52 protein-coding genes (1 of these 52 running past the window's edge) are annotated in these 56,255 nt (G+C 70.4%); 37 read left to right on the top strand and 15 right to left on the bottom strand.

Going from position 1 to position 56,255, the window contains the following annotated elements:
- A protein-coding gene (locus AB0G47_RS04700; protein WP_360765091.1) for an amidohydrolase crosses the window boundary here: on the bottom strand, positions 1 to 132 show its 5' portion. Its footprint begins 972 nt before the window's first position; only the first 132 of its 1,104 coding nucleotides appear in the window; it begins with the start codon at positions 130 to 132; its stop codon lies off the left edge, out of view.
- 314 nt (positions 133 to 446) lie between these two features.
- Between AB0G47_RS04700 and AB0G47_RS04695 the strand changes: the two genes are divergently transcribed.
- On the top strand, positions 447 to 1,043 hold the full coding sequence (locus AB0G47_RS04695) for a hypothetical protein (protein ID WP_360764062.1): 597 nt from the start codon (positions 447 to 449) through the stop codon (positions 1,041 to 1,043).
- A 448-nt stretch (positions 1,044 to 1,491) separates the two neighbouring features.
- Complete coding sequence (locus tag AB0G47_RS04690) at positions 1,492 to 1,647, top strand: hypothetical protein (RefSeq protein ID WP_360764061.1); 156 nt, start codon at positions 1,492 to 1,494, stop codon at positions 1,645 to 1,647.
- A gap of 75 nt (positions 1,648 to 1,722) precedes the next feature.
- On the opposite strand, the gene AB0G47_RS04685 is transcribed toward AB0G47_RS04690, so the two are convergent.
- On the bottom strand, positions 1,723 to 3,156 hold the full coding sequence (locus AB0G47_RS04685) for a VWA domain-containing protein (RefSeq protein ID WP_360764059.1): 1,434 nt from the start codon (positions 3,154 to 3,156) through the stop codon (positions 1,723 to 1,725).
- Positions 3,153 to 4,013: a MoxR family ATPase gene (locus AB0G47_RS04680; protein ID WP_360764057.1), complete on the bottom strand. Its 861-nt coding sequence runs from the start codon at positions 4,011 to 4,013 to the stop codon at positions 3,153 to 3,155. Before AB0G47_RS04680 ends, AB0G47_RS04685 begins: the two co-directional genes overlap by 4 nt.
- Positions 4,014 to 4,260: 247 nt before the next feature.
- Here AB0G47_RS04680 and AB0G47_RS04675 point away from each other — a divergent pair, with 247 nt between their 5' ends.
- From AB0G47_RS04675 to AB0G47_RS04665, 3 genes are all read left to right on the top strand, one after another.
- A complete protein-coding gene (locus AB0G47_RS04675) occupies positions 4,261 to 4,758 on the top strand; it encodes a helix-turn-helix domain-containing protein (protein WP_360764056.1) in 498 nt (165 codons plus the stop codon).
- 104 nt (positions 4,759 to 4,862) lie between these two features.
- The gene (locus tag AB0G47_RS04670) at positions 4,863 to 5,402 is read left to right on the top strand and encodes an SRPBCC family protein (RefSeq protein WP_360764055.1); all 540 of its coding nucleotides are present in this window, start codon (positions 4,863 to 4,865) and stop codon (positions 5,400 to 5,402) included.
- Positions 5,402 to 6,496, top strand: coding sequence for an LLM class flavin-dependent oxidoreductase (locus tag AB0G47_RS04665; RefSeq protein WP_360764053.1), 1,095 nt, complete (start codon positions 5,402 to 5,404; stop codon positions 6,494 to 6,496). The genes AB0G47_RS04670 and AB0G47_RS04665 overlap by 1 nt, the downstream gene beginning before the upstream one ends.
- Here the strand turns inward: AB0G47_RS04665 and AB0G47_RS04660 are convergent.
- Positions 6,462 to 7,601, bottom strand: coding sequence for a class I SAM-dependent methyltransferase (locus AB0G47_RS04660; protein WP_360765088.1), 1,140 nt, complete (start codon positions 7,599 to 7,601; stop codon positions 6,462 to 6,464). The two genes, AB0G47_RS04665 and AB0G47_RS04660, sit on opposite strands and share 35 nt — an antisense overlap.
- A gap of 431 nt (positions 7,602 to 8,032) precedes the next feature.
- On the opposite strand from AB0G47_RS04660, the gene AB0G47_RS04655 reads away from it, so the two are divergent.
- A complete protein-coding gene (locus AB0G47_RS04655; RefSeq protein WP_360764052.1) occupies positions 8,033 to 9,682 on the top strand; it encodes a cytochrome bc complex cytochrome b subunit in 1,650 nt (549 codons plus the stop codon).
- A 48-nt stretch (positions 9,683 to 9,730) separates the two neighbouring features.
- On the top strand, positions 9,731 to 10,591 hold the full coding sequence (locus AB0G47_RS04650; protein WP_360764050.1) for a metallophosphoesterase: 861 nt from the start codon (positions 9,731 to 9,733) through the stop codon (positions 10,589 to 10,591).
- A gap of 33 nt (positions 10,592 to 10,624) precedes the next feature.
- Here the strand turns inward: AB0G47_RS04650 and AB0G47_RS04645 are convergent, their stop codons facing one another.
- Entirely contained in the window at positions 10,625 to 12,874 is a 2,250-nt protein-coding gene (locus AB0G47_RS04645; RefSeq protein ID WP_360764048.1) for a terpene synthase family protein, read from the bottom strand.
- Positions 12,875 to 12,985: 111 nt separating this feature from the next.
- A complete protein-coding gene (locus AB0G47_RS04640) occupies positions 12,986 to 14,902 on the bottom strand; it encodes a hypothetical protein (RefSeq protein ID WP_360764046.1) in 1,917 nt (638 codons plus the stop codon).
- A 207-nt stretch (positions 14,903 to 15,109) separates the two neighbouring features.
- On the opposite strand from AB0G47_RS04640, the gene AB0G47_RS04635 reads away from it, so the two are divergent.
- From AB0G47_RS04635 to AB0G47_RS04580, 12 genes are all read left to right on the top strand, one after another.
- A complete protein-coding gene (locus tag AB0G47_RS04635; RefSeq protein ID WP_360764044.1) occupies positions 15,110 to 16,156 on the top strand; it encodes a LacI family DNA-binding transcriptional regulator in 1,047 nt (348 codons plus the stop codon).
- 67 nt (positions 16,157 to 16,223) lie between these two features.
- Positions 16,224 to 17,864 carry an ABC transporter substrate-binding protein gene (locus tag AB0G47_RS04630; RefSeq protein WP_360764043.1) on the top strand — a complete coding sequence of 547 codons (1,641 nt, stop codon included), beginning with the start codon at positions 16,224 to 16,226 and terminating at the stop codon, positions 17,862 to 17,864.
- A gap of 4 nt (positions 17,865 to 17,868) precedes the next feature.
- The gene (locus AB0G47_RS04625) at positions 17,869 to 18,945 is read left to right on the top strand and encodes an ABC transporter permease (protein ID WP_360764041.1); all 1,077 of its coding nucleotides are present in this window, start codon (positions 17,869 to 17,871) and stop codon (positions 18,943 to 18,945) included.
- Positions 18,942 to 19,895 carry an ABC transporter permease gene (locus AB0G47_RS04620; protein ID WP_360764039.1) on the top strand — a complete coding sequence of 318 codons (954 nt, stop codon included), beginning with the start codon at positions 18,942 to 18,944 and terminating at the stop codon, positions 19,893 to 19,895. Before AB0G47_RS04625 ends, AB0G47_RS04620 begins: the two co-directional genes overlap by 4 nt.
- A complete protein-coding gene (locus AB0G47_RS04615; protein WP_360764037.1) occupies positions 19,892 to 20,917 on the top strand; it encodes an ABC transporter ATP-binding protein in 1,026 nt (341 codons plus the stop codon). The genes AB0G47_RS04620 and AB0G47_RS04615 overlap by 4 nt, the downstream gene beginning before the upstream one ends.
- On the top strand, positions 20,904 to 21,977 hold the full coding sequence (locus AB0G47_RS04610; RefSeq protein ID WP_360764035.1) for an ABC transporter ATP-binding protein: 1,074 nt from the start codon (positions 20,904 to 20,906) through the stop codon (positions 21,975 to 21,977). Before AB0G47_RS04615 ends, AB0G47_RS04610 begins: the two co-directional genes overlap by 14 nt.
- Positions 21,968 to 23,224 (top strand): alpha-L-fucosidase, encoded by a 1,257-nt coding sequence (locus AB0G47_RS04605; protein ID WP_360765086.1) that lies wholly within the window; start codon positions 21,968 to 21,970, stop codon positions 23,222 to 23,224. The genes AB0G47_RS04610 and AB0G47_RS04605 overlap by 10 nt, the downstream gene beginning before the upstream one ends.
- A 150-nt stretch (positions 23,225 to 23,374) precedes the next feature.
- Positions 23,375 to 25,324, top strand: coding sequence for a beta-N-acetylglucosaminidase domain-containing protein (locus tag AB0G47_RS04600; protein ID WP_360764033.1), 1,950 nt, complete (start codon positions 23,375 to 23,377; stop codon positions 25,322 to 25,324).
- 293 nt (positions 25,325 to 25,617) lie between these two features.
- Positions 25,618 to 26,472: a TetR/AcrR family transcriptional regulator gene (locus tag AB0G47_RS04595; RefSeq protein ID WP_360764031.1), complete on the top strand. Its 855-nt coding sequence runs from the start codon at positions 25,618 to 25,620 to the stop codon at positions 26,470 to 26,472.
- Positions 26,473 to 26,570: 98 nt separating this feature from the next.
- Entirely contained in the window at positions 26,571 to 27,467 is an 897-nt protein-coding gene (locus tag AB0G47_RS04590; RefSeq protein ID WP_360764029.1) for a 3-keto-5-aminohexanoate cleavage protein, read from the top strand.
- 83 nt (positions 27,468 to 27,550) lie between these two features.
- A complete protein-coding gene (locus AB0G47_RS04585; protein WP_360764027.1) occupies positions 27,551 to 28,516 on the top strand; it encodes a 3-hydroxyacyl-CoA dehydrogenase NAD-binding domain-containing protein in 966 nt (321 codons plus the stop codon).
- Positions 28,513 to 29,016 (top strand): thioesterase family protein, encoded by a 504-nt coding sequence (locus AB0G47_RS04580; protein WP_360764025.1) that lies wholly within the window; start codon positions 28,513 to 28,515, stop codon positions 29,014 to 29,016. The genes AB0G47_RS04585 and AB0G47_RS04580 overlap by 4 nt, the downstream gene beginning before the upstream one ends.
- A gap of 6 nt (positions 29,017 to 29,022) precedes the next feature.
- Here AB0G47_RS04580 and AB0G47_RS04575 read toward each other — a convergent pair whose 3' ends face one another.
- Positions 29,023 to 29,907, bottom strand: a complete 885-nt coding sequence (locus AB0G47_RS04575) for a LysR family transcriptional regulator (RefSeq protein ID WP_360765083.1) — start codon at positions 29,905 to 29,907, stop codon at positions 29,023 to 29,025.
- Positions 29,908 to 30,040: 133 nt separating this feature from the next.
- Between AB0G47_RS04575 and AB0G47_RS04570 the strand changes: the two genes are divergently transcribed.
- Entirely contained in the window at positions 30,041 to 30,430 is a 390-nt protein-coding gene (locus tag AB0G47_RS04570; protein ID WP_135330503.1) for a VOC family protein, read from the top strand.
- Positions 30,431 to 30,484: 54 nt separating this feature from the next.
- On the opposite strand, the gene AB0G47_RS04565 is transcribed toward AB0G47_RS04570, so the two are convergent.
- Entirely contained in the window at positions 30,485 to 31,375 is an 891-nt protein-coding gene (locus AB0G47_RS04565) for a hypothetical protein (RefSeq protein ID WP_360764023.1), read from the bottom strand.
- Between the two features lie 140 nt (positions 31,376 to 31,515).
- Here AB0G47_RS04565 and AB0G47_RS04560 point away from each other — a divergent pair, with 140 nt between their 5' ends.
- Positions 31,516 to 32,862, top strand: a complete 1,347-nt coding sequence (locus tag AB0G47_RS04560; protein WP_360764021.1) for a 6-phospho-beta-glucosidase — start codon at positions 31,516 to 31,518, stop codon at positions 32,860 to 32,862.
- 248 nt (positions 32,863 to 33,110) lie between these two features.
- Here the strand turns inward: AB0G47_RS04560 and AB0G47_RS04555 are convergent, their stop codons facing one another.
- Positions 33,111 to 33,896 carry a DUF899 domain-containing protein gene (locus AB0G47_RS04555; protein ID WP_360764019.1) on the bottom strand — a complete coding sequence of 262 codons (786 nt, stop codon included), beginning with the start codon at positions 33,894 to 33,896 and terminating at the stop codon, positions 33,111 to 33,113.
- Positions 33,897 to 34,090: 194 nt separating this feature from the next.
- On the opposite strand from AB0G47_RS04555, the gene AB0G47_RS04550 reads away from it, so the two are divergent.
- Positions 34,091 to 34,480 carry a (2Fe-2S) ferredoxin domain-containing protein gene (locus AB0G47_RS04550; protein ID WP_360764017.1) on the top strand — a complete coding sequence of 130 codons (390 nt, stop codon included), beginning with the start codon at positions 34,091 to 34,093 and terminating at the stop codon, positions 34,478 to 34,480.
- A 26-nt stretch (positions 34,481 to 34,506) separates the two neighbouring features.
- Here AB0G47_RS04550 and AB0G47_RS04545 read toward each other — a convergent pair whose 3' ends face one another.
- Positions 34,507 to 35,022, bottom strand: a complete 516-nt coding sequence (locus AB0G47_RS04545) for an FBP domain-containing protein (protein WP_266872267.1) — start codon at positions 35,020 to 35,022, stop codon at positions 34,507 to 34,509.
- Between the two features lie 225 nt (positions 35,023 to 35,247).
- Here AB0G47_RS04545 and AB0G47_RS04540 point away from each other — a divergent pair, with 225 nt between their 5' ends.
- Both AB0G47_RS04540 and AB0G47_RS04535 read left to right on the top strand, forming a co-directional pair.
- Positions 35,248 to 35,385, top strand: coding sequence for a trypco2 family protein (locus AB0G47_RS04540; protein WP_360764015.1), 138 nt, complete (start codon positions 35,248 to 35,250; stop codon positions 35,383 to 35,385).
- A 4-nt stretch (positions 35,386 to 35,389) separates the two neighbouring features.
- The gene (locus tag AB0G47_RS04535) at positions 35,390 to 35,797 is read left to right on the top strand and encodes a hypothetical protein (RefSeq protein ID WP_360764013.1); all 408 of its coding nucleotides are present in this window, start codon (positions 35,390 to 35,392) and stop codon (positions 35,795 to 35,797) included.
- A 30-nt stretch (positions 35,798 to 35,827) separates the two neighbouring features.
- On the opposite strand, the gene AB0G47_RS04530 is transcribed toward AB0G47_RS04535, so the two are convergent.
- Positions 35,828 to 36,565 (bottom strand): GNAT family N-acetyltransferase, encoded by a 738-nt coding sequence (locus AB0G47_RS04530; RefSeq protein WP_360764011.1) that lies wholly within the window; start codon positions 36,563 to 36,565, stop codon positions 35,828 to 35,830.
- A complete protein-coding gene (locus tag AB0G47_RS04525; protein WP_360764009.1) occupies positions 36,562 to 37,485 on the bottom strand; it encodes an NADP-dependent oxidoreductase in 924 nt (307 codons plus the stop codon). Before AB0G47_RS04525 ends, AB0G47_RS04530 begins: the two co-directional genes overlap by 4 nt.
- Before the next feature lie 321 nt (positions 37,486 to 37,806).
- Between AB0G47_RS04525 and AB0G47_RS04520 the strand changes: the two genes are divergently transcribed.
- The 5 genes from AB0G47_RS04520 (at position 37,807) to AB0G47_RS04500 (ending at position 43,650) form a co-directional block, all read left to right on the top strand.
- Positions 37,807 to 40,401, top strand: coding sequence for a glycoside hydrolase family 3 C-terminal domain-containing protein (locus tag AB0G47_RS04520; RefSeq protein ID WP_360764007.1), 2,595 nt, complete (start codon positions 37,807 to 37,809; stop codon positions 40,399 to 40,401).
- Positions 40,402 to 40,477: 76 nt separating this feature from the next.
- Complete coding sequence (locus AB0G47_RS04515) at positions 40,478 to 41,413, top strand: MerR family transcriptional regulator (protein WP_360764004.1); 936 nt, start codon at positions 40,478 to 40,480, stop codon at positions 41,411 to 41,413.
- 229 nt (positions 41,414 to 41,642) lie between these two features.
- Complete coding sequence (locus AB0G47_RS04510) at positions 41,643 to 42,104, top strand: hypothetical protein (protein WP_360764003.1); 462 nt, start codon at positions 41,643 to 41,645, stop codon at positions 42,102 to 42,104.
- Between the two features lie 114 nt (positions 42,105 to 42,218).
- Positions 42,219 to 43,148, top strand: coding sequence for a hypothetical protein (locus AB0G47_RS04505; protein ID WP_360764001.1), 930 nt, complete (start codon positions 42,219 to 42,221; stop codon positions 43,146 to 43,148).
- Positions 43,149 to 43,188: 40 nt separating this feature from the next.
- Positions 43,189 to 43,650, top strand: coding sequence for a peptidase inhibitor family I36 protein (locus tag AB0G47_RS04500; protein ID WP_360763999.1), 462 nt, complete (start codon positions 43,189 to 43,191; stop codon positions 43,648 to 43,650).
- 10 nt (positions 43,651 to 43,660) lie between these two features.
- Here AB0G47_RS04500 and AB0G47_RS04495 read toward each other — a convergent pair whose 3' ends face one another.
- Complete coding sequence (locus AB0G47_RS04495) at positions 43,661 to 44,077, bottom strand: MarR family winged helix-turn-helix transcriptional regulator (RefSeq protein WP_360765080.1); 417 nt, start codon at positions 44,075 to 44,077, stop codon at positions 43,661 to 43,663.
- 253 nt (positions 44,078 to 44,330) lie between these two features.
- On the opposite strand from AB0G47_RS04495, the gene AB0G47_RS04490 reads away from it, so the two are divergent.
- From AB0G47_RS04490 to AB0G47_RS04465, 6 genes are read left to right on the top strand one after another with little or no spacing between them, the layout of a single operon-like run.
- Positions 44,331 to 45,275 (top strand): SDR family NAD(P)-dependent oxidoreductase, encoded by a 945-nt coding sequence (locus tag AB0G47_RS04490; protein ID WP_360765077.1) that lies wholly within the window; start codon positions 44,331 to 44,333, stop codon positions 45,273 to 45,275.
- Between the two features lie 11 nt (positions 45,276 to 45,286).
- Positions 45,287 to 46,156 (top strand): amidohydrolase family protein, encoded by an 870-nt coding sequence (locus tag AB0G47_RS04485; protein WP_360765074.1) that lies wholly within the window; start codon positions 45,287 to 45,289, stop codon positions 46,154 to 46,156.
- Positions 46,157 to 46,192: 36 nt separating this feature from the next.
- The gene (locus AB0G47_RS04480) at positions 46,193 to 47,728 is read left to right on the top strand and encodes a long-chain fatty acid--CoA ligase (protein ID WP_360763997.1); all 1,536 of its coding nucleotides are present in this window, start codon (positions 46,193 to 46,195) and stop codon (positions 47,726 to 47,728) included.
- Positions 47,725 to 48,201, top strand: coding sequence for a MaoC family dehydratase (locus AB0G47_RS04475; protein WP_360763996.1), 477 nt, complete (start codon positions 47,725 to 47,727; stop codon positions 48,199 to 48,201). Before AB0G47_RS04480 ends, AB0G47_RS04475 begins: the two co-directional genes overlap by 4 nt.
- 16 nt (positions 48,202 to 48,217) lie before the next feature.
- The gene (locus AB0G47_RS04470) at positions 48,218 to 49,546 is read left to right on the top strand and encodes an MFS transporter (protein ID WP_360763994.1); all 1,329 of its coding nucleotides are present in this window, start codon (positions 48,218 to 48,220) and stop codon (positions 49,544 to 49,546) included.
- Complete coding sequence (locus AB0G47_RS04465; RefSeq protein WP_360763992.1) at positions 49,546 to 50,934, top strand: hypothetical protein; 1,389 nt, start codon at positions 49,546 to 49,548, stop codon at positions 50,932 to 50,934. Before AB0G47_RS04470 ends, AB0G47_RS04465 begins: the two co-directional genes overlap by 1 nt.
- Here the strand turns inward: AB0G47_RS04465 and AB0G47_RS04460 are convergent.
- Positions 50,876 to 51,553, bottom strand: coding sequence for a TetR/AcrR family transcriptional regulator (locus AB0G47_RS04460; RefSeq protein WP_360763990.1), 678 nt, complete (start codon positions 51,551 to 51,553; stop codon positions 50,876 to 50,878). The two genes, AB0G47_RS04465 and AB0G47_RS04460, sit on opposite strands and share 59 nt — an antisense overlap.
- Before the next feature lie 25 nt (positions 51,554 to 51,578).
- Positions 51,579 to 52,769 (bottom strand): serine hydrolase domain-containing protein, encoded by a 1,191-nt coding sequence (locus AB0G47_RS04455; protein WP_360763988.1) that lies wholly within the window; start codon positions 52,767 to 52,769, stop codon positions 51,579 to 51,581.
- Positions 52,770 to 53,008: 239 nt separating this feature from the next.
- Here AB0G47_RS04455 and AB0G47_RS04450 point away from each other — a divergent pair, with 239 nt between their 5' ends.
- Both AB0G47_RS04450 and AB0G47_RS04445 read left to right on the top strand, forming a co-directional pair.
- Positions 53,009 to 55,066 carry a phosphocholine-specific phospholipase C gene (locus tag AB0G47_RS04450; protein ID WP_360763986.1) on the top strand — a complete coding sequence of 686 codons (2,058 nt, stop codon included), beginning with the start codon at positions 53,009 to 53,011 and terminating at the stop codon, positions 55,064 to 55,066.
- Between the two features lie 97 nt (positions 55,067 to 55,163).
- Positions 55,164 to 56,126 carry a phospholipid scramblase-related protein gene (locus AB0G47_RS04445; RefSeq protein ID WP_360763984.1) on the top strand — a complete coding sequence of 321 codons (963 nt, stop codon included), beginning with the start codon at positions 55,164 to 55,166 and terminating at the stop codon, positions 56,124 to 56,126.
- The last annotated feature ends 129 nt before the right edge of the window (positions 56,127 to 56,255 follow it).

Genomic DNA, 56,255 nt, shown 5'->3' with positions numbered 1-56,255 from the left:
GCCGTGGTCGCGCAGCACATCGCCACACCACCCGGCGGCCCGCCGCTCCTCGAAGGCGATCTCCGGATGGCCGTGGATCCGCCGGCTGAGTCCGACCAGCTCTTCGCGCACCCCGCCGATCCGCGCCCGGATCCCCGCCTTGACCTGGTCCGCGCCGCCTGCCACGTCGTCTCCTCGCCGCTTCTGTCCGCTCGTGCCGGAACAGCTTAAGGGGGCTCAGTTCCAGAGCGTGGTCGTCAGGTGCGGCCCCGGCCGACACTCATGGGTCAACTCATGGGTCAAAAAAACTTGTCAACCGCGCGTGGGTTCTGGGGTTCGTGTTGCATATAACCATCGTGGGACAGTTACGGGGAACGACGAGCAGCCTGAGGACGCAGGGGTATCAGCCTGGGCAAGGCGATCCGCCGCAGGAGATCCGCGATCATCTTGCGACGTACGGATACGGCGTGCTGCGGGACCTGATCCGTTCGAGGCAGATCTACGAACGGTGCGCTGCCAGGGGCCGCCCCGTAAGACCGACCTCCGCCGACCTCGAAGCTCTGCGCCTTTCGCCCGACGAGCGCCATGTCCTGGCCGGCGAGACTCTCCTCGCCGTCCTGGAAGACCTGGACAAGGTGTGGTCCACCTGGGATGTACGGAGGGGAGCGGCACTGGAGACGTACTTCGTGGGCAGCCTGGTCCTGTACTTCCCTGCGGTCTTCCGCAAGTGGCAGCGGACCCGCCGACGCCTGCTTCTCCCGCGCGACGCCGATGCTGCCGCGCTGTCCGTCAAGGTCACCCAGGCCGACCCCGCCCTCGGCGTCGTGGCCCGCGACGCGCTGGAGCGGGCGCTGCGGACAGCCGGGCCCGAAGTCAGCGCCGTGCTCGGGCTGGTGGCTGCCGGTTACCCGCACAGCGAGATCGCCGAGCGCCTCCGGATCAGTGAGCGAGCCGTCGAGGGACGGCTCTATCGCTTCCGCAGGCAGATCCGGAACGGCCGCGTGGGCCAGGACCTGAGAGACGTCTTCCGGGAGCAGACCGCTCTGCGCGTACGACAGAGGTGACGGCCCGCGTGTGACCGGCCGAGCGCCGCGCACATCCTGATCGCTCCTCGGGGGCCGGTGGCCCGTGCGTCCATCAGGCCACGAACCCGGCAGGTGCACCGGGCCGAGCCGCTTCGCGGTCGCGCAAGCGCGAGCCCGGCGCACCTGCCGGAACCGTGGCAGATGGTGCACACGGGCCACCGGCCCCCGAGGAGGAACCATGGACCAGCGCACGACGGCGAGACCGAGACCGGCAACGCACCCGCCGCCCGCAGACACAGTTCGCATCAGTGCGAGCGAGCCCGCAGGCAATGACTGACCCGCCCATATCGCCCGCCCATATCGCCCGCCGATATCGACACCCTTCCCGAAGTCCCGCCTCCAGCAGGCGGGGCTTCGTGGTTTTCCGACCCTGTGCGCATGGCCCGAGGGCCGTCCGCGCTCCTCGACACTTCCCGGAGGGAATCCGATGAGCTCCAAGACCACGCCACCGCCCGCCCCGCCGTTCTTCGAACTGCGCATCGGCGGAATGCGTGTGACGATCCAGCAGGTGCCGTACCGCCTGGTGGCCCTTGCCGCCGCGGTCGTGGGCCCGCTCGCGGGCGCGAGCTGGTTCGCCCGATGAACGTGCCCCGCGGCCGGAGGGGCGGATGAGGCAGTCGGGCCGGTCGGGCGAGACGGTCCGGACGGCCCAGACGGGTCACACCGGAAGGAGACGCCCGATCAGCGCGCTGAGCTGCCGCGCGTTGCGGCACTCGTACATCTCGACGAGCTCGGCGTAGGTGCCGGCCACCGAGTCGCCGGTCTGCCACAGGGCGCGGCGTTCGGGGTTGAGCCAGTAGACCCGCCGGGCACGCGAGGCGATGTCGCGCAGGGCGTGGACGTTCGGGTCGCTCATGTTCGTGCGGGCGTCGCCGAGGATGAAGACCGTGCTGCGCGGGGTGATCACCCGCGTATGGCACTCGGCGAACTCGCCGAGCGATGTGCCGTAGTCGCTGCCCCCGTGATAGCGCGTCACGGCGGCCGCGGAGACGATGCGGCCGCTGAGGCCCTCGGGGTCGGCCGAGCCGCGCGCGATGAGGTCGGTCACCTCGTCGACGCGGTTGACGAAGGCGAACACCCGCACCTTGCTGAACTGGTCGTGCAGCGCCTGCACAAGCAGCATCGTGAAGTTGGCGAAGCCCGCCACGGAGCCCGACACATCGCACAGGAGCACCAGTTCGGGACGGACCGGGCGACGGCGGCGCAGCACGGGGCGCATCGGGACGCCGCCCGTGGACAGCGAGCCGCGCAGCGTGCGGCGCAGGTCGATCCGGCCGCGGGCCGCACGGCGGCGGCGTGCGGCGAGCCGGGTGGCGAGTTTGCGGGCCAGCGGCTGCACCGTCCTGCGCAGTTCGTCGAGCTGGGCGCGGCCCGCGATCAGGAAGTCGACGCGGTCGGCGGTCGGGGCGATCGCCCGCCGCGCGATCTGGTCCGCGCCACGCCGCTCGGCCACCCTGCGGCGTGCCTCGCCGCCCACGAGGGTGCGGAAGTCCTCGATGCGGCGGCGGATCTCGTCCGCTTCGATGCGGTCGGTGAACCCGGAGTCGGCGGAGCCGGCGCGGATAGCGGCCAGAACGCGCGCTAGGAGCGTCTCCGGGCGCAGTCGCTGGAGCGTCTGGTGGGATGACCAGCCGTCCGAGCCACTGGACCCCTCCGAGCCGCCGGATCCACCGGATCCACCGGACCCGTCCGCTCCCGGACGCGTCCCGTATCCGCCCATGCCGTCCACCGCCTCCGCCGCCAACTGGGCAAGCAGCGCCCGGTCGTTGGCGGCAAGCGCGGCGGTGAGGCGGTCGCGCAGCTCGTCCCTGTCGAACTCCCGCCCGGCGCCGTCCGGTGCGTCGGGAGCGCCGACCCCGCGCGGAAAGTACAGATCGAAGACCGGATCGAAGACCGGGCGCTGCCCCTCACTGTGCAGCAGCGCCGCCGCCAGGCCTTCGCGCACCCGCTCCCGGTCGCTCAGGCCGAGGGCCTCGATGGCCTGCCCGGCGTCCACCGTCTCGCCCGTACCGATCCGGATGCCGTGCGAGCGCAGCGCCTGGACGAGGGCCGTCAGACGCTCCGGGACGCCGGTCGGGGACGGCGCGTTCACACGGCGTCCAGGTCCAGCTTGGCCGCCGCCTTCAGCACGTCGTCCTGGTGCTTGAGCACGACGCCGAGACTGTCGCGTACGACGTCCTCGTCCAGGGAGTGGGCGCCCAGGGCGAGCAGTGTGCGGGCCCAGTCGATGGTCTCCGCGACCGATGGCACCTTGCGCAGGTCCATCGCGCGCAGCGCGCCGACCACGCGGACGACGGACCGGGCCAGCGTCTCGTCGAGCCCCGGCACCTTCAGCCGTACGATGCGGCGCTCCAACTCCTCCTCGGGGAAGCCGATGTGCAGGAAGAGGCAGCGGCGGCGCAGCGCCTCGGACAGCTCGCGGCTCGCGTTCGAGGTGAGGACGGTGAACGGGCGCCGCGTCGCGGTGATCGTGCCCAGTTCGGGGACGGTGACCTGGAAGTCGCTGAGCACTTCGAGGAGCAGCCCCTCCACCTCGACGTCCGCCTTGTCGGTCTCGTCGATCAGGAGGACCTTGGGGTCGCTGCCGCGGATGGCGGTGAGCAGCGGTCGCGGGAGCAGGAACTCCTCGCTGAAGATGTCCGTACGCGTCTCGTCCCACGACTCGTCGCGGCCCGCGGTGATGCGCAGGAGCTGCTTGGCGTGGTTCCACTCGTACAGGGCGCGGGACTCGTCCACGCCCTCGTAGCACTGGAGCCGCACGAGCGTCGCGTCCGCGACCTCCGCGACCGCCTTGGCCAGCTCGGTCTTGCCGACGCCCGCCGGACCTTCCACGAGGAGGGGCTTGCCCAGGCGGTCGGCGAGGAAGACGGTCGTGGCGACGGCGGTCGACGCCAGATACCCCGTCTCGGCGAGCCGCTCGGCGACATCGTCCACGGATGTGAAGAGCAACGGAGCCTCCGGTGGGCAGTGGGCAGTGGGCAGTGGGCATTGGGCGCTGGGCACTAGGCACTGGGCACGGAACGACACGATGACTCCCGCCACTTGATCAGCCTCCGGGCCCCGTACACAACGGGGCGGCCGTGTTTGGGTCGTACGTCACGTGGCGCCGCGGCACCGGCCACGGGCTGCTGGGTCTTGTCCTGAGACCCACCGGGTCCCGGGCGTCCTTCTTGCATCCCCCTCGTATCCTTGCGGCATGAGGCGGACCTCCTTTGCCGACTGGCCCTGCTCCATCGCCCGCACCATGGACCTGCTGGGCGACTGGTGGACTCCGCTGGTGCTGCGCGAGGCGTTCTACGGCATCAAACGCTTCGACGCCTTCCAGCAGGAGCTCGGCATCGCGCGCAACACGCTCACCGACCGGCTGCGCCGCCTGGTCGACGAGGGCCTGATGGAGAAGCGCGCTTACCAGAGCGAGCCGGTGCGCTACGACTACCTCCTCACCGAGAAGGGCCGCGACTTCTTCGGCGTCCTGGCGGCGATGAACAGCTGGGGCAACCGCTGGCTGAGCGGCGACGAGGGGCCGCCGGTCGTCTTCCACCACGACCGCTGCGGGCACGAGGCCGCCGCCGAGGTGGTCTGCGCGCACTGCAAGGAGCCGATGACGGCCGCGGACACCACCGCGCGCATGGGCCCCGGCTACCCGGCGCGACTGGCCGAACGGCCGGACGTCCAGAAGCGCTTCAGCCGCTGACCACCCTCCCCACGCCCGTCCCTGCACACCCTTGACGAGTAAGTCTATCTACGCAACTCTCGTGGTCAGGGACGACTTCAGCGACGACAGAGAGGCGACCCACGATGGAGTGGACGGGCGCGCGTTACGCGGACACGCCGACGGCCGAGGCGCGCAGGGAGATCGCGGCGTCACCGGAACGCGTGTGGGAACTGGTGGCCGACATCGGCCTGATGCCCACGCTGAGCGCGGAGCTGCGGTCGGTCGAGTGGCTCGACGGGGCGACATCGCCCACGACCGGCGCCCGGTTCGTCGGCCGCAGCGAGCACGAGTCGTTCGGTGCGTGGGAGACGACGTCGTACGTCGTGGAGTGCGAGGCGCCGCGGGTCTTCGCCTGGGCGGTCGAGGACCCCGAACACCCCAGCGCCGTATGGCGGTTCAGCCTGCGGGCGCGGGGCGACGGCGGCACCGATCTCACCCAGTGGATGCAGCTGGGCCCCGGACGCTCGGGGCTCTCCTTCGCGATCGACCGGATGCCGGAGAAGGAACAGAAGATCGTCTTCGTACGGATGAGGGAGTTCGAGCGGAACATGGCGGCCACGCTGGACGCGATCAAGGAGCTGGCCGAGGGCACCCCGGCTCCCTCCGAAGGGCAGGGCGCCTGATGCGTACGTCGACGACGATCGAGGCGTCGGGAGCGAACTGGCGGGAGACGGCCGACTTCGTCACCGAGGCGGAGAAGCTCGGGATGGACATCTGCTGGGTCGCCGAGGCCTGGGGCGCCGAAGCGCCGTCCCCGCTCGGCTACTTGGCGGCGCGCACCGAACGGATGACGCTCGGCTCCGGGATCATCCAGCTCGCGACCCGGACCCCGGCGGCCATCGCCCGGGCGGCGATCACCCTCTCGAACATCTCGGAGGGCCGCTTCATCCTCGGGCTCGGCCCCTCCGGGCCACAGGTGATCGAGGGCCTGCACGGAGTGCCGTTCGCCCGCCCGCTGACGCGGATGCGGGAGACGGTGGAGATCGTCCGCCAGGCGGCCACGGGCGAGAAGATCTCCTACACGGGACGGGAGTTCACCCTCCCGCTGCCCGGCGGCGACGCCAGGCCCATGCGCCTGTCGATGCGCGCCGAACACGACCTGCCCGTCTATCTGGCCACCCTCTCGCCCAAGATGCTCCGCCTGACCGGCGAGATCGCGGACGGCTGGCTCGGCACCAGCTTTGTGCCGGAGGGCGCGAAGGAGGCGTACTTCGACCACCTGGACGCCGGCCTGGCCGCCGCCGGGCGCACCCGCGCCGACCTGAACGTCTGCCAGGGCGCCGAAGTCGCCTTCGCCGACGACGAGGACGCGCTGCGCACGATGGTCGCGGGCCGCAAGAAGGAACTCGCCTTCAGCCTGGGCGGCATGGGCTCCGCCACCACCAACTACTACAACAACGCCTACAGCAGGCAGGGTTGGGCCGATATCGCCGCCGAGGTCCGCACCCGCTGGCAGTCCGGCGACCGCGACGGCGCGGCCGCCCTGATCACCGACGAGATGGTCCTGGCCACCACCCTCATCGGCACCGAGCCCATGGTCCGCGCCCGCCTGCGCGTCTGGCGCGACGCGGGCGTGGACACGGTCCGCTTCTACCCGGCGGGCGAGAGCCTGGAGGCGCGGCTTGCGACGTTGGGGTGGGCGATCGAGCTGGTGCGGGAGGTGGAGCGGGAGCCGGGCGCGCCTACCGGGCGGCCCGCAGCCGCCACAGCGACGTGACCTCCGCCGCGCGGGCCTTGTGCAAGGGGTCCGCCGGGTCGGTCGGTCTGCGGTGGCGGGGTCTTGTGGTGAGGCGGTCCTGGATGTGCAGGCCCGCCGCGGTGATCGCCGAGCGGAGTTCGCCGGGGGAGCGCAGGCCGAGGTGTTCGGCGAGGTCCGACATGATCAGCCAGCCTTCGCCGCCGGGCAGCAGATGATCGGCGAGGCCTGAGAGGAAGCCGTGCAGCATGGTGCCTGCGGGGTCGTAGACGCCTTGCTCCAGTGCCGAGTTGGGCCTGGCGGGGAGCCAGGGCGGGTTGCACACGACCAGGGCGGCGCGGCCCGGCGGGTAGAGCCCGCAGCCGGTGGCGATCTCCACTCGGGAGGTCAGGCCCAGGCGGTTCATGTTGTCGGCGGCGCACACCGCGGCCCGCGGATTGCTGTCCGTGGCCACGACGTGCCGCACGCCCCGGTGGGCCAGGACCGCCGCCAGGACACCGGTGCCGGTGCCGAGGTCGAAGGCCCTCGCCCCGTGGGCCGCGGCCGGCAGCGGCGCCCGCGCGACCAGGTCGACGTACTCGCCCCTGACCGGTGAGAACACGCCGTAGTGCGGGTGGATCCTGGCGCCGATCGCGGGGATGTCCACACCCTTCGTACGCCATTGATGCGCGCCGATGACGCCGAGCAGTTCCCGCAGCGGGACCGCCCACGGGCCGTCGCCCCGGGGTGGGCCGTACGCCTCTTCGCAGGCGGCGCGGACGTCGGGCGCTCTGCGCAGGCCGAGCGTGTGGTCCTCGCCCAGCGGCACCAGGAGCTTGGCGAGGACACGGGCACGGTGTCCCGCGGCCCGGCGGTGGAGGTGGAAGGCGGCCGTCGGCGAGGCGGCCGGGGCAGGGGCAGGGCTTTTGCGGTCGATGCGGCGGGCCATGGCGCGCAGCATCTGGCGCGCCTGCTGGAAGTCGCCCTGCCACAGCAGAGCGGTGCCTTCGCAGGCCAGACGGTGGGCGGTGGCGGCGCTCAGCCGGTCGTCGGCCGGGACGACGCGGACGGGCCGCGGCATCCCGGTCTCGGAGCGCCAGCGGACGGTGTGCTCGGCATCGCCGTCGGTCCAGTGGATCCGGTGGATCTCGGACACAGATACTCCTCAGAGGGTGAACGTGCGGGGCACGAACAGCACTTCGACGAGGAGCGGGAGGTGGAAGGGCCCGTGGAGGGCCGGGCAGTGGGCTCAGTGGAGCCGCGGCTCCCGCGTCGAAGTGCGGGAGGAGTCGCCGAGCACCAGACCGGGCACCGGACGCGGTGCCGGACCGGGCACTGTGCCGAGCGTCATCACCGGCTCCTTCGAGGAGATGGGGGAGTGGGGCCGAGCGCATGCCTCAGCCGAATGAATGTCTCATACGTGAAGACGCGCCCGCAATCGCCTTTTCCGTCCCCAGGGCGCCGCCGCCGCACACCCCTGACCTGCGCGCCCGATGATCGTCAACTGGCGCTGCTGCAGGGCCTGTTGGCGTGGCGACCTTCACGATCTACCCTGGGATCCGCCTTGAGGGGGGTCGCATGAGCGGACGTGTCGAGCACACCCGGAGCAGCGGACGGCCGGCACCTGCGGGGAAGGGTGAGCGGGTCGCCGACTGGGCGGACGGCCGCCTCGGCATCAACTCCCTGGCCAAGACGCAGATGCGCAAGGTCTTCCCGGACCACTGGTCCTTCATGTTCGGCGAGATCTGTCTCTACAGCTTTCTGATCCTGATCCTCACCGGGATCTATCTGACCCTCTTCTTCGAGCCGAGCGGCGCCGAGGTCGTCTACGACGGTGTCTACACACCGCTCAAGGGCATCCAGATGACCCGGGCGTACGAGTCCACGGTCGACATCAGCATGGAGGTGCGCGGCGGTCTGCTGATCCGGCAGATCCACCACTGGGCCGCGGTCGTCTTCGTCGCCGCGATGCTCGTGCACATGATGCGGGTGTTCTTCACCGGGGCGTTCCGCAAGCCGCGCGAGCTCAACTGGCTGTTCGGCTGGACCCTGTTGTTCCTCGGGATCATCACGGGGCTCACCGGCTACTCGCTCCCGGACGACCTGCTCTCCGGCACCGGCATCCGCTTCGCGCAGGGCGCCATCCTGTCCGTCCCGGTCATCGGGACGTATCTCTCCTTCTTCCTCTTCGGTGGAGAGTTCCCCGGCGACGACATCATTCCGCGGCTCTTCAGCGTGCATGTGCTGCTGCTGCCGGGGATCATGCTGGGGCTCGTCGTCGCCCATCTGATCCTGGTCTTCTACCACAAGCACACGCAGTTCGCCGGGCCCGGCAGGACCGAGAAGAACGTCATCGGGGCGCCCTTCCTGCCCATCTACATCGCCAAGGCCGGCGGCTTCTTCTTCCTCGTCTTCGGCGTCCTCGCGGTCATGGGGGCGATCGCCACCATCAACCCCGTGTGGGCGATGGGCCCCTACCGTCCCGATCTGGTCTCCACGGGAGCCCAGCCCGACTGGTATCTGGGCTTCTCCGAGGGGCTGATCCGGGTGATGCCCAGCTGGGAGATCAACGCCTGGGGGCACACGCTCCAACTCGGCGTCTTCATCCCGTTCTCGCTCTTCCCGCTGATCATGGTGGCGATCGCGGTCTATCCGTTCATCGAGGCCTGGGTCACCGGCGACAAGCGGGAGCACCACATCGCGGACCGGCCGCGCAACGCACCCGTGCGCACCGGTCTCGGCGTGGCGTGGCTGACGCTGTTCGGCATCCTGATGATCGGCGGCGGCAACGACCTGTGGGCCACGCACTTCCATCTCTCCATCAACGCGATCACCTGGTTCGTACGCGTCGGCTTCTTCGCGGGACCGGTCATCGCCTACGTCATCACCCACCGATGGTGCATGGGCCTGCAGCTCCGCGACCGCGAGAAGGCGCTGCACGGGCGGGAGAGCGGCACGATCAAACGGCTGCCGCACGGCGAGTACGTAGAGGTCCATGTGCCCCTCAGTCAGGGTGAGTTGTACACGCTCACGGCGCACGAGCAGCCCAAGCCGTACGAGATCGGGCCGCTGGTGGACGCGAACGGCGTGGCCCGCAAGGTCACCCGGGGCCAGCGGCTGCGGGCGCGCCTGGGGCGGGCCATGTACGGGCCTTCGGCGCAGGTGCCCAAGGCGACGCCCGAGGAGTATCTGGAGATCCAGCGGGGCGGCGGTGACTCTCACCACTGACAGGGGCCGATCGCCACGCGGCGGAGGCGCTGCGGTTAGCCTCGCGTAGTGAATCAAGCACCGGAGAACACACCGAAGTTGTACGCCATCAGTGATCTGCACGTGGCGTACGACGAGAACCGGAAGTTCCTCGAATCCCTGCGCCCGCAGAACGACGAGGACTGGCTGATCGTCGCCGGGGACACCGCCGAGCGCCTGGCCGACGTCGAATGGGCGCTGCGCACCCTCACCGACCGGTTCGCCAAAGTGGTGTGGACGCCGGGGAACCACGAGCTGTGGACGCACCCCAGCGACCCGGTCAAGCTGCGCGGCGAGGCCCGCTACCGCCATATCGTCGAACTCTGCCGCGAGTTGGGCGCCGCGACCCCCGAGGACCCCTACCCCGTGTGGCGCGGCGCCGGCGGCCCGGCCACGGTGGCCCCCCTCTTCCTCCTCTACGACTACACCTTCCGCCCCGAAGGCACCCACACCAAGGAAAAGGCCCTGGAGGCCGCCCATGCGGCGGGCGTCGTCTGCACCGACGAGGTGCTGCTGCACCCCGACCCCTACCTGGGCCTGGACGACTGGTGCCGCGCCCGCGTGGCGTACACCGAGGAGCGCCTGTCCCAGCGGACCCCCGGCCTCCCCACGGTCCTGATCAACCACTGGCCCCTGGTGCGCGACCCCACACGGATCCTGCACTACCCGGAGTTCGCCCTGTGGTGCGGCACCGAACTGACCGCGGACTGGCACGTGAAGTACGAGGCGGCCGCCGTGGTCTACGGCCACCTCCACATCCCCCGCACCACCTGGCACGACGGGGTCCGCTTCCAGGAGGTCTCGGTCGGCTACCCACGCGAATGGCGCCGCGACCGCCACCCGGCCCCGAGACTCCGCCAGATCCTGCCGGAGCCGGGCGACGGGGCGTGAGGGATGCGGGGCTCCTCGACGATGCGGGGCTCCTCAATCCTGCGCGCCTTCGGCCGCCGCCTCCATCTGGCGGTCGACGGCGCGGCCGAAGTCGCGGAGCCAGTCGGGGCGTACGGCTGCCATGCCGAAGCCCGTGGGGGTCTTGAGGGGGCCGTGGGAGAGGTCCTTCTCGCGGTAGCGGCGGCAGTCGCGGTGCCAGGTATAGATGCCCGCCATCCAGTTCTCCAGTTCGCGTACGTAGCCGTCCAGGATGTTCCGTGTTTCCTGGGGGAGGGCGAAGTCGTCGTAGAGGACCGGGAGTTCATGGGTCACCGTGTGCTGGAACTGGCTCAGGCGTGACTTCATCAAGTCGTCGATGATGCCCAGTGCCGTCGGATAGTCGCAGTCGAAGAAGTTCTGGACGACGAGGACGCCGTTGTGCACCTCGCCCTCGTACTCGATCTCCTTCTGGTACGAGAAGACGTCGTTCATCAGGGCGGAGTAGTCGCCGGCCGAGTTCTCCAGGCTCTGCATCGGGCCCGTGCGGTAGATCTCCTGCGGGACCTGCGGGCCGTTGCCCAGGCGGCACAGGCTCATCGTCAGGGGGCAGCCGAAGGTGAGGCGGCGCATCTCGATGTAGTCCACGGGGTCGGGGATACGATTCATCGCCTGGTTGTCCAGCTCCCAGAGCCAGCTTTCCGTCATGACCTCGATGGACGTGCGGAGCGTGCGGCGTGCCTCCTCGTCCATCGGCGCCGCCGTGCGTTGCCACAGGTCCGCCAGGCCCCGCTCCAGCGCGTTCGCCGGCACCGGCATGTCGGCGAAGTCCAGCGGCATGAAGAGGGAGAGCCGGTCGTTGCAGAGCTTCGCGCCCGCCAGGTCGCGGGGCCTGCCGAAGACCACCGGGAAGTAGTCGTCTCCGTACGTGCCCCAGGTCAGCCACTGCGAGCCCAGATCCAGGGCCTCCAGGTCCGCGTCCGGGTGGAGGCCCGCCGCGCAGAGCGGAAAGTCGTAGCCGTACAGCTTGTGCGCGTCCCAGATGTCCGAACTCGGCACTCCCAGCTGGGGTTCCAGCATCCCCATCCGCGACGCCCACTCCACACAGCGCGGGCGCGCCGCCTGAAGGTGGGGCGAAAGCGTTGTCTTGTAGGGGAGGTTGAAGTCCGGGAGGAGCGAGGGACCGACCCGTTGGAAGGGGACGTGCGTGTGGCCGCGCAGCCGTTCCGCGCCCGTGGCCGCCAGGAGCGCCTTGATCCCGGCGGCCGACGTGCCAAGGCCCGAAGGTCCTGCGAGCGGCGAGGACGCGGCGGCGGCCTTCTCGTTCATGTAGCGGCTGGAGACCATGTGCCACTCGTGCCCGCCGGACTGCCAGTCCTGCAGGCCCTTGGCGTACGCGAGGACGTCCGCGCACTCCTTCGCGGGGAGCCCGGTGGAGGCGAACAGCGGGGCCAGTTCGGTGAGCGTCGTGCTCTCGAACTGCTGCATCCGCGAGGTCAGGAGATCGTTCACCGCCTCCGCGGCCTCCTGCGTCGTACAGTTCAGGAACTTCTCGAGGACCAGGACGCCATTGGAGAGTTCGCCCTCGTCCTCGATCTCCCGCTGGTACGAGAACAGGTCGTTGCGCAGGTGGACGGCGTCGGAGAACGTCTCCTTGAGGACCCGCAGCGGCCTGGACTGCGCGACGGCCGGCGGCACTTCGGCACCCGTCGCGTACTCGATGAGCCCCGCCGACCAGGGCGCGCCGCCCACCTTGCGGCGCATCTCGATGTACTCGACGGGGTTCGCGATCCGCCCCTCGTTGATGTTCGAGAGCTCCCACAGGGACTCGTCAAGGAGGTTCTTCGTGCTCTCGGCGAACCGTTCCCGCCAGCCCTGCGACATGTGCGGCACCGTCCGCGCCCACAGGTCCGCGAGCCCCGCCTCGACCGGATTGGTCGGCTCCGGCACGGGCGTGGACAGATCCATGGGCATGAAGGCCCGAAGGCGGTCGAGATAGGCCTTGCCGCCCTCCCGGTCCTGGGTGCGTTTGAAGAGTTCGAGGAAGTGGTCGTCGAAGAAGAACACCCACACATACCAGTCGGTGACCAGCGACAGCGCGGGCCCGTCGCAATCGGGGTGGGTGTAGGCGCAGAGCAGCGGATAGTCGTGGGCGTCCAGATCGCCCTCCTCCCAGACACCCGAGCCCTCCAGCATCCCCATGTCGCGTGCCCACTTCTTGGAGTGCGCCTTCGCCTCTTCCACATGCGGGTTGAGGCGGGCGGGATGAACCATGTAGAAGCTGGGCAGGTCGAACGGCTGCGACATACGGTCGTTATCTCCTCGCTCGGCGGCGTATGGGCCATTCAGCACTACCCGTACGGCGCCGCACGATGCGACGGCCGCCGGGGCGTCACACCATCGCGTGATCCGTGGAACTCAAACCCAGTTCATGGAGCAGGTGGCGGTCTCGCCCGGTGTGCCGTCGGGGGCGACCGGGGTGAGCGTCAGCTCCGTGGCCGCCTCGTTCCCCTGCCGCCGCAGCGACTTCAGGTAGTACACCTCGTCGTAGATCCGCCCGAGCCACTCGTCGTCCCGGCGCAGGTCGTAGTACCAGACCTCTCCGGGGTCCGCGATGCGCCAGGAGGGGAATACCTCGGCTGTGTCGCCAGCTGCGTACGCCGTGTCGATCTGGAAGTCCTCGGGGCGGCCCGGTGGTACGAACACCTCCTGCCTCAGGGCGAGTTCACCGAGGTGAACCTCAGATGCCGTACGCACGGCAAGGGCCGCGATCGTGCGGCCGCGGAACCCCGCGAGGGGGTGGGTGGACGTGTGCCATCCGGTTTCGGTGCCGGGGCCCGCCCCCGCCCGCAGCCAAACGAATTTCCCCGGATCGTCGGCGAAGAGCAGCCCAACCTCCAGGGCGCCCCCGGCCCCCGCGTACGTGACCGAGACCCTCTCCGCGCCCGTGCGCACCGCCAGCTCCGTCTTGTAGAGGCGGACCTTCGCGCCGCCCGGCAGGCGCAGCGAGCAGCCGCCGTCGTACGCCCGCGTGTAGTCGAAGTCCGGCGGCGCGTCCCCGCCCTCCTCCGACCAGAACTGCCAGGTGGGCAGGACGTCTTGGACCGACGCGTTGTACCAGTCCGCGTCGCTCGCCCGGCGCCCCGCCAGGAAGAAGCCGCGGCCGTGGCCGGTGTTGAAGCGGGTGACGAAGGGGAAGGCGCCGATCACCGATCGCTCGGTGACGTAGTGCGCCACGCCGTCCCACTTGAGGTGGTTGTCCGGCTCGGGAGCGCCGGGCTCGTGGGTCAGGGCGCGCCCGGTCCGCGTGGGGTCGCAGGACGGGCCCGACCAGTAGCGGCGCTCCCGCTCGAAGACGGCGTCCTGTGCGTCCGGGTCCTCGTGCCCGGGATGCAGCTCCCACACGAAGTGCGAGCCGAAAAGGGCCCAACTGGTCCTGGCCGGGCGGTCCTCGGGGAAGACGAGGCGCGGGTCGTACTCCGGATCGAAGCCGAACTGCTCGTTCTCCGTGCCGTGGAAGACCGCCTCGTACGGGTCGCGGCCGAGCCGCAGCGCCGTGGCCCGGGAGGTCTCGACGCCGGCCTCGGTCATCCAGTAGTTGGCGAAGAAGCTGTCGGCGCCCGCCGCCAGCCAGGGGGCGTTCTCCTCGTTCAGGTGGTTCAGGTAGTCGAGCCCGCCGCCGGGCCGGATCGTGTCGTACCACTGGATGTGGAAACCCTCCGGAGCCCTGGACCGCAGATATCCAAGGAGCTCGCGCAGCCGTTTCGCCTCGTCCGGCGGGGTCTCGGCCTCGTGATTGATGAAATAGCCGTCGAATCCGAAGTAGGCGGCCATCTCGATCATTTTGTCCGCCACCGGGTACGTGCCGTCAGGGCGCCGCTCGAGATACGCGGCGAACTCGCCCGGCCGCGGCCAGAACCAGCAGCCGAGGCTTCTGACGCCATTGCGGTGCGCCGCGTCCGTGTAGGCGGGATTGGGCGGGTTGATCAGGCCGTGGACCGGTTCGGCCACCGGTGATCCGTCTACGGGCAGACCGTGCCAGGAGCCGTAGAAGTCCGTGTACTGCCAGAAGCGGAGCAGCCGCCGGGCGAAGGAGTCGTCGTACTTCCGGGCGGTGAAGAACGCCCCGTCGTAGTCGTTGCACAGGTTCATCACCTGGGCGCCGGTGGGGAGTCCGGGCCGGCCCTGGGTGGCGGGGAACGGCGCGATGCGGGGCGCGAGCGGAACACGTGAGCGGAAGTAGCGGGCCCAACGGTCGGACCGCGGGCTCCAGTTCTTCAGCGCCTCGGCGTCGTAGCCGTGCATGAAGGGCTGGTGGCCTGGTTCTGGGCTCATCCGGGTGAGAGTGAAGCAGAAACACGGCCTCGTCAATACCCGTAACGGCACCGGAATTTGTATTCTCACGCCCCCTTGTCGCGGGCATCTTTAGCGCTTTAGCCTGCTCGCCCTCAAGCGCTTTAGCCAGGCGTCGTTCCATCAACGGTCCATCAACGGCCAGTCAGTGGTCAGCCAACGGTCGGTCAACGCGAGGGGAGGTCACGCATGCGTCGCACTCCGGCACGGCGCCCCACCATCAAGGACATCGCCGTGCGGGCCGGTGTCTCGGAGAGCGCCGTCTCCTTCGCGCTCAACGGGCGGCCCGGAGTCTCCGAGTCCACCCGCGACCGCGTCCGCAGCGTCGCCGAAGAGCTCGGCTGGCGGCCGAGCGCCGCCGCGCGGGCCCTCTCCGGCGAAGGCTCGGGCACGGTCGGGCTCGTCCTGGCCAGACCGGCGCGGACGCTGGGCGTCGAGTCGTTCTTCCTCCAGCTCGTCTCCGGCATCCAGGAGGTGCTCTCGCGCCGCAGGCTCGGGCTGCTCTTCCAGGTCGTCGAGGACATCGACGCGGAGTGCGCGGTCTACCGCCGCTGGTGGGCCGAGCGCCGGGTCGACGGCATGCTCGTCGTCGACCCGCGCGGCACGGACCCACGGCTCCCGCTCCTCGACGAACTGGGACTGCCCGCCGTCGTCGTGGGCACCCTGCCGGAGCCGCACACCGACTACCCCGGCATCTCCAACCTCTGGGCCGACGACGCCCTCGCCATGGCCTCCATCGTCGACCACCTCTACGTGCTCGGCCACCGCCGCATCGCGCACATCGCCGGGCTCCCCGAACTCACCCACACCCGGCGCCGCATCCGCTCCCTGCGGGCCGAGGCCGACCGGCGCGGCCTGAGCGACGTGCACTCGCTCACCACGGACTACTCCGACGCCCAGGGGGCCGAGGCCACCCGCCGGGTCCTGGCGGGGGAGCGGCGGCCCACCGCGATCGTGTACGACAACGACGTCCTGGCCGTCGCCGGTCTCGGTGTCGCCGCCGAGCACGGCATCTCCGTACCCGCGGAGCTTGCGATCGTCGCCTGGGACGACTCCGTCCTCACCCGCTCGACCCACCCCGCGCTCACCGCCCTGGTCCGCGACACCGCCGTCTACGGCGGGCACGCGGCCGAGCAGCTGATCGCCCTCCTCGACGGCGGCCCCGCCGTCCGCGTCCAGGACCAGCTCCCGCACCTGGAGGCGCGCGGCAGCACCGCCGCCCGCGCCGCCCCCTGAGCACCGCTCCCCACATGCACGTCCCCGCCTTGAGACAACGTTGCCAACCCGGAGGTATCAACCCGCCATGAAGTGGACCAGACTGGGCGTCACGGGCGTGGCCGCTCTCGCGCTCGCCGTCACCGCAGGCTGTTCGGCGACCCCCACCGCCTCCGGCGGCAGGGGCACGGACTCGCTGACCGTGAACATGGGCTTCTCCGGCAACACCATCGCCCGCAACTTCAGCCCGTTCTCGGTGAAGGCGAGCCAGGGCACCTTCGGCTTCCAGTACGAGCCGCTGTTCTCCTTCAACAACCTCCAGGGCGGCAAGTTCGTCCCCTGGCTCGCCACCAAGTACGCCTGGTCCGACGGCGGCAAGAAGATCACCATCGATCTGGACAAGCGCGCCAACTGGAGCGACGGCACCAGGCTGACCGCCAAGGACGTCATCTTCGCCTTGGAGTACGTCACCAAGCAGGACCTGCCGGTGGACTGGCGGTTCGAGTACGAGAAGGCGACCGCGACCGACGACCACACCGTGGTCATCACCTTCGACACCCCCGGCTACGCCCGCCTGCGCAACATCGGCTCCATCCGCCCCGTCCCCGCCAAGATCTGGAAGGGCAAGGACGGCAAGACCTTCACCAACCCCGACCCGGTGGCCAGCGGCCCGTACAAGCTCAAGCGGTACGCGGCCCAGCAGCTCACCTTCGAGGCCAGGGACGACTACTGGAAGCAGAAGGTGCCGGTGAAGACCCTCAAGGCGCCGGTCGTCTCCTCGTCGTCCGAGATAGGAAAGCTGCTCAGCGGCGAGGTCGAGTGGAGCGGCGGCGCCGTGCCCGACGTGAAGAAGAGCTACGTCGACAAGGACCCGAAGAACCACCACGCCTGGTACCCCACCTACGGCGGCACCTACATGTTCTTCAACCACAAGAAGGCGCCGTTCAAGAACGTCCACGTCCGCAAGGGCCTCTCCCTCGCCGTCGACCGCTCCGAGCTCGCCGACCTCGGCAACCCGGGCATGCTCAAGCCGCTCAACCTCACCGGACTCGACACCCGGACGCAGGGCAAATGGATCGACGGAAAGTATCAGGACGCCGATCAACCCAAGCCCGAACTGGCCGAAGCCGAAAAGGAGTTCGCCAAGGCCGGATACGAGATGAAGGACGGGAAGCTCGTCGGCAAGGACGGCAAGCAGCTCAGCTTCACGATCCTCGAAGTGACCGAGTTCGCCGACTCCATCCAGCGCGACAAGGTCCTCGCCCAGCAGCTGAAGAAGGCCGGCGTCAAGGTCGAGGTCCAGCCCATGCCGAGCGCCCAGCTCGACACGGCACGCCAGCAGGCCAAGTTCGACGTCCTGGTCGGCGGCGCCGTCTTCTACAACACGCCGTACAACTTCTACCGGGACATGCTGCACAGCGACAACGCCGGCATCTGGACCAACTACGGCCACTACAAGAGCGCGAAGGCCGACGGCATCCTCAAGGAGATGGAGCGCGCGGGCGACGACGCGACCATCAAGAAGCTCTCCGCGAAGCTGGAGAAGCTGATGATCGACGAGGTGCCCGCGGCCCCGCTCATCACCAACGGCGCCTCCGCCCAGTACAACAGCAAGAACTGGACCGGCTGGCCCGACGAGAAGAACCCCTACGCCATCCCCGCGCCCTGGGCGGGCCCCACCGACATGGTGCAGACGATCCTGTCCCTCCGCCCCGCGAAGGCGGGCTAGGCGCATGACGGCCCCCTCCGAAACGGTGGCTGTCGTCGCGGCAGGCGACCGCCCGAAGGAACGGCCGGCACGCCGGCTCAGGCTCGGCGCGGGCCGCTACTTCGTACAGCGCCTCGGCTTCTATCTGGCCGCCGCCTGGATCGCCATCACGCTCAACTTCCTGCTGCCCAGGCTGATGCCGGGCGACCCGGCGTCCGCGCTCATCGCGCAGATGCAGGGCCGCTCGGCGCTCTCCGGCGAACAGATCGCCAGCATCTACCGGCTGTTCGGCGATCCGGGCGAACCGCTGTGGAGCCAGTACGTCACCTACCTCGGGCAGGTCGCACACCTCGACTTCGGGCTCTCGGTGGCGTTCTTCCCGACGCCGGTGTGGGACGTCATCAGCGCGGGCCTGCCGTGGACGATCGGGCTCGTCGGTGTCACCGCCGTGCTGTCCTTCGTCATCGGCACGGCGGGCGGCATCATGGCGGGCGGCCGCGCGGGCTCACGCGTCGACTCGGTGGCGACGCCGGGCGCGATGTTCCTCAACGCGCTTCCCACCTTCTGGATCGCGCTGCTCTTCGTCCTCGTCTTCGGCTTCCAGCTGGCCTGGCTGCCGACGGGCGGCGCGTACGACGGTGATCTGACGCCGGGCCTCAGCACGGAATTCATCGGCAGCGTCATCAGCCATGCCGCGCTGCCCGCACTCACCATCGCGCTCGGCTGGTCGGCCACCTGGTACATCGGCATGCGGAACATGATGATCACGACGGTCTCCGAGGATTACGTCCTCCTGGCGCGCGCCAAGGGTCTCGGCAAGAGCCGGGTGATGTTCCGGTACGCGGCCCGCAACGCGATCCTGCCGAGCGTCGCCGGGTTCGCCATCAACATCGGCAACGTGGTCGGCGGACAGCTCCTGGTGGAGGCCGTCTTCGCGTATCCCGGCGTCGGCTATCTGCTGTACCAGTCCGTCGCCAGCGTCGACTACCCGCTGATGCAGGCGCTGTTCCTGATGGTCTCGCTGTCGGTTCTCGCCGCGAACTTCCTCGCCGACTCCGTGTACGGCCTGATCGACCCACGGGCCAGGGAGGGCCGCGCATGAACCTCAGCCTCAGGAGCTTCAAGGGACGGCTGCCGGAGAACCGCAAAGTGTGGCTTCCCGAGAACCGCAAGGTGCGGGCCGGGATCGCGATCCTGGTGTTCTTCGCGCTGTTCGCCCTGGCCGGACCCTTCATCGTGGAGGACGTCTTCGGGCTCTCCGCCACCGCCATCCACACCGCCGACGGCATGCAACCACCGTCCGGATCCCATCTGTTGGGGACGACGGCCACCGGCGAGGACGTCCTGGCCCAGCTCGTCGTCGGCAGCCGCGTCTCGCTCCTGGTGGGCCTGGTCGCCGCCGTCATCTCGACCACCCTGTCGGTGCTCGTCGGCGTCGCCGGCGGCTATCTGGGCGGCACCGCGGACGCGCTGCTCACCGCCGGCACGAACATCGCCCTCGTCATTCCCAGCCTGCCCCTGCTGATCATCGTCGCGAGTTACGTCAAAGGGCGCGGCGGCTGGCTGACGGTGGCCCTCATCATCGGCCTGACGTCCTGGCCGTGGGGCGCCCGCGGCAAACGCGCGCAGACGCTCTCGCTGCGGCGAAGGGACTTCGTCACGGCCGCCGAGATGACCGGCGAGAGCCGCTGGTGGATCATCACCCGCGAGCTGATCCCCAGCATGGCGCCGCTCATCTCGGCGAGCTTCCTGTCCGCCGTGGTCCTCTCGATGTTCGCCGACGCCGGGCTGTCCTTCATCGGCCTCGGCAACATCAACCTCACCAGCTGGGGCTCGATGCTCTATTGGGCGCAGAACGCCTCGGCCCTTGCACGCGGCGCCTGGTGGTGGTTCATCCCGCCGGGCGCGTGCATCGCCGTCATCGGCGTCGCGGCGGGCCTCATCAACTTCGGCATCGACGAGATCGCCAACCCCCGCCTTCGCAGGCCGGGCCGGGCCGTGCGCCGCCGGGCGGCGGCCGCGGCCCTGCGCACCACCGAGGAGGCACGATGAGCGACACCACCGAGGTGCTGCTGCGGGCGCGCGGACTGCGCGTCGACTACTTCGACCGGGCCGAACCCGTCCACGCCGTACGCGACGTCGACCTCACCCTGTACCGCGGGGAGACCCTGGGGATCGTAGGAGAGAGCGGCTGCGGCAAGTCGACGCTGGTCACGGCCCTCACCCGGCTCGAGCGGCCGCCCGCCGTCACCACGGCGGGCACGGTCCACCTCCACGGCGAAGGGCCGCCGGTCGACCTCCTCAAGCTCACCGAACGTGAGCTGCGCGCCCTGCGCTGGGAGCGCGTCGCGATCGTCTTCCAGAGCGCCATGAACGCGCTCAACCCGGTGCACCGGATCGGCGCACAGTTCGCCGACGTACTGCGGCTGCACCGCGGCCTGTCGCGGGATGCCGCCTGGCGGCGTGCGGGTGAGCTGCTCGGCATGGTCGGCATCCCGGCCGACCGGGTGCGCGCCTACCCCCATGAACTGTCCGGCGGCATGCGGCAGCGCGCCACCATCGCGCTCGCGCTCGCCTGCGAACCGGACCTCGTGGTGATGGACGAGCCGACGACCGCGGTGGACGTGGTCATGCAGCGCCAGATCCTGCGCCAAGTGGCGCGTCTGAAGCGCGAGTTGGGGTTCTCCGTCATCTTCATCACGCACGACCTGTCGCTGCTCATCGAGATCGCCGACCGGATCGCCGTCATGTACGCGGGCCGGGTCGTCGAGACAGGCCCCGCCCGACAGCTGTACACCGACCCCCGACACCCCTACACGGCCGCACTGCGCGGCGCCTTCCCTCCGCTGCACGGACCGCGCCGCGAGATCACCGGCATCCCCGGCTCCCCGCCGGGCCTGCGGCACCCGCCGGCGGGCTGCCCCTTCCATCCGCGCTGCGCGAAGCGGTTCGACCCCTGCGACGAACGAGTGCCCGAGCTGCGCGCCACGGCGGGCGGCGAGGTGGCCTGCCATCTCCACGGCGGACTTCAGGAGCAGCAGCACGAGCCGAGGAGCACCAATGTCCCTGGGTGAACCGACACTTGAACCGGTACTTGAACCGAAATCTGAACCGGTACTTGAGGCCCGCGAGGTCACCAAGCGCTTCCCGCTGCACGGCCCCGGGCAGCACGGCAAGGTCGTACGCGCCGTCGAACCCACCACCCTCGCCCTGCACCAGGGCCGTATCACCGCGCTCGTCGGCGAGAGCGGCAGCGGCAAGTCGACCCTTGCCCGGCTGCTCGCGCTCGGCTACCCGCCCACCGAGGGCGAGATCCGCCTCGACGGAGCGCCCGTCGTGGCGGCCCGCTCGGCCAAGGGCAAACGGGCGTACTACCGCCAGGTGCAGATGGTCTTCCAGGACCCCTTCTCCTCGCTGAGCCCCGTGCACCGCCTTCGCTACATCCTCGGCCGGCCGCTGCGTCTTCACGGCCACGTACGGGGCCGGGCGGAGACGGAAAAGGCGGTCGTCGAACTCCTGGAGCGGGTCAACCTCACCCCCGCCGACCAGTTCATCGACAAGTTCCCGCACGAACTCTCCGGCGGCCAGCGCCAGCGCGTCGCCATCGCCCGCGCGCTCGCCGCACGCCCCAAGGTGCTGCTCGGCGACGAACCGGTGTCGATGCTCGACGTCTCCATCCGCCTCGACATCCTCAACCTCCTCGGCAAGCTCCGCGACGACGAGGGCCTCGCGATCCTCTACATCACCCACGACATCGCGAGCGCCCGCTACTTCGCCGACGAGATCAAGGTCCTCTACGCGGGCCAGCTCGTCGAGTCGGGTCCGGGCGACGCGCTGGTGGAGCATCCCCGACACCCGTACACCCGGCTCCTGTTGGAGTCCGCCCCCGACCCAGACCGGGGCGGACTGCTCGACGAACCGGACGTGATGGACGACGAGGAGACCCTCGGCGAGCCGCCCAGCCTCGTCGACCCGCCGACCGGCTGCCGCTTCCACCCGCGCTGCCCCATCGCCCGACCGGTCTGCGCCACCGCCTTCCCGCCGCGCACCCACTTCGACGACGGGCAGTGGGCCCACTGCTGGAGCTACGACACGCGTTACGACGACCGCCCAGACGAGGAGAACTGCCAGTGATTCAGCCGTGGTTCACCGATGCCAAGCTCGGCATCTTCCTCCACTGGGGCATCTACAGCGTGGACGGAGTCGCCGAGTCCTGGTCCTTCTTCCACGACCAGGTGCCCTACGACCGCTACATGGCGCAGCTCGAAGGCTTCACCGCCGCCGCGTACGACCCCGAGGCCTGGGCGGACCTGTTCGTCCGCGCGGGCGCCCGCTACGCCGTCCTCACCGCCAAGCACCACGACGGGGTCGCCCTGTGGGACACCGCGGCCAACGATCTGTCCGTCGTCAAACGCACCCCCGCGGGCCGCGACCTCATCACCCCGTACGTCGCCGCCCTGCGCGCCCGCGGCATCAAAGTCGGCCTGTACTACTCGCACTTGGACTGGTCCCACCCCGACTACGCCACCGTGCGCCCCGAAGGACAGGACCCCGCCGAGCGCGGCAACCGCTACTCGATGCCCGCCGCCGGCGAGGAGTCCGGGCAGCGGTGGGCGGACTTCCTCGCCTTCCACCGCGCACAGGTACGGGAGCTGCTCGAACGGTTCGAGCCCGACCTGCTCTGGTTCGACGGGGAGTGGGAACGCAGCCCCGAGCAGTGGCGGATGGCGGAACTCGCCGAGGAGATCCGCGCGCTGTCCCCGCGCACGGTTGTCAACGGCCGCCTCACCGGGCACGGCGACTACGCCACGCCCGAGCAGGGCGTGCCCATCGAACCGCCGTCCCAGCCATGGGAGTTGTGCCTCACCGTCAACGACTCCTGGGGCTACCAGCCGCAGGACGACCACCACAAGTCGCCCCGGCAGCTGGTCCGCATCTTCGCGGAGGCCATCGGAGGCGGCGGCAACCTCCTCCTCGACGTCGGCCCGAAAGAGGACGGCACGCTCCTTCCCGAGCAGACCGAGCGCCTCGAAGCGCTGGGGGAGTGGATCTCCCGGCACACCGACGCCGTGTACGGCACGGTGCGTGGCCTTCCGCACGGCCACTTCTACGGACCGTCGACGCTCTCGGCCGACCGCCGCACCCTGTATCTCTTCCTCTTCGACCGGCCCAACGAGTACGTGGTCCTGCGCGGCGTACGCAGCGCCGTGACGTCCGCACGCGTACTGGGCAAGGGAGTCGAGGCCCGCCACGAGCGGGTCGGCGGCCTCGGCGACGTACCCGGCTGGGAGTACGTCCATGTGAGCGACGAGCAGCTCGATCCCCTCTGCACCGTGCTCGCCCTCGAACTCGACGGCGAGCTGGATCTGTACCGCGCCTGAGCGCTCCGCTGGTTAGGCGGTTCATCACTGCGGGCCGGTGGGGGCTGGTCGCGCCCCGCGGCGGAGCCGCAGATCGATACAGCCCCGCGCCCCTTACGGGGCGCCCCCCTTGATCCCACCCGCACCCCCATCCCGAAGTTCGGAGGCCTTATGCCCCGCACCACACGCTCTCTCAGACCGCGGACGGCGCTTCTCGCGCTTGCCGTCCTCGCCGTTCCCCTCGCCCCGGCGGCGGCGGCCGCCGCGCCGCCGTCCCCCCAGTCCGCTGAGGAGGAAGCCGTGTCCGGCCGGCTCCCCGTCGTGTCCCCGACCCCGCAGCACATGGCCCGTGCGGGCGACGACGTGCCGCTCGCAGGGCGTGCCGAACTCGTCGTCGGCGACGACACGGACAAGGCCGCCGAGGGCCGCGTCACCGAGATCCTGCGCGCCCATGGGGTGGGCGACATCGACGTACGTACGAAGGCGTCGGGCAGTGCCCCGCTGACCCTGCTCCTCGGCCCCGCGGCCCGTCCCGACATCGCGAAGGCGCTCGGCGCGACCAAGGTGCCGGAGCAGGACGAGGGCTACGCGCTGCGGGCCGGGCACCGCACCGTCGCGCTCGGCGGCACGGACGCGACCGGGCAGTTCTACGCGGCGCAGACGCTCGGTCAGCTCATATCGAGAGGACGGATCGCCGGGGCTGAGATCTCGGACTTCCCGTCCATGGCGCTGCGCGGCAGCATCGAAGGGTTCTACGGCCCGCCCTGGACGGAGGCCGAACGCCTCGACCAGATGGACTTCCTGGGCGACACCAAGGCCAACACCTATGTGTACGCGCCCAAGGACGATCCCTACCACCGCGAGAAGTGGCGCGATCCCTACCCGGCGGACAAGCTCGCCGAGCTGGGCAAGCTCGTCGACCGCGCGACCGCCAACCACGTCCGCTTCACCTTCGCGGTCTCGCCCGGCGGGTCCATCTGCTACTCGGACCCGGCGGACGTCAAGGCGCTGACCGCGAAGCTCCAGGCGCTGTACGACCTGGGCGTGCGGTCCTTCTCGGTTCCGCTGGACGACATCAGCTACACCAAGTGGAACTGCGAGGGCGACAGGGCGAAGTTCGGTTCGCCGGGCCGTGGCCCCGCGGCCAAGGCACAGGTGGGTCTCCTCAACACCATCCAGCGGGACTTCATCGCGCAGAAGGAGGGCGCCAATCCGCTGCAGATGGTGCCCACCGAGTACGGCGACCTGACGGACACCGCGTACAAGCAGACGATGCGGGCCGAGCTGGATGGCGCGGTGGAGGTGATGTGGACCGGGACGGACGTCGTCCCGCCCGAGATCACCAACGCACAGGCGGAGAAGGCCGCCGAGCTTTTCGGGCGGAAGGTGTTCGTCTGGGACAACTACCCGGTCAATGACTTCGCGCGCACGGCGGGGCGGCTGCTGCTGGCTCCTTACGACAAGCGGGAGGCGGGCCTTTCGGGGCACCTGAGCGGCATCGTCTCCAACCCGATGAACCAGGAGGCGGCGAGCAAGCTGGCCGTCTTCACCATGAACGACTTCTCCTGGAACGACCGGGGGTACGAGCGGGCGCGGTCGGCGCGGCAGGCTGCGTTGTATCTCGCCGGGGGCGATGAGCGGATCGCCGACGCGGTGCAGACGTTCGTGGATCTCAACCATGCGGCGCCGACGTTCGGTGAGTCGAACTGGCAGCCGCAGTCGCCCGTGCTCGGGCCGAAGCTGGATGCCTTTTGGAAGCGGTACGAGAGTGACTCCTCCGGGGCGGTACGGGAACTGCGCCCCACGGCTCGGGAGATCGAGCGGGTCCCCGCGGTGCTGCGGGACGGTCTGCCGGACCCGCTGTTCCTCCACGATGCGAAGCAGTGGCTGGACGCCACGGAGCTGTGGGGTGCCGCCTTGCGGCATGGGCTCGCGGCGCTGACCGCGGAGCAGTCGGGCGACGCGGACGCCGCGGCGAAGTCGCTCGCCGCGATGGAGGAGGCCGCCGGGCGGGCCTCCTCGATCCAGGTGGACCCGGCGGAGCATCACCAGCATGGGCCGGTGAAGATTGCGGATCCGTTCCTGGATGAGTTCGTGGAGGGGGTGCGGGAGAGGGTCTAGCCCTGTGGTCCGCCGCGGGCCGGTGGGGGGCTTCCCTGTCCCGCCGCTCCGCGACGGATCTTTCCCACCCACCCGATTACCCGGCTGTCCCTGTTGTGGGCAGGCGTTCCGCACGGCGGAACGGGTGGGCACAACGCTCGCTGCCGGGTGCCGATGGACGGGGCGTCGGGCTCGGGGCAGAGGCGTGGCGGTGCGGTAACTGATACGTCAGTCAGTAGCGCAACGGCAGGGTATAGACAACCACAGGCCCACCAAGATTGCGGTCAGCGCAACGCGAAGGTACCGTGCCCGGCATGCAGCAAGACCCCGAGGTGGCGGACCGCGTCCGCAAGGTCATCGCCGACGCCGGCACGACCCAGCGCGAATTCGCCCGCCGCATCGTGATGGACCCCTCAAAGCTCTCCCGCTCCCTCGGCGGCACCCGCCGCTTCACCGCCGCCGAACTCGCCCGCATCGCGGACACCGGTGGCGTCGACGCGGGCTGGCTCCTGGGTGCCGGCGCCCAGACGGCACCGCCCCCGGCGAAGCGCGAGCGCACCACCGCCCCCGAAGGCGGCCGCCCTCTCCAGATAGTCCGGGAGACGGTGCGGCTCGTCGCCGAGCGGGGATTCCACGCCGTCCGCGTGGCCGACATCGCCGAGGCCTGCGCCACCAGCACCGCCGCCATCCACTACCACTTCCCCGGCCGCGACGACCTCCTCGAAGCCGCCGTCCGCTGGTGCATGGACGAGGACACCGCCCGCCGCGCGGCCCGCGTCGCGGACGCCGCCGACGCCGCCGACGAACTGCGCCAGCTGATCGAACTGCAGATCCCCCGCACCCCGCAGCAGCGCTGGCAGTGGGGCGTCTGGCTCGACCTGTGGGCCGAGGCCGCCCGCTCGACCGCCGTCGGCCGGCTGCACGCCGACTACTACCGGCAGTGGCGCGCCACCGTCGCCGATGTCATCCGCCGCGGCGTCGACCAGGGCGTGTTCCGCCCCGTCGACCCGCACTCGGCGGCGCTCAGACTCACCGCCCTGATCGACGGCCTGGCGACACAAGTCCTCGCCTCGAATCCCGCCGGCGACGGCACGTCCCCCGACGACATGCACGAGGCGCTTCTCGTGTACGTCGAGTCGACGCTCACCGCGCCCCGCCCGCGGAACTGACCGCGCGCGGCTTCACCAACGTACGCATCAAAGAAGACGAACACCGGCCACAAATCCAGCACCAGCACCAACAGCCCCTACTCCAGGGAGAGTTCACCATGCCCGTGAACCAAGACGTCATCATCACCGCCGCCCTCACCGGCGCCGGTGACACCGTCCGCAAGAGCCCGCACGTACCCGTCACGCCCGAGCAGATAGCCAAGTCCGCGGTCGAGGCCGCCGACGCGGGCGCCGCCGTCGTACACATCCACGTCCGCGACCCCGAGACCGGTGCCCCATCGCGCGACCCCCGCCTGTACCGCGAGGTCGTCGAGCGCATCAAGGAGACCGGCACCGACGTCGTCATCAACCTGACGGCGGGCATGGGCGGCGACCTCGTCATCGACCCGGTCCAGCCGCTGAAGGAGCTCGGCGAGCTGCCCGGCACCGATCTCGTCGGCGGCCTCGACCGCCTCCCGCACGTCGAGGACCTGCTCCCCGACATCTGCACCCTCGACTGCGGCTCCCTCAACTTCGGCGACAACCTCTACATCTCCACCCCCGACATGCTCCGCCAGGGCGCCAAGCGCATCCAAGAGCTGGTTGTGCGGCCCGAGTTGGAGATCTTCGACACCGGCCAGCTGTGGTTCGCCAAGCAGCTCATCGCCGAGGGGCTGCTCGACAACCCCACCGTCTTCCAGCTCTGCATGGGCATCCCGTGGGGCGCCCCCGCCGACCCGGGCGTCCTCCAGTCCATGGTCAACATGCTGCCCGAGGGCGCCCAGTGGGCCAGCTTCGCGCTCGGCCGGATGCAGATGCCGTGGGTCGCCCAGTCCATCCTGCTCGGCGGTCAGGTCCGCGTCGGCCTCGAGGACAACCTGTACCTCGGCAAGGGCAACAAGGTGACGAACGCGCAGCTTGTCGAGCGCGCCGTGCAGATCACCGAGAACCTCGGTTCGCGTGTCGCCACGCCGGACGAGGCGCGCCAGAAGCTGGGTCTGAAGCCCCGCGCGTAGTGCCCTTTTCTGCGGGCCGTCTTTGGCTGGTCGCGCAGTTCCCCGCGCCCCTTCGGGCGCGACCCGAAAGGAACTCCACCCTCATGACCATCATCACCCCTGAAGAAGTCCGCCGCGTCGCCTGCGTAGGCGCCGGTGTCATCGGCGGCGGCTGGGTCGCGCACTTCCTGGCCCGTGGCTATGACGTCACCGCCTGGGACCCGGCCCCCGACGCCGAGCAGCGGCTGCGCCGCCTGGTTGAGGCGGCCTGGCCCGCGCTCACCCAGCTCGGTCTCGCCGAAGGCGCCTCGCAGGACCGGCTCACCGTGACCGCCACCCTCGAAGAGGCCGTCGCCGACGCCCAGTTCGTGCAGGAGAGCGCCCCCGAGAAGCTGGAGCTCAAGCGCGACCTGCTCGCCAAGCTGGACGCCGCCGCGCCCGCCGGAGTCGTCATAGCCTCCTCCACCTCCGGCTACCCGATGACCGACATGCAGACCGAAGCGGCCACTCCCGGCCGCCTGGTCGTCGGGCACCCTTTCAACCCGCCGTACCTGATCCCGCTCGTCGAGGTCGTCGGCGGGGAGCGCACCGACGCCGAGGCCGTGACCTGGGCGTCCCGCTTCTACGAGATCGCGGGCAAGTCCGTCATCACCATGAAGGACGAAGTCCCCGGCTTCATCGCCAACCGCCTCCAGGAAGCCCTGTGGCGCGAGGCCCTGCACATGGTCGCCAACGGAGAGGCCACCGTCCAGGAGATCGACGACTCGATCACCGAAGGGCCGGGCCTGCGCTGGGCGTTCATGGGCCCGATGCTCACCTTCGCGCTCGCGGGCGGCGAGGGCGGCATGGCCCACATGCTCGACCACTTCGGTCCGTCCCTGAAGTCGCCGTGGACGCGCCTCGAAGCACCCGAGCTCGACAAGAAGCTGTACGACGCCGTGGTTGCCGGATGCGACGACGCGGCGGACGGCAGGACCATCGCCGACCTGGTCGCCGAGCGCGACCAGGGAGTCATCGACGTACTGCGGGCGACGGGCCGTCTGCCGCAGCAGCGAAAGGAAGCCAAGTGACCGACATCACCGCCCAGTTGCCGCTTCTGCGCCGTACCGTCCGGCCCGAGTGGATCGACTACAACGGCCACATGAGCGAGGCCTTCTACGTCCTGGTCTTCGGCTATGCCACCGACGCCATGATGATCGAGACGGGCCTGCACGCGGGCTACCGCGAGTCCACCGGCTGCTCCCTCTACACGGTCGAGGCGCACATCCGCTATCTGAACGACGTCGCGGAGGGCTCTCAACTCGTCGTCCGTACCCGCATGTTGGGCGCGGACGCGAAGAAGGCGCGCTTCGCGCACGAGATGTACGTCGTCGAGTCCACCGGGGAAGGGGCGGCCGAACCCGCCCCGGACGCCACCCCCGTGGCGACGACGGAGCTGCTCGCGCTCCACGTCGACCAGAACGCGGGCCGCGCCACGCCCTTCCCGGACGAGATCCGCGAACGCCTCACCGGCCTTGTGGAACCGGCCCCGGAATGGGCGGGCCGCGCCATCGCCACGGTGGGCGGCTGAAGGCGGTCACGCGGCCGGCGGTGTGCCGACGCCCAACAGGGCGAGAAAGGCGGCGGCCGCGGGAGGCGGGGTGAACCGGCTCCAGACGAGGCGCTCCACCCGCACCGGACCGTTGGTGACCGGGACACCGCGCACGCCCGGCAGTTCGGCGGCGAACGCCGCGGGCAGCAGGGCGATGCCGAGGCCGTGCCGGACCATCCTGGCCATCAGTTCGACGCCGGACACCTCGAAGGCGACCTCGCGGCGCAGCCCGGCCGCCGCGAACGCCTCGTCCGACTGGGCACGGGCGGCGCTGCCCGCGGCGAAGTCCACGAACACCTCATCGACGATGCGGCTGAGGTCCACCTGGTGCTCCGCGGCCAGCGGGTGGTCAGGGGCGACCACGGCGACGTGCTGCCCATGGGCGAGTTCCCGGTCGTGGACGCCCTGTGACCGGAACCCGGACTGCACGCCGAGGAACGCCGCGTCGAGGCCGCCGTCGCGCACCTGCTCGACGAGCCGCTCGCTGGCGCCGGTCCGCAGGCTGATCCGCACCTGGGGGTAGCGCAGGCGGTAGTCCCGCAGCACCGCCGCGAGATCGACGGCCGTCACGGTGGGGATCGAGCCGATGACCAGCGTGCCCCGTATCTCGCCGGTGGCCGCCGCCACCTCCGCCCGCGCCCGCTCGGCCGCTTCAAGCGCCTGGCGGGCGGCCGGCAGGAACGCCTCACCCGCGGCGGTCAGCCGGACCTTGCGGCTGGTCCGCTCGAACAGCCGGGCACCCAATTCCTTCTCGAGCCGGGACACTTGATGGCTCAACGCGGACTGGACGACATGGCACCGCTCGGCGGCGCGAGTGAAGTTCGCGGTCTCCGCCACCGCGAGGACGTAGCGCATCTGCTGGAGCTCCATCTGATCCATCGTGAAACACGATGGATCAGATGACAAGCATGTGTTGGACCGATGGGTTCATGGCGGGCGATGCTGAAGTCACCGACATCAACGGCCTCGGCGCCCCGGCGCCCCGACCCCGCGGAGACACCCCATGCGCGTGATCGCCTTCGACCACCTCGTCCTGAACGTCGCCGACATCGAGCGTTCACTCGCCTTCTACACCGGCCCGCTGGGACTTGAACCGGTACGGGTGGACGAATGGCGGGCCGGCAAGGTCCCCTTCCCTTCGGTGCGGGTCAGCCCCACCACCATCATCGACCTCGTCACGGCGCCCGCCGGAGAGCCGGTGGGCAGCAACGTCGACCACATCTGCCTGGTGGTCGAACCGCTCGACTGGCAAGAGGTCATCGATTCCGGCGTGTTCACGGTCGTGGACGGTCCCGGCAAGCGCTTCGGCGCCCGGGGCACCGCGATCTCCCTGTATGTGCAGGACCCGGACGGCAACACCGTGGAGCTGCGCTGGTACCCGAAGGAGGCCTGAACCGACCTCAAAGGACGCCTGAACCGACCCCTTACTGTCACCCCGTGGTCGCTGTCACCCTGTGGTCGGCCGGTACGCGTACACCGAGGTCACCACCAGGCAGGGCACCGGCGGCACCACTTCGACGCGCAGAGTGCGGCGCGCGGAGTCGTAGTCCACGCCTTCCGTCTCGAACGTGCCGCGGCAGATGCTGCGTTGCGGCGTGGCGAACAGGCTGGTCACCTTGCCCGTGACGGGCTTCCCGTCGAGCGCGTGCGCCAGGTCCACCTGGAGGATCGGGCGGTCCTCGGGGAACAGCTCCTTGGATGCGTCGTTCGAGGCGCACACCAGACGGGTGTCGGACACGAAGTCACAGCCCTGGATGTCGCGCACCGGCTTGTCGAGCGTGATCTGCCCGGCCTGGGGGAGCGCTCCGCCGGTGGGCGGGGTCGAGGAGTTGAGGAGCGGGGCGGGGAAGACCTGGAGCCGCGGCTGGTCGCCCCATTCGCCGGACACCAGCCACTGCTTGTCCGGTGAGACGGCGGCGAAGGAGTTGTTCAGCTTCTCGCCCGCGTCGAGCCGGTGCTCGTAGAGGTGGCGCTTGCCGTCGGGCGTCGTGACGGCGAACATCTTCGACTTGGCGTCGTCGCCGCCCTGATAGGCGTCCACGGTGTGGCCGTCGGCGATGTCCGGGTCGCCCACGTGGGACCAGCCCTTGGTCCGCAGATCGAGCGGTATCGAGCCGAGGCCCCGGTAGAGCAGGCTGCCGTCGGCGCGGCTGGCCAGGCCCTGGCTGCCGGTGAGGGAGTTGACGGTCGAGCTGCCCGACTCCTGCCAGCCGCCGGGGGAGCGGGGTGCGGTGTCGGCGGATGCGATGCCGCCGGTGGCTATCGCCGTGGTCAGGGTGAGCGCGGTGAGCAGGGCCGCGGATGTCTTGCGTGCTTCGGGTGCCTTCAAACGTGTCATTGGGTGCGCTGCCTCCGTGGGGGGTCGATCGCTGCCGGGCAATCGTACGTAACGTGACCTCTGTCGACCGGTGAGTTCTGACACGTCGACAGAGGTGCGTGAGGTGGCCGTCAGGTGGTGCGACAGAAGGTGGTTGAGACGTGAGGCTGGTCATTCTCGGTGGCGGCGGATTCCGCGTCCCGCTCGTGTACAGGGCGCTGCTCGGCGATCACGCCGAGGGCCGGGTCACCGAAATCGTGCTGCACGACCTGGACGCGGCGCGGCTCGGAGCGGTCGCCCGCGTGCTTGCCGACCAGGCCCTGGGGGTGCCGGACGCGCCCGCCGTCACGGCCACGACCGATCTCGACGAGGCCTTGCGCGGCGCGGACTTCGTGTTCTCCGCGATCCGGGTGGGGGGCCTCGAAGGGCGTGCGGCGGACGAGCGGGTCGCGCTGGCCGAGGGGGTGCTCGGGCAGGAGACGGTGGGCGCGGGCGGCATCGCGTACGGGCTCCGCACGGTGCCGGTCGCCCTCGACATCGCCCGGCGGGTGCGTGAACTCGCCCCCGACGCCTGGGTGATCAACTTCACCAACCCGGCGGGGCTCGTCACCGAGGCGATGTCCCGGGAGCTCGGCGATCGCGTCATCGGCATCTGCGACTCGCCGGTGGGCCTGGGCCGGCGGGTGGCACGCATCCTCGGCGGTGACCCGGACTCGGCGTTCATCGACTACGTGGGGCTCAACCACCTCGGCTGGCTGCGCGGCCTGCGGATCGACGGGCGTGACGAGTTGCCGCGGCTGCTCGGCGATGACGCGCTGCTCGGCTCGTTCGAGGAAGGGCGGCTCTTCGGGGCGGAGTGGCTGCGGTCGTTGGGGGCCGTGCCGAACGAGTACTTGCACTACTACTACTTCAACCGCGAGGCGGTGCGGTCGTACCAGGAGGCCGAGCAGACGCGGGGGGCGTTTCTGCGGGACCAACAGGCGCGGTTCTACGACGAGTTGCAGCGGGGATCGGATTCCGCATGGAAGGCCTGGGACGCGACGCGGGCGGAGCGTGAGGCCACGTACATGGCGGAGAACCGGGAGGCCGCGGGGGTGGGGGAGCGGGCGGAGGAAGACCTTGAGAGCGGGGGATACGAGAAGGTCGCCCTTGCCCTGATGCGGGCCATCGCGCGTGACGAGCGGGCCACGCTGATCCTCAACGTCCGTAATCGCACGACGCTTTCGGCGCTGGACGGTGACGCGGTGATCGAGGTGCCGTGCTCCGTGGACGCGAACGGCGCCCACCCCATGGTGGTGGATCCGCTGCCCCTGCACGCGACGGGTCTTGTGTGCGCGGTCAAGGCGGTCGAGCGGGAGGTCCTGGCCGCGGCGTCCAGCGGCTCACGCACCACCGCGGTGAAGGCGTTCGCGCTGCATCCGCTGGTGGATTCGGTGGCGGTGGCGCGGCGGTTGGTGGAGGGATACCGGGGGGTGCATCCGGGGCTGGCTTATCTGAACGGGGCGTAGCCGGCCTGCCGGCCGCCTTTGCTGTGGGCAGGCGTTCCGCAGGGCGAGTGGGGTCTCCCCTGCTCGAGCGAAGCCGAGAGCTTGGGGAAGGGTGGGCACAGCCCCAGCTGTGGGGCTCCGATGAAGCAAGGCGGCAGGGCAGGGCCGGGGCACATCAGGCAGGTCACTTCGTCCACCGGCGGGCCTGCCGCTGACGGAGGCGAGCAGCCGGCCCACGTTCTCGGCGACCCGCGACACGGACGCGCGTTTCAGTCCTGATCGCCAGGCCGGCCGCCGGGCGGCTGCACGGGCGTCGCGCCGGGGCGGGTCCACTGCGGCACGGGGCGGCCGGTCGGGCCCCAGGTGGCGTTCCCGTCCGCGTCCGTGCTCCAGAACCAGCACGACTCGTGCCCCTCGGGCCAGCCTTCGGGCTTGTCCTCCCAGGCCTCGCCGCGGCCGTAGGGCGTCATGTCGAGCAGGCCGAAGGAGCCGTTGACCGGCTCGTTGCCGCGGCCCGTCGTGGAGTAGGTGAGGAATACGCGGTCGCCGTCGCGCAGATAGCAGGTGAGGTAGCCCATTTCGCCGCCGACCGGCTCCTCCACGTCGCGCACCGAGTACCAGGGCTGGGTGTAGCCCATGAACTCGACGTACGGGGCGACCTCGTCCCAACGGCCGGTGGTCACGATGGCGAACGAGACGCCGCGGGCGTTGAGATAGACGGCGTCCTTCGCGTGCCAGGCCGTCGTGGTGCAGCCCGCGCACTGCCCCTCGTGCGGCTCGCCGTCGTGCCACATGTGCTTGTAGACCACGAGCTCGTCGCGGCCCTGGAACAGATCCAGGAACGGCACCGGGCCGTCGGGTCCGACGACATCGACCGTCCCGTCGAACTCCACCATCGGCAGCCGGCGGCGGGCCGCGGCGATCGCGTCGCCCTCGTGGGTGTGGGCCTTCTCGCGGACCAGGAGCTTGTCGCGCTCGGTCTGCCAGGTGTCGAGGTCGACGATGGGCGGGCGGCCGGGCAGCGCGGTGGTCGGGTCGTCCGGTGCGGTGGTCATGGTGTGTCCTCCGTGGTGTCTCGTGCCGGGCGGCGTCCTACGACGGCCACCAGATACAGGCTGTTCACCAGTTAAAGACTGCTCACCAGATACAGACTCGCGACGCGGCGGGAACTCATCGCGGCAGGGGCGGGACGCTTTCGGTCGAGCCCGCACCGACCAGGCCCGCGGACACGCTCTGAGATGATCACCGGATGAGCCCCGTCATCGCCATCGGATCCGCCGCCGCAAGGCCCTGCACGCTCGTCGTCTGCCGAGGCTGCTGCTGCGGAAACGCCCGCAAGAACCCCGGCATCGACCACGACTGGCAACTGGCCCGGCTGCGGGCCGCCGCCGCCGAGTCGGCGGGCCGGTTCGCCGTACGGACCAGCGAGTGCCTCGGGCCCTGCGGACAGGCGAACATCATCGTCGTACAGCCGTCCGGGGCAGGACGGCGCAAAGGCGGCCGAGCCGCATGGGTCGGCTTCGCCGTGGACGACGAGTCGCTCGACGAGATAATCGCCTGGGCCGAGGCCGGCGGGCCCGGGCTCGCTCAGCCGTCGGCCACTCTGGAGCTGCAACTGGTCGAGCCCGGGAAGGCCTGATCAGGCCGCCTACAGAGGGGAGTTGATCAGGCCGCCGTCGGGGAACTTTCGAGGACCTTGTCCAGGAAGCCGTGCAGATTCGCCACCGTGCGGGCGTTCTGCTCTTCGAGGGTGAGGCTTTCCTCGAAGCGGCGGGCCAAGGCCGTCGTCTTCTTGCCGCGTACGTAGAGCGAGCAGGCCAGGTCCGCGCAGATGTAGATGCCGACCGAGTTGCCCTGCCGGCCCGCGGGACCGGACAGCGGAGCGACCAGCAGGGTGATGCCCGAGCCGGACTGCGGGGTCACGCAGACCGAGCAGATGCTGGACTTGAGCATGCTCTTGCGCGCGCCGGTCGACGCCCGCAGCGCGATGCCCACGTACGCCCCGTCCCGCTCCGTCACGACATAGCCCCGGTCCGGGGCCTTGGGGTCGCGCCAGCCGAGGAAGTCAAGGTCTGACCAGGGCGTCTCGGTGAAGCCGGCGGGGAGTGTGAGCCGGCGGGCCTCGCCCTTGGAGCAGTTGACGAAGGACGCGCGGATCTCTTTCTCGCCGATGGGTTCCATGATCCGGAAGTTATCAATGGGCGGCTGTCGGCGTCTTCTCATTTTCCGCCTCCTCGCTGCCCGTAGGAGGTGGGACGCGGATAGCCGGCGTCCGCAGTCCAAGCGGGTGCGGGGCGGAGGGGCACGGTGACGGGGATGGCCGGGAACGGCGTGGGGGACGACGAGTTGGACCTCGCGGACGCGATCATGCTCCTGCGGGAGTAGGTCGCCGAGGCCCAGCGGCGCGTGGCCACCGATGGGGATCGGGGCGTCGGGTTCGGGCTCGGCGAGATCACGGTGGAACTGGGCATGGAACTGGCCCGCACCCGCGGCGTCGACGGCGGGCTGCGGTTCAGTGTGATCGGCCTGGGGGCGGCGGGCTGATGGCTTGAGCGCCATTGGGGAGGCCATCGCGATCCGGCGGCGGCTTGCGGCGGACAACCCCGATGCCTACGAACCCGACCTCGCCACTTCCTTATGGGCAACCGCCTGGGTTTTGGTCAGCGGGCCGGAGGACCTCTCCCGCGCGTTGGAAGCAGCGGCCGAATCAGTGGAGATATTCACCAAGCTGGCCGAGCGCATGCCCGCCGCCTATCAAGCCCGTTTACGCGCGGCGAAAGGCACACGGAACGAGGTCCTCAAGGCCATGGGCCGCGCCCAACAGGCCGCCTACCATGAGGTCTTGCAGGCGGAGAAGGGCGCACAAGCCGACGTACGGGAGGCCGAGCGCCGACCCCAAGAAGCCGCGGACCCGCCACGACGGCTCGACGGCGACGCCCCGGGATCTCCTCTCTGATCCGCCCACCGCCCCGTCAGCTGCACAGCGTCAGAGCCCGGCCGTCGGAACCCGCGCCGACAGGAACCGCGTCCTGCGTCGCAGCCGGAACCCCAGCGACTCGTACAACCGGATGGCGTCGGTATTGCGCGCCGACGTGTGGAGGAACGGGGTTTCGTCGCGGGCCCGGATGCCGGCGGCCACCGCGAGGACGAGGCGGGAGGCCAGGCCCTCGCCGCGGTGGGCCGGGTCGGTGCAGACCGCGCTGATCTCCGTCCAGCCCGGCGGACGCAGCCGCTCCCCGGCCATGGCGATGAGGGCGCCGCCCCGGCGTATGCCCAGGTAGGTGCCGAGTTCCACGGTGCGGGGGAGGAAGGGGCCCGGCTGGGTGCGTTCGACCAGGGCCAGCATTTCGGGTACGTCGGCGGGGCCGAGGGGGACGGCCTCCGGGTCCGGCGCGGCGGCCACCGACTCGTCGACCAGTTGGACGCCCTCCAGGTCGAACGTGACCTCCCACCCTTCCGGCAGCGGCGCCCGGACACCGGGCAGCGGCACCTCGGCGCCCGGTCCGGCGAGGCGTGCCAGGTCGGCCCAGTCGTCGGGGCCGGGATCGTCGGGCAGGGCCAGCCACGGAGACACATCGAGCTGGTACCGCAGGACCCGGCCGCGGCGCTCGGCGAAACGGGCGTGCGGTCCGGCGAGCGCTCCGTAGGCCGGGTTGTCCAACGGGTGGGCGACCGCGTCCGGCGGGCGTTCGGGGTTCGCGAGGTCGGGCCGGACGGTGGTCACGCGCTCACCTCGATCACGATCTTCCCGCGGGCGTGGCCGCTCTCCACGGCCCGCAGCGCCTCGTCGGCGCGGTCGAGCGGGTACGTCGCCGACACCTCGGTCCGCAGTACGCCGTCGACGGCGAGCCGCGCAACCGCGTCAAGGATCTCGCTGGTCCGGGCCCGTGCGATCGGCGCCCCGCCCAGTTCGGCGATCGTCTCCTTGGCCGCCGCGGTGATCAGCTTCGCGCGGTCGGCCAGGAGCGGGGCGACGGCCACCACGTCCGCGCCGCCGACCAGGTCGAAGACCGCGTCCACGTGCCCGCCCGGTGCGGCCGCCCGCACCCGTTCCGCCAGATCGGGACCCGGCGTCACGTGGATCGCGCCCAGGGACTCGACGAACTCCTTCTTGCCCGCGCTCGCCGTGCCGACGACCCGGATGCCGAAGTGCCGCGCCAACTGCGCCGCGGCCACCCCGACCCCGCCGCCGACCCCGGTGATCAGGAGCGTCGCCCCGGCGGGCAGGCCGAGCTGGCGCACTCCGTCGTACGCCGTCGCCGCCGCTACCGGCAGCGCGGCCGCCTCCGTGAACGTCAGGCCCGCCGGCTTGTGCGCGGCGATCGATACGGGGAGGAGCGTGTGCTCGGCGTACCCGCCCGTGACCGGGTTGCCGAACACCGCGTCACCGACGGCGAATCCCTCGACGCCATCGCCCACCCGCTCGACCACACCGGCGACCTCGCTGCCGAGGACCTCGGGGAACGTGGCGGGCGGCGACCCCGGCCGACGCTTGCCCGCCCGCAGCTTCCAGTCGACGGGGTTGACCCCGGCCGCCCGTACCGCGACGAGGAGTTGACCGGGGCCGGGCTCCGGGGGCGCCTGCTCGACGAAGGCCTCCACTTCAGGACCGCCGTGCCGGGTGAATACGTACGCCTTGGACATGTGCTCCCTCGCTCTGAGCTCTGAATCGACGCAGGCCGTGTGAGTGCCCACCTTGGACGACCGCCGTGATCGCCCCGCTATTCCCGGTGCGGGGGAGCGTTCATGAGGTCGCAATGAGGGGCGGGCGAGGCCTCCGCGGAGCCGACCGGTCAAAAACTGAACGCCTCATCAAGTTTTGCTTCCACGACCCTTGACGTTCAGTGTTCAACCAATCAAGACTCTGGCCCCACAGACCCGCACTGGAGCGGATGGCGCGTTCAGGTCTTGGCGCCGCCGGCCAGTTCGGCGTGCCATGAGCCGTGTTCAGGAGGCCATTTCGCCATGCCTGCAAGCACCCGTCGTGAACTTCTGAAGCAATTGGGTGGCACCGCCGCCACGTTCGCCTTCGTGGCCGCCGCAGGGCCGGCCGCCGCGGCCGTGCCCGCATCCGGGACCGCGTCCGCGGCCGCCGAACGCGCAGGCTCCCCGGGCGCGGCCGCCGCCACGCGCCGCGTCCGGGGGGTCGTCGCCCGCCTCACCCTCGACGAGAAGATCAGCCTGGTCCACGGCGCCACCGACCCCCGCAGACTCGGGCAGGCGGGTTACCTGCCGGGCATCGAGCGCCTCGGCATACCGGAGCTGCGCCTGTCCGACGGTCCGGCGGGCGTGAACGTCACCAAGTCCGCGACCGGCCTCCCGCCCGTCTCGACACTCGGCTCCTCCTTCAACCTCGAACTCGCCCGCGAGTACGGGGCGGTGATGGGCCGCGAGGGCCGCACCCTGGAGATGGACGTCCTGCTGGCCCCGCAGATCGAGCTCTCCCGCACCCCGTTCTTCAGCCGCAACAAAGACCAGTCGGGCGAGGACCCGTACCTCAACGGCCTTATCGGCGCCGCGCAGGTCGAGGGCGTGCAGGCGCAGGGCATGCTCGCCCAGGCCAAGCACTTCCTCGCCAACAACCAGCGCCTGCACGAGTTCGACCGTGAGAAGCCGGAGAATTCGTACGACTTCATCGTCGACGACCGCACCCTGCACGAGCTGTACCTGCCCGCCTTCGAGGCCGTCGTCCGCGCCGGTGTCTCCTCGGTGATGTCGGCGTACAACCACCTCAACGGCAAGTGGAACTCCGAGCAGAGCACCACCCTCACCGACATTCTCCGCGGCGAACTCGGCTTCAAGGGCTTCGTCACATCCGACTGGGGCGCCACCCACTCCACGGCCGCGCTCGAAGCGGGCCAGGACATGCAGATGTGGGACGGCTCGTTCTACGGCGAGCCGCTGAGGAAGGCGATCAAGGACGGCTCCATCCCGGAGGCCGCCTTGGACACCGCGGTCTCCCGCATCCTGGGCCAGTACGACGCCTTCGGCATGCTCGACGGCAGCCGGGTCCCCGCCCGTAAGCGGATCGACATCGAGGCCGGCGCCCGCGTGGCCCGCGAAGTCGCGGTCCAGGGCGCTGTGTTGCTGGCCAACGAAGGCGGACTCCCGCTGTCGCCCGCCGCGTTGAGCAACCTCGCACTCATCGGCCCGACAGCCGGCCAGGTCGCGACATCGGTATCGGGGGAGCGCGCGTACGGCTTCGAGGAGCGCCTGATCAGCCCGCTCGCCGCACTGCGCCGCACGACAGGGCGGAAGATCGCGTACGAGGTCGGAGTCGACCTCACGGGCAAGGCTGTCCCCGCATCCGCGTTCCCCGAGGGCCTGGCCCGCAAGGGCGGCGGCACGGACAAGAAGGTCGACTTTGTCGGCTCCGAAGCGCTCCCTGTGGGCACGACGGCCGAGTGGACCGGCACCTTCGTGCCGCCCACAACGGGCGAGTACGCGCTCAAGATCCAGGGCTGGGGCGCGGCGGTCTCGCTGAGCCTGGACGGCAAGGAGCTGACGACCGCGGCGGGCGCCCGTGACAGCTTCGCGCGCAAGTGGTCCTCGATCGTCCCGACCACGGACGGCCTCGACAACGGCCAGGCCGAGCCCGTGGAGCTCACCGGCGGCAGGTCGTACAAGGTCGTGGTCAAGGCCACCGGCTGGGCGCCGACCATCGCCGAACGCGGCCAGGTCCAGGTGCGGTTCGCCTGGGTGACGCCTGAGCAGCGCACCGCGTCCATCACCGCGGCGGCTCGCCTGGCCCGGCGCGTGCACACACCGGTGGTCTTCGCCTTCAACGGCTCGGGCGGCTCGGTGGGCGGCGGCGGGGACTTCACCACCCTCACTCTCCCCGCCCACCAGGACGAGCTGATCACGGCGGTGGCGAGGGCCAACCCGCGTACGGTCGTCGTCCTCACCACCGGCTGCCCGGTGACGATGCCGTGGAGGAATGCGGTCGACGCGATCCTGCACACGGGATACGTCGGCCAGGAGGGCGGCTGGTCCACCGCCGATCTGCTCACCGGCCGCGCGAACCCGGGCGGCAAGGCGACGGTGACCTGGCCGAAGGCGGACGCGGACCACCCCACTCTCGACCCCGCACACCCCGAGCGCTACTACGGCGTCGACGGCGTGGTCACGTACAGCGAAGGCATCTTCACCGGCTACCGAGGCTTCGACAAGGCGGCCGTCGAGCCCCTGTTCCCCTTCGGACACGGCCTGTCCTACACGGAGTTCGGCTACAGCCGCCTCTCCGTGCGCCGCGCGGGCGCGGGCTACGAGGTGTCGTTCACGGTGACCAACCGGGGCCGCCGCAAGGGCGCGGAGGTGCCCCAGCTGTACATGGGAGCGCCGCGCGGCACGGCCGTCGAAATGGCGGTGAAGACGCTGGCGGCCTTTGACCGCGTGGAGCTACGGCCGGGGCAGTCGCGCCGGGTCACGCTGCGAGTGGACGAGCGCCAACTGTCGTACTGGGACACGGAAGGCACCCGGTGGGTGCGTCCCGAGGGCCGCCGCGCGGTGTACGTGGGGTCGTCGTCGCGGGACATCAGGCTGACGGGGGCGGCGAGTTGAACACCTGACCCGACGCTCCGGTCGCCGGCGGGAAGTGCTTGAGTCTCCAGTGGGGGGAGACATCAAGGTGGGGGACATGGACGGCGACACACTCTGCTCGATCGGTGATCTGGCCCGGCGGACCGGTCTGACGGTCAAGACGGTCAGGTTCTACTCCGACGAGGGGATCGTGCCGCCCGCCGGCCGCAGCCCGTCCGGCTACCGCCTGTACGGCACCGACGCCGTCGCCCGCCTCGGCCTCGTACGCACCCTGCGCGAACTGGGCGTCGACCTCGCCTCGATCAGGAAGGTCGTGGACCGGGAGGTCTCGCTGCCCGAGGTCGCCGCGGCGCACGCCGACGCCCTCGACGTGCAGATCCGCGTGCTGCGCCTGCGGCGTGCGGTGCTCACAGCGGTGGCCAAGAGGGGCTCCACCCCAGAGGAGTTGGACCTCATGCACCAGTTGGCCAAGCTCTCCGAGGCCGAACGTCGACGCCTGGTCGACGACTTCCTCGGGTCTGTCTTCGACGGACTGCGTGACCACCCCGCCTTCGCGGCGGTCGTCCGTTCGATGACCCCCGAGCTGCCCGAGAGCCCCGAAGCCGAACAGGTCGAGGCGTGGGTGGAGCTCGCCGAACTGTTCCAGGACACGGATTTCCGCTCCACCATGCGGGGAATGGCCCGCGACCTGGCCACCGACCGGTCCCCCGCCGACACCACGGCGCTGCCCCGCATCCTCGCTGATGCCGTCCGTGCGCAGGTCACCCCGGCTCTGACGGTCGGCATCGACCCGGCATCGCCCGAGGCCGATCCGATCGTGTCGGCGCTCACGGCGCACTATGCCCACATCGTCGGGTTGCCCGACGACCTCGCTCTCAAGCGGCGGTTGGCGGCTCGCCTGGAAGGCATGGACGACCCCCGCAGGGACCGCTATCTGCAACTGCTGGCCGTGATCAACGGATGGCCCGCCCCGGAGAGTCTGGCGCCGCCGCTCGCCTGGATCGTGCGGGCGCTGCGCGTCCGGATGCCTTGATGGCACCCATAGAGCTGACGGAGGCCGGGCGGCCGCGACGGCTGACCGCCGGTTGCCGGGAGCTGATATCGGGAGCGCGGGCCGAGCCCTCAGTCCCGCCCCTCGACAAGCCGGCGCCTGAGGCCCGGCTGTCACATTCGGGAGTGCTGGCCGGTCTGAGCGGGTGAATCTGACAGCCATGCGGGACCCGGCGTTGCCGGGTCCGCACTCCCTTCGGAGGTTGCCACCCGTGACGAACCCGATCCTGGTGACGGGCGCCGACGACAGGCTCGGCGGCGGCCGCGGACCGCTCCGCGCCGGTCTTGTGTTCCTGGGCGCGGCACAGTTCATCGTCGGTTGCTGGGCGCTGTTCTTCCCCCGTTCGTTCTTCGACATCCCCTGGGTGGGCATGGGGATGTCGTACAACGCCCATCTGATGATGGACTTCGGCGCCATGAGCCTGGCCATCTCGGTGCTCCTCGGCGTCGGCGCCGTCACCATGCGGCAGACCATGGTCCGCACCGCCCTCACGGTGTACCTCGTCTTCGCCGCGGCGCACCTGGTCATCCACATTCAGCTGCTGCACCACCTCACGCCCGGCCAACGCGGGCCGGTGCTTGCCGCGTTGACGACTGCGGTCGTGATTCCGGTGGTGCTGTTCGCGCTCACGGGCCGGGCCTGGCGGGGAAGCGGCAGCGGCAACAGGCGCTAGCCAGGTCCTGGCGGGCTCGGCTGTTTCGGGCTCGGTCGAAACCCCTGGGGCGCATCGCCCGGCTTCCGTAACTTCCTGGCTCGTAAGAGGTCACGAAGTACGGGGGAAGACCTGATGCGCAGAACAGTCGCGCGGCTCGGGGCGGTGACCGCCGCCCTGGTCGTACTCGCCGCCTGCGGCGGACCGCAGGGATCGCAGGGATCGCAGGGATCACAACACGGCGGCGCGCCCGCCGGCCGTCTCGAAAGGCTCACCGCCGCCCAGGAGGCCAACCTCGACCGGGCCGAGGAACTGCTCATCCAGCGCTGCATGAAGCGCCAGAACCTGACGTACTGGCCTGGCCGTCTGCGCACGCCGGACGAGCGGAAGAACGTCCGCCTCGTCCTCGACGACACCCGCTGGGCGCGCAAGTACGGCTACGGCGGCGCGCTCCACCGGCGGACACAGGAGGAACGGAAGAAGGATCCCAACTCCGCCTACCAGCAGGGACTTTCCGAGCGAGAACAGCAGCGATGGGACCGGGCCTTCTTCGGCGACGAGGACAGCCGCAGCGTCAGCGCGCCGGTGCCGACCGGAGGTCGCGTCAGCACCTCGCTCGATGGGTGCCTCGCGCAGGGGCAGGACATCCTGTACGGCGGTCTGCCGCGGTGGTTCCGCGTCAGCAAGGTCGCCGAGAACCTCACCGGCCTCTACGCCGATGACCTCAAACGGGACCGACGGTTCAGGGACGCGGCGCACAAGTGGTCGCGCTGCATGCGCGGCGCGGGGCACGAATACGCCACCCCCGAAAAGATCCGTGACCGGCTTCCGGAGCTCAACGAACGACTGTCTCCGGATCGCGCACACGCCGCGGAGGTACGGCTCGCCGTGGCCGAGGCGCAGTGCGCACGCTCCAGCAAACTCGGGCGCACCGCCCGCGAGTTGGAGCGGAAATATCGCGACAGGGCCATCGGTACGCGGTACCGGGCCGACGTCGACACCTATCTGCGACTCCAGCACCGGGCGCTGACCACGGCCGACACGGTGCTCGCAGACCGCGGCTGACCCAGCCGTATCCGGCAATTCAACAAGGAGAGGTACAACCATGCGCAAGTCCATCGCGGCCGTCGTCACGGCCGGATTCCTGAGCCTCGGGGCCTTCGCGCCCTCGGCGCTCGCCAAGACCGCCGCCCCCTCGGGCGACGTGGAGACCAAGGTGACGCACTGCAACAAGGTCTGGCCGCAGGCCAACAGGGGGTACGTCTACGCGTACGACCGCACCGACTGCAAGGGCTACGTCGGCAAGTCCAAGAGCGACGACGCCAAGTACTCCAGGACGAGCAACAACAAGGCGTCGTCGGTGCTCAACAAGGGCACCGGGAGGTACGACACGGTCGTCTTCTACGACGGCGCGAACTACTCGGGCGGCGAGGCCTGCCTGAAGCGGGGCGAGAAGTTCGCCGACGACCTCCGCGACGACAAGCTGTCCAACGGGCAGAAGGCCAACAACCAGTTCAGCTCCCACCGGTGGGTCCACGACACCGTGGAGTGCAACGAACTGACCTGATGGGCTCAGCTCACTGGGGCCGGGCGACCCGCAGCAGCAGCGCGTGCAGGGTCGCCCGCTCCTCCCGTGACAGCGGCGCGGTGAGCTCGTCGGTCACCCGGCTTGTCGCGTCGCTGTCGCGCAGGTAGGTGCGGCCCTTGTCGGTGAGCACGACGATGCGGCTGCGGCGGTCGCCGGGGGCCGGGCGGCGTTCGACGAGGCTGAGCCCCTGGAGGTCGTCGACCAGGCCGACGATGGCGCTCGGGTCATAGCCGAGCGCCGTGCTCAACTCCCGCTGCAGGGCGCCCTCGACGGTGGCCAGGTAGCGCAGGAGCGCGTAGTGGCGCAGCCGGAGGCCCGACTCCTGGAGTGCGGAGTTGAACATCTGTCCCGAGCGCAGACCGAGCCGGTAGAGGAGGTAGCCGGTGTCGGCGTGCAGCTCGCGCATCCATGGCTCGTCCGCGTCGACGGGCCGGGCGGACGTGGTGGCGTCGAGACGGGCGGACGTGGTGGCGTCGGGGGTCCTGGGGGCGGTCATGGGTCCAGCATGCCGCATCCTTGATTGCGACCGCAATCATTGACGACAACAATGATTTGTCTTAGCTTCCTTTCTCAGATCGCCCCGGCCGTCGTGTCGCCGGGGGCGTGCCTGCCGGTGAACTCGCCGTTCACCGATGCCTGTTGAAGGGAACCTCTTCGTGCTGGACTCATCCGCTCCCGATGCCATCGATCTCACCGACCAGGTCGCCGTCGTCACCGGCTCCGGTCAAGGCCTCGGACTCGCGTACGCCCATGCCCTCGCCGGGGCCGGCGCCGCCGTCGTCGTCAACGACATCGATCCCGAAGCCGCCGAGCGGGCCGCCAAGTCCCTGCGGGATGCGGGTGCCCGCGCCGTCGCCGAACCCGTCGCCGTCGGCACATCCGAGGCCGCGGACCGCCTGGTGGCCCGCGCCGTCGACGAGTTCGGCCGGCTCGACGTGCTCGTCACCAACGCGGGCATCCTGCGCGACCGCGTGCTGTGGAAGATGACCGACGAGGATTTCGATGCCGTCGTCAGCACCCATCTCCGGGGTACGTTCACCTGCGCTCGCGCCGCGGCCGTCCGTATGCGGGAGCAGGGCGAGGGCGGCAGCCTGATCCTGGTGGGCTCGCCCGCCGGCCAGCGCGGCAACTTCGGGCAGACCAACTACGCCGCCGCCAAGGCGGGCATCGCCGCGATGGCCCGTACCTGGTCGATGGAGCTGGCCAAGGCCCGCATCACCGTCAACGCGATCGTGCCGGTCGCCGCCACCGCCATGACCGAGACCATCCCCGCCTTCGCGCCCTACATCGAGGCGCTGCGGGAGCGCGGCGAGCCGCTGCCCGGCTTCCTGCGCAAGGGCGAGGGCTTCGGCACCCCCGAGGACTGCGCCGCCCTCGTCCCCTTCCTCGCGTCGGACGCGGCCCGCGACGTCACGGGGCAGTGCGTCGGCATCGGCGGCGACCGACTCACCCTGTGGTCACACCCGCAGGAGGTCAACGCGGCGTACGCGGAAGGAGGTTGGAGCCCGGAGGCGATCGCCGCCGCCTGGCACACCTCCGTGGGCAGCGCCCCGCAGTCCGTCGGCATCCCCGCGCCGAAGGCGCAGAAGGCGCCGGCCGCGTGACGGCCGCCCGCATGGACATCAGTGACCTCGTCGCCATCGACGTCCACACCCACGCCGAGGTCTCCGCCAAGGGCGCGGCATCCCTCTCCGCCGAACTCGACACCGCGTCCGCCTCGTACTTCAAGGTCGAGGGCAACCGGAAGCCGACCCTGCCCGAGATCGCCGCGTACTACCGCGAACGGCGGATGGCCGCCGTCGTCTTCACGGTCGACGCCGAGTCCGCCACCGGCACGGCACCCGTTCCCAACGAGGAGATCGCCGAGGCCGCCGCCGAACACCCCGACGTCCTCATCCCGTTCGCCTCCATCGACCCGTTCCGCGGCCGGGCAGGCGTGCGCCGGGCGCGGCGGCTCGTCGAGGAGTACGGCGTGCGGGGCTTCAAGTTCCACCCGAGCATCCAGGGGTTCTTCCCCAACGACCGTGCTCTCGCCTATGAGTTGTACGAGGTGATCGAGGAGACCGGCGCCATCGCCCTCTTCCACACCGGCCAGACCGGCATCGGCGCGGGTCTCCCCGGGGGCGGCGGCATCCGCCTGAAGTACTCGAACCCGATGTGCGTGGACGACGTCGCCGCCGACTTCCCCCAGCTGAAGATCATCCTCGCCCATCCGTCCTTTCCCTGGCAGGACGAGGCCCTGGCCGTGGCCACGCACAAGCCGGGCGTGCACATCGACCTCTCGGGCTGGTCCCCGAAGTACTTCCCGCCGCAGCTCGTCCAGTACGCCAACACGCTGCTCAAGGACAAGGTCCTCTTCGGCTCCGACTACCCGGTCCTCACGCCCGACCGCTGGCTGGCCGACTTCGAGAAGCTGCAGATCAAGGACGAGGTCCGCCCCAAGATCCTCAAGGAGAACGCGGCCCGCCTCCTCGGCCTCGGCTGACCACACCACCGGAAGAACCGAAAGGGGTCACCACCCATGCGCAACGAGGGAATCGGCTCCTGGCCCGCCCGCAGGGCCCGCAAGACCCCGCACCGCACCGCCTTCCGGTACGAGGACGCCACGACCTCGTACGCCGAGCTCCACACCCGCACCACTCAACTCGCCCGCGCCCTGCGGGAGTCCGGGGTGCGGCGCGGCGACCGGATCGCCTACCTCGGCGCCAACCACCCCGCCTTCCTGGAGACGTTCTTCGCGGCGGGCGTGCTCGGCGCGGTCTTCGTACCGCTCAACACCCGCCTGGCGGTCCCCGAACTCGCCCACCAGGTCGACGACTCGGGTGCGGCCACCCTGATCCACGCCTCCGCGCACACCGCGGCCGCCGAACGCCTCACCGAGCTCGCGCCCGCCCTGCGCACACGTGTCGAAGTGGGGCCGCACTACGAGGAGTTGCTGTCCGGGGCGAACGCCGCACCGCTCGACGAGCCCGTCACCGGCGACGACGTCAGCATCATCATGTACACCTCGGGGACGACCGGCCGCCCCAAGGGCGCCATGCTCACCCACGCCAACCTCACCTGGAACGCCGTCAACGTCCTCGTCGACGCCGATCTCACCTCCGACACCACCGCCCTCGTCACCGCCCCGCTGTTCCACACGGCAGGACTCAACATGCTGACCCTGCCGGTCCTCCTCAAGGGCGGCACCTGCCTCCTCGTCGAGTCCTTCGACGCAGACGCGACACTCGGCCTCGTCGAACGGCACGGCGTCACCGCGATGTTCGGCGTACCGGCGATGTACGAGCAGATGGCGCGCCGCCCGCGCTGGCACACCGCCGATCTCGCCTCGCTGCGCGTTCTGATGTGCGGCGGCGCCCCCGTGCCCGCCCCGCTCATCGCCGCGTACGCCGAGCGCGGACTCGCCTTCCAGCAGGGCTACGGCATGACCGAGGCCTCACCCGGAGTGCTCTACCTGGACGCCGAGCACGCCGTCAGCAAGGCGGGTTCGGCCGGCGTACCGCACTTCTTCACCGACGTACGCGTGGTCCGCCCCGACCTCACGGAGGCCGACGCCGGTGAGGCGGGCGAGGTCCTGGTGCGCGGACCCCATGTCATGCCCGGCTACTGGGGACTGCCGCAGGAGAGCGCGGCAGCCTTCGCCGACGGCTGGCTGCGCACCGGCGACGCCGCGCGCCGCGACCCCGACGGCTACGTGACCATCGCCGACCGCCTCAAGGACATGATCATCTCCGGCGGCGAGAACATCTACCCGGCCGAGGTCGAGAGCGCCCTGCTCGCCCACCCCGATGTCGTGGAGTGCGCCGTCATCGGCGTGCCCGACCCGAAGTGGGGCGAGGTCCCGCGCGCCGTGGTGGTCGCCCGTGAGGGCGCCGCACCCGATCCGGACGCGCTGCTCGCCTCGCTCTCCGGTCAGCTCGCCAAGTACAAGATCCCGAAATCCCTGGTCGTCGCCGCCGAACTGCCGCGCACCGCCTCCGGAAAGCTCCTCAAGCCCGAGCTGCGCCGCCGTTACGGCACTACTCCCATCAACTCGCCACAGGAGAAGGCCATATGAGCAGCACCACAAGCACCACCACGACCACCGTCAACGGCATCGACGAGCTCAAGAAGCTCGCCGGAAGCGACCTCGGTGCCAGCTCCTGGATCGAGATCACCCAGGAGCGGATCAACACCTTCGCCGACGCGACCGGCGACCACCAGTGGATCCACACCGACCCCGAGCGGGCGGCGCAGGGGCCCTTCGGCGCCCCGATCGCCCACGGCCATCTCACGCTCTCCCTCTTCATCCCCCTCTTCACCGAGCTCCTCGACGTCCAGGGCGTCACCACGAAGGTCAACTACGGCCTGGACAAGGTGCGTTTCCCCGCTCCCGTGCCCGCCGGATCGCGCATCCGCCTGGTCGCCCGGCTCGCCTCTGTCGACGAGGTGAGCGGCGGCGTGCAGATCGCCGTGGACGGCACCGTCGAGATCGAGGGCGCGGCAAAGCCCGCCTGCGTCCTGCGCAGCCTGTCCCGCTTCTACGTCTGACCGCGAGGGGCCCACCATGCCTGACGCCCAACCAGCCCACGGCACACGCCAGTTGCGCAGAGTCGCACTCTCCGGCCTGCTCGGCACGGCGGTGGAGTTCTACGACTTCCTGGTGTACGGAACCGTCGCCGCCCTCGTCTTCGGCGACCTGTTCTTCCCCGAGGCCGACTCGTCCGTCGGCACCATCGCGGCGTTCGGCACCTTCGCCGCCGGATACGTCGCACGGCCGCTCGGCGGCATCGTCTTCGGCCACTTCGGCGACCGGCTCGGTCGCAAGTCGATGATGCTCCTGACCATGGTCCTGATGGGCGCGGGCAGCTTCCTCATCGGCTGTCTGCCGACGTACGACACCATCGGCGTGTGGGCGCCCGTCCTTCTCGTCCTGCTGCGCGTCGTGCAGGGCATCGCGATCGGCGGCGAATGGGGCGGCGCCACGCTGATGGTCGCCGAACACGCGGGGGAGCGGCCGCGCGGCCTGTGGACCAGCTTCACGCAGCTGGGCGCGCCGCTCGGCACCGTCCTGTCGACGGCCGTCGTCACCCTGGTCGGCACGCTGCCCGACGACCAGTTCCGGGCGTGGGGCTGGCGCGTGCCGTTCCTGCTCAGCCTGGTGCTCCTGGGCGCCGGGCTCTACATCCGCCTGAAGGTGGAGGAGAGCCCGCTGTTCACCGCCGCCCGGCGCGAGAAGACGACGGCGCGGATGCCGCTGCTCGACGTGCTGCGCAGGCCGCGCTCCGTGCTGCTCGCGGCGTGCGTCGGCATCGGCCCGTTCACCGCCCAGTCGCTGATGACCAGCTTCATGATCTCGTACGCCGTTGACTCCGGATACTCGCGCTCGCAGGTCCTCACCGGAGTCACCGTCGCCTCCTGTACGGCCCTGGTCGTGATGCCGCTGGCCAGCATCCTCTCCGACCGCGTCGGCCGCCGCCCCGTGGTGCTCACCGGCGCGCTCCTCTCGGCGGCCACGGCCTTCCCCGTCTTCGCCCTCGCCGACTCCGGCAGGCCGGGACTGCTGATCCTGGCGTGCGTCATCGGCCACGGCATCGCCCAGTCCACGATGTACGGCCCGCTCGGCGCGCTGCTCACCGAGATGTTCGGCACCCGCGTGCGCTACACCGGCGCGTCCATCGGCTACCAGACCGCGACGCTCCTCGGCGCCGGCTTCTCCCCGCTCATCGCGAGCAGCCTGCTCGCCTCGTACGACACAAGCGCCCCCGTCGCCCTCCTGATCACCGCCGGTGCCGCCGTCACGGCGCTCACCGTCTGGCGGATCCGGGAGACGAGCGGCACCACGCTCGCAGCGGAACCCGCCCCGGTCCGCGCCACGGAAGGAGTCCCCTCCTGATGCCCGTACTCCCGCTGACGAGGACCGCCACGGGCCTCGCCGCCCTCGTCCTCGTCGCCGCCGCGTCGCCGTCAACTGCTGTGGCAAGCAGTCCGGTTGGCCACATCGAAGGCACCCTGCCCTCCGGTGCCGCGTACGTCATCGACACCCCCGATCAGTGGAACGGCACCGTCCTCCTGTTCAGCCACGGCTACCGGCCCGCAGGATCCCCGAACCCGGCAACGAACGCCCCGGACGACCAGGTCAAGAAGGAACTCCTCGGCGAGGGTTACGCGCTCGTCGGCTCCTCCTACGCCACCACCGGCTGGGCCGTCGAACAAGCCGTGCCCGACCAGCTCGCCGCCCTGGACGCCTTCACCGCCAAGGTCGGCACGGCCCGCCGCACCCTCGCCTGGGGCGAGTCGTACGGCGGCCTCGTCACCACCACGATCGCCGAACGGCACGCGGACCGCATCGACGGCTCCCTCTCGATGTGCGGCCTCGTGCAGGGCGGCGTCGCCAACTGGAACTCCACCCTCGACCCCGTCTTCGCCCTGCGCACCCTGCTCGCCCCGGACTCCGGCATCCAACTGACCGGATTCACCGGCCAGTTGGAGGCGAAGGAGGCGGCTGACCGCCTCGGCGGGGTCCTCACCCGGGCCCAGTCCACCCCTTCGGGCCGCGCCCGCATAGCCCTCGCCGCGGCCCTGCACGCCGTGCCCGGCTGGAACGACCCCAAGCAGCCGCGCCCGGCCCCAGGCGACCACGCCGCCCAACAGGTCAACCAATACGCGGCGTTGACCGGCCTCGTCCAGGCGCCCGCCTTCTCCTGGCGCCAAGAAGCCGAACGGCGCGCGGGCGGCAGCATGTCCTGGAACACGGGCGTCGACTACACGGCGATACTCGCGCGCTCCTCCCAGTACAAGGAGGTCAAGGCCCTCTACAAGTCCGCGGGCCGCTCCCTGCGCGCCGACCTGAACGCGCTGGCCGCCGCGCCCCGCATCAAGGCCGACCCGTCCGCCGTCCGCTATATGCAGCGCAACGTCGCCTTCACCGGCCGCCTCACCAAGCCCCAGCTGAACATCCACACCACGGGCGACGCCCTCATCCCGGTCCGGGCCGAGAGCGCCTACCGCGACACGGTCACCGCGGCGGGCCGCGCGCCGCTCCTGCGTCAGGCGTACGTCGACAACGCGGGCCACTGCACCTTCAGCCCCGCCGAGCAGCTCGCCGCCGTCCACACGACGGAGCGCCGCGTCACGACCGGCCGCTGGGGCGACACCTCGGCGGCCGCGCTCAACGCGGAGGCGCGGCACTCCGATCCGACGACGGCCGCGCGCTACGAGCACTTCAGGCCGGGTCCCTACCCGCGCCCGTCCGATCGTCGAGACCCGCCCCGTCCACGGTGAGGGCGCGGGTGAGCCGGTCCAGGTGCGCGCGGTACAGCTCCACGAACTCGACGCGGCCTTCGGCGATCGCCCACTGCACCTGGAGCCCGTCCGACACGGCGAGAATCTCGCGGGCGACGCCATCGGGGTCGATGCCGGTCTTCAACTGCCCCTTGTCCACGGCACGTTGGAGTACGGAAGCGAGCGACCCGACGACGCGTTCGTACCGCTCCCGGAAGTACGCGTGCGCCGGGTGCGCGGGATCGCCGGCCTCCGCGGAGAGCCGGGTGCAGAGCTGGATGAGGCCCGGCTGGGTGAGGTTGTACTCCGCGAGGGCGAGCACCTCACGGAAGAGCGCCCGGACGTCGTGGCCGCCGGAGTCCGGGTGCAGCCGCCCGAAGGTCCGCACGGTGCGCTCCTCGCGGGCTTCGAGGACCGCCATCAGAAGGCGCCGCTTCGAGCCGAAGTGATGGGCGATGACGGTGGCGGACGTATCGGCCTCGGCGGCGATCTTCGCCAGGGAGGAGTTCAGATAGCCGGACTCCGCGAAGAGAACGAGGGCGGCGTCGATGATGCCCGCCCGGCGTGCGTCCGCGGCGGCGTACTGCCCGGTGGGGCGGTGACGGGGGCTGTGCTCCATCGGGAGAGATTAGCCGCCACGAGGCCTACCCCTTGAGCCCCCTGTACAGCGCCCCCACTAGATGCACGCTCCTCAAGTCGTCCCCGGACGTCCCCGACCCCATCCGGTTCATCACGTACGCGTACGCCACCCGGTTCTCCGGATCGGCGAACGCGTAGGAGCCGCCCATGCCCCCGTGGCCGAAGGCCCGCGGGTTGGGCCCCGACTGGCCGTACAGGTTCAGCATGTAGCCGAGCCCCCACTCCCACCTCTCGCCCCAGGCCGTGCCCGCCGCAAGCACCAGATCCGGTTCGTCGGGCTCCCCTTGGCGGGTGCGCAGCTGCTCCAGCGTCGCCGCGCCGACGAGGTCGCCGGCGCCCAGTGCCGCGTACACCGTCGCGAGACCCCGCGCGGAGGCGTGACCGTTGGCCGCGGGGATCTCCGCGCTGCGATAGGCCGCGCCGTTCACGTCGGCGACCGGCAGATACTGCAGGGACAAGGTGACCGCGGCCAGCGGATGGTCGTCGAGCGAGCGCACCGGCGGCTCGGGCGGGGTCTTGAAACCGCTCTGGGTGCCGGACGCGGCGACCGGCCTCGCCATGTCCGCGCACCGGCCGTGCTCGCTCACCGGGGTGCCGACGAAGACATCCGCGCCGAGCCGCTCCGTCACCTCACCGCGCAGGAACGTGCCGAGCGAGACCCCGGTGATCCGGCGCACCACCTCGCCCACCAGATAGCCGAAGCTCACGGCGTGGTACCCCTGCGCCGTGCCGGGCTTCCACCAAGGAGGCGTCGCGGCAAGGGCAGCGCACACCTTCTCCCAGTCGTAGAGGTCGTCCGGCGCCATCGGCTCGCGCGGCGCGACCACCCCCGAGCGGTGGCTGAGCAGCCAGCGCACCGGGATGTCCGCCTTGCCCTCCTGTGCGAACTCCGGCCAGTAGCGGGCGACCGGCGCGTCCAGGTCGAGCTCGCCCCGGTCGACCAGGAGATGCGCGCACAGCGCGGTCATCCCCTTGGTCGTGGAGTACACGTTCACCAGCGAATCGCGCTGCCACGCGCGCGTGCCCGTGTTGTCTGGTTTCTTCGCGTCGCCGCCCCACAGGTCGACGACGAACTCCCCGTCGACCGTCGCGGCGACGGCCGCCCCCAGCTCGCCGCGCTCGGCGAAATTGCGCTCGAACTCCTCACGTACGCCCTCGAATCCGGGGGCGCAGATGCCATGGACGCGCACGGTCATGACTCTCCTCGGTCGCTGTGTCCCGCCGACCCGCGACATCCTCGCGCATGGTTGCCCCTGGCACCTAGTGCTGTGACAGGGGCGGTGCGATCACCGGCCACGGGACGGCATGTGTGTCCCGCGCACCAGAGGTTGGATTTCTCTTCACATACAGGTCACAGGCCCTTCCCCCGCACTTGCTCCCCTTGACACACTTCACCCGCCCGCGTCCCCCACACCACACGAGGTCGAACACACCCATGCCTGAAATGAATCGGCGCCGCTTCATGCAATTCGCCGGCGGCACAGCGGCCTTCGCGACTCTCTCGCAGAGCATCGCCCGCGCCGCCGCGCTGCCCGCCCAGCGCCGCTCCGGCTCCATCGAGGACGTCGAGCACATCGTCGTGCTGATGCAGGAGAACCGATCCTTCGACCACTACTTCGGCACGATGAAGGGCGTACGCGGCTTCGGCGACCCGCGCCCGGTGACGCTGCCCAGCGGCAAACCGGTGTGGAACCAGTCCGGTGGCGGCAAGGAGACACTGCCCTTCCACCCGGACGCCGAGGACCTCGGCATGCAGTTCATCGCCGGACTCGACCACGACTGGGCCGGCGGCCACAGCGCCTTCAACAACGGCAAGTACGACAACTGGATCGCCGCCAAGTCCGAGCGCTCGATGGCGTATCTGACCCGAAACGACATCCCGTTCCACTACGCGCTCGCCGACGCCTTCACCGTCTGCGACGACTACCACTGCTCGTTCATCGGGGCCACCGACCCCAACCGCTACTACATGCTCTCCGGCCACGTCGGCAACGACGGCAAGGGCGGCGGCCCGGTCCTGGGCAACCAGGAACTGGGCTACGACTGGACGACGTACGCCGAGCGCCTCGAGCAGGCCGGGGTCTCCTGGAAGGTCTATCAGGACATCGGCGACGGCCTGGACGCGGCAGGCAAGTGGGGCTGGATCGACGACGCCTACCGCGGCAACTACGGCGACAACTCGCTCCTCTACTTCAACAAGTACCGCAACGCCAAGCCCGGCGACCCGCTCTACGACAAGGCCCGCACCGGCACGAACGTCAAGGCGGGCGACGGCTACTTCGACGTGCTCACGGCCGACGTGAAGGCCGACAGGCTCCCGAAGATCTCGTGGATCGCGGCGCCCGAGGCCTTCACCGAGCACCCCAACTTCCCCACGAACTACGGTGCCTGGTACATCGCGCAGGTCCTGGACGCGCTCACCTCCAACCCCGAGGTGTGGGCCAAGACGGCGCTGTTCATCACGTACGACGAGAACGACGGCTACTTCGACCACATAGTCCCGCCGTACGTCCCGTCGTCCGCCGACCAGGGCCTGTCCACCGTGGACACGACGCTCGACTACTTCCCGGGCAACGCGCAGTACGCCGCCGGACACTACGGCCTTGGCCAGCGCGTGCCGATGATCGTCGCCTCTCCGTGGAGCACCGGCGGCTTCGTGAACTCCGAGGTGTTCGACCACACCTCGATCCTCCAGTTCATGGAGAAGCGGTTCGGCGTTCAGGAGCCCAACATCTCGCCGTGGCGGCGCGCGATCTGCGGCGACCTCACCTCCGCCTTCGACTTCGCCGTCAAGGACACCGACCCGGCGAAGCTGCCCGACACCGGCGCCTACGAGCCGCCGGACCACGAGCGCCACCCCGACTACGTGCCCAAGGCGCCCGCGAAGGGTGAGCTGCCCAAGCAGGAGTCCGGCTCCCGGCCCGCACGCCCGCTGCCGTACGCCCCGCTGGTGGACGGCGCGGGCGCGCCCGCGGACGGCAAGTTCACGCTGACCTTCAGCGGCGGCGACGCGGCGGGCGCGTGCTTCCACGTCCGGTCGCAGAACCGCACGGACGGCCCCTGGACGTACACGACGGAGGCCGGCAAGAAGATCTCCGACACCTGGAACACCGCGTACTCGAAGGGCGCGTACGACCTGTCGGTGTTCGGCCCGAACGGTTTCCTGCGGGTCTTCAAGGGCCCCGGCAAGACGGCGGGCCCGGAGGTGACCGCCCGTCACGACAAGGCGAGCGGCAACCTCAAGGTGACCCTGAAGAACGCGGGCGGCACCGATGTGAACCTGACGCTCACCAACGCCTACGGAGGAGCGGCCGAGACGTTCAAGGTGAAGGCGGGCGGCACCGTCGAGCACACCGTCGACCTGCGGGCGAGCAAGCGCTGGTACGACGTCACGGTGAAGTCCGACGCGGACGGCACGTTCCTGCGGCGCCTCGCGGGACATGTCGAGAACGGTGAGGCGGGCGTCAGCGACCCCGCGATCGTCTCGGCCTGACGTCACCTGGTCCCCGTGCGGCGGGGCGGTGAGTCCGACGTCACAGCCCCTGCGAAGGGCTGGCGGACCGCCCCGCCCATCGGGGTACTGTGCCCGGGTGACAACGCATTCGAACACTCCTGCAGGCTGGTATCCGGACCCCCAGGGCGCGCTCCAGCTGCTGCGCTGGTGGGACGGTTCCCAGTGGACCCAGCACACCAGCCCGGACCAGCAGGCGGCGGGCCAGCAGGCGCAGGGCCAGCAGGCCCAGCAGGTCCCGCAGCAGGCACAGCCCGTGCAGCCGCAGCCGGCCCAGCAGCAGGCGCAGTACAGCCAGGCGCAAGGGCAGTTCGGCCAGCAGCAGGCCCCTCAGCAGGGCCAGTACGGCCACCCCCAGCAGGCGGCCCCGCAGGCCGACCCGGCCAAGGTGCAGCGCCAGGTCCAGCAGCAGGCGGGCGTAGCGCCCAGCGCGCAGGGCGGCGGCACGCTCTTCACCGAGCCGGTCCTCGTGGTGAACCAGAAGGCCAAGCTCATCGAGCTGACGAACGAGTACAGCGTGATGGACCAGTCGGGCAACGCGCTCGGCTCGGTCGTCCAGGTCGGGCAGAGCACGCTGAAGAAGGTCGCGCGCTTCGTCTCCAGCATCGACCAGTTCATGACGCACAAGCTGGAGATCCGCGACGCCTATGGCCAGCCGGTGCTCCAGCTGACCCGCCCCCGCAAGTTCATGAAGTCGCGCGTCATCGTCGAGCGCCCCGACGGCCAGCCGATCGGCGAGATCGTCCAGCAGAACATGATCGGGAAGATCAACTTCGCGATCATGGTCAACGGCCAGCAGGCCGGCGCGATCAAGGCCGAGAACTGGCGGGCCTGGAACTTCTCGATCGTCGACCACGCCGACAACGAGGTCGCCCGGATCACCAAGACCTGGGAAGGCCTCGCCAAGACGATGTTCACGACCGCGGACAACTACGTCCTGCAGATCCACTACCAGCTGCCCGAGCCGCTGCTCAGTCTCGTCGTGGCGACGGCCCTCACTGTTGACACTGCCCTGAAGCAGGACTCGCGCGGCTTCGGGTGAGGCTGTTCCTCTCGGGAACGGAAACGGCGTCGGTGCCCTGGATCCAGGGGTTCGCGTACGGCGTCACCCATCAAGATGAACGCCAGCACCGTGATACTCAGCATTCCTGCCGGGAAGAACAGCGTGTGC

Source organism: Streptomyces sp. NPDC021622 (assembly GCF_040640795.1).
In the GTDB taxonomy this organism is placed as follows: domain Bacteria; phylum Actinomycetota; class Actinomycetes; order Streptomycetales; family Streptomycetaceae; genus Streptomyces.
The sequence above is the reverse complement of the archived record's forward strand: the minus strand, read 5'-3'. Positions and strand labels throughout refer to the sequence as shown.

Coding starts and splice junctions, on each gene's coding strand:
- AB0G47_RS04570 (WP_135330503.1), top strand. CDS start 30,041: ATGCGCGTGATCGCCTTCGACCACCTCGTCCTGAACGTCGCCGACATC.
- AB0G47_RS04595 (WP_360764031.1), top strand. CDS start 25,618: ATGCAGCAAGACCCCGAGGTGGCGGACCGCGTCCGCAAGGTCATCGCC.
- AB0G47_RS04550 (WP_360764017.1), top strand. CDS start 34,091: ATGAGCCCCGTCATCGCCATCGGATCCGCCGCCGCAAGGCCCTGCACG.
- AB0G47_RS04600 (WP_360764033.1), top strand. CDS start 23,375: ATGCCCCGCACCACACGCTCTCTCAGACCGCGGACGGCGCTTCTCGCG.
- AB0G47_RS04640 (WP_360764046.1), bottom strand. CDS start 14,902: ATGAGCCCAGAACCAGGCCACCAGCCCTTCATGCACGGCTACGACGCC.
- AB0G47_RS04555 (WP_360764019.1), bottom strand. CDS start 33,896: ATGACCACCGCACCGGACGACCCGACCACCGCGCTGCCCGGCCGCCCG.
- AB0G47_RS04690 (WP_360764061.1), top strand. CDS start 1,492: ATGAGCTCCAAGACCACGCCACCGCCCGCCCCGCCGTTCTTCGAACTG.
- AB0G47_RS04615 (WP_360764037.1), top strand. CDS start 19,892: ATGAGCGACACCACCGAGGTGCTGCTGCGGGCGCGCGGACTGCGCGTC.
- AB0G47_RS04575 (WP_360765083.1), bottom strand. CDS start 29,907: ATGGAGCTCCAGCAGATGCGCTACGTCCTCGCGGTGGCGGAGACCGCG.
- AB0G47_RS04675 (WP_360764056.1), top strand. CDS start 4,261: ATGAGGCGGACCTCCTTTGCCGACTGGCCCTGCTCCATCGCCCGCACC.
- AB0G47_RS04565 (WP_360764023.1), bottom strand. CDS start 31,375: ATGACACGTTTGAAGGCACCCGAAGCACGCAAGACATCCGCGGCCCTG.
- AB0G47_RS04590 (WP_360764029.1), top strand. CDS start 26,571: ATGCCCGTGAACCAAGACGTCATCATCACCGCCGCCCTCACCGGCGCC.
- AB0G47_RS04525 (WP_360764009.1), bottom strand. CDS start 37,485: ATGTCCAAGGCGTACGTATTCACCCGGCACGGCGGTCCTGAAGTGGAG.
- AB0G47_RS04455 (WP_360763988.1), bottom strand. CDS start 52,769: ATGACCGTGCGCGTCCATGGCATCTGCGCCCCCGGATTCGAGGGCGTA.
- AB0G47_RS04500 (WP_360763999.1), top strand. CDS start 43,189: ATGCGCAAGTCCATCGCGGCCGTCGTCACGGCCGGATTCCTGAGCCTC.
- AB0G47_RS04460 (WP_360763990.1), bottom strand. CDS start 51,553: ATGGAGCACAGCCCCCGTCACCGCCCCACCGGGCAGTACGCCGCCGCG.
- AB0G47_RS04665 (WP_360764053.1), top strand. CDS start 5,402: ATGCGTACGTCGACGACGATCGAGGCGTCGGGAGCGAACTGGCGGGAG.
- AB0G47_RS04620 (WP_360764039.1), top strand. CDS start 18,942: ATGAACCTCAGCCTCAGGAGCTTCAAGGGACGGCTGCCGGAGAACCGC.
- AB0G47_RS04545 (WP_266872267.1), bottom strand. CDS start 35,022: ATGGAACCCATCGGCGAGAAAGAGATCCGCGCGTCCTTCGTCAACTGC.
- AB0G47_RS04610 (WP_360764035.1), top strand. CDS start 20,904: ATGTCCCTGGGTGAACCGACACTTGAACCGGTACTTGAACCGAAATCT.
- AB0G47_RS04480 (WP_360763997.1), top strand. CDS start 46,193: ATGCGCAACGAGGGAATCGGCTCCTGGCCCGCCCGCAGGGCCCGCAAG.
- AB0G47_RS04450 (WP_360763986.1), top strand. CDS start 53,009: ATGCCTGAAATGAATCGGCGCCGCTTCATGCAATTCGCCGGCGGCACA.
- AB0G47_RS04630 (WP_360764043.1), top strand. CDS start 16,224: ATGAAGTGGACCAGACTGGGCGTCACGGGCGTGGCCGCTCTCGCGCTC.
- AB0G47_RS04485 (WP_360765074.1), top strand. CDS start 45,287: ATGGACATCAGTGACCTCGTCGCCATCGACGTCCACACCCACGCCGAG.
- AB0G47_RS04505 (WP_360764001.1), top strand. CDS start 42,219: ATGCGCAGAACAGTCGCGCGGCTCGGGGCGGTGACCGCCGCCCTGGTC.
- AB0G47_RS04470 (WP_360763994.1), top strand. CDS start 48,218: ATGCCTGACGCCCAACCAGCCCACGGCACACGCCAGTTGCGCAGAGTC.
- AB0G47_RS04635 (WP_360764044.1), top strand. CDS start 15,110: ATGCGTCGCACTCCGGCACGGCGCCCCACCATCAAGGACATCGCCGTG.
- AB0G47_RS04520 (WP_360764007.1), top strand. CDS start 37,807: ATGCCTGCAAGCACCCGTCGTGAACTTCTGAAGCAATTGGGTGGCACC.
- AB0G47_RS04585 (WP_360764027.1), top strand. CDS start 27,551: ATGACCATCATCACCCCTGAAGAAGTCCGCCGCGTCGCCTGCGTAGGC.
- AB0G47_RS04515 (WP_360764004.1), top strand. CDS start 40,478: ATGGACGGCGACACACTCTGCTCGATCGGTGATCTGGCCCGGCGGACC.
- AB0G47_RS04645 (WP_360764048.1), bottom strand. CDS start 12,874: ATGTCGCAGCCGTTCGACCTGCCCAGCTTCTACATGGTTCATCCCGCC.
- AB0G47_RS04625 (WP_360764041.1), top strand. CDS start 17,869: ATGACGGCCCCCTCCGAAACGGTGGCTGTCGTCGCGGCAGGCGACCGC.
- AB0G47_RS04655 (WP_360764052.1), top strand. CDS start 8,033: ATGAGCGGACGTGTCGAGCACACCCGGAGCAGCGGACGGCCGGCACCT.
- AB0G47_RS04465 (WP_360763992.1), top strand. CDS start 49,546: ATGCCCGTACTCCCGCTGACGAGGACCGCCACGGGCCTCGCCGCCCTC.
- AB0G47_RS04495 (WP_360765080.1), bottom strand. CDS start 44,077: ATGCGCGAGCTGCACGCCGACACCGGCTACCTCCTCTACCGGCTCGGT.
- AB0G47_RS04475 (WP_360763996.1), top strand. CDS start 47,725: ATGAGCAGCACCACAAGCACCACCACGACCACCGTCAACGGCATCGAC.
- AB0G47_RS04670 (WP_360764055.1), top strand. CDS start 4,863: ATGGAGTGGACGGGCGCGCGTTACGCGGACACGCCGACGGCCGAGGCG.